General features: G+C 64.8%; 32 protein-coding genes and 1 pseudogene. 15 read left to right on the top strand and 18 right to left on the bottom strand.

The window, feature by feature from the left end:
* Both D180_RS22800 and D180_RS23760 read left to right on the top strand, forming a co-directional pair.
* A partial coding sequence (locus D180_RS22800; protein ID WP_304412376.1) for an RHS repeat-associated core domain-containing protein occupies positions 1–1,571 on the top strand: 1,571 nt, incomplete at its 5' end.
* 3 nt (positions 1,572–1,574) lie between these two features.
* The gene (locus D180_RS23760) at positions 1,575–1,985 is read left to right on the top strand and encodes a hypothetical protein (protein WP_148827859.1); all 411 of its coding nucleotides are present in this window, start codon (positions 1,575–1,577) and stop codon (positions 1,983–1,985) included.
* Positions 1,986–2,144: 159 nt separating this feature from the next.
* On the opposite strand, the gene D180_RS03980 is transcribed toward D180_RS23760, so the two are convergent.
* Positions 2,145–2,489, bottom strand: coding sequence for an EF-hand domain-containing protein (locus D180_RS03980; RefSeq protein ID WP_017911767.1), 345 nt, complete (start codon positions 2,487–2,489; stop codon positions 2,145–2,147).
* A gap of 59 nt (positions 2,490–2,548) precedes the next feature.
* Entirely contained in the window at positions 2,549–3,745 is a 1,197-nt protein-coding gene (locus D180_RS03975; protein WP_017907974.1) for a fatty acid desaturase, read from the bottom strand.
* Between the two features lie 135 nt (positions 3,746–3,880).
* On the opposite strand from D180_RS03975, the gene D180_RS03970 reads away from it, so the two are divergent.
* Positions 3,881–4,723: an ATP-binding cassette domain-containing protein gene (locus tag D180_RS03970; protein WP_051064773.1), complete on the top strand. Its 843-nt coding sequence runs from the start codon at positions 3,881–3,883 to the stop codon at positions 4,721–4,723.
* A 121-nt stretch (positions 4,724–4,844) separates the two neighbouring features.
* On the opposite strand, the gene D180_RS03965 is transcribed toward D180_RS03970, so the two are convergent.
* A complete protein-coding gene (locus D180_RS03965; protein WP_017911765.1) occupies positions 4,845–5,297 on the bottom strand; it encodes a helix-turn-helix domain-containing protein in 453 nt (150 codons plus the stop codon).
* A 133-nt stretch (positions 5,298–5,430) separates the two neighbouring features.
* Between D180_RS03965 and D180_RS03960 the strand changes: the two genes are divergently transcribed.
* The 4 genes from D180_RS03960 (at position 5,431) to D180_RS03950 (ending at position 9,067) form a co-directional block, all read left to right on the top strand.
* The gene (locus D180_RS03960; RefSeq protein WP_017911764.1) at positions 5,431–6,336 is read left to right on the top strand and encodes an NAD(P)H-binding protein; all 906 of its coding nucleotides are present in this window, start codon (positions 5,431–5,433) and stop codon (positions 6,334–6,336) included.
* A 443-nt stretch (positions 6,337–6,779) separates the two neighbouring features.
* A complete protein-coding gene (locus tag D180_RS24410) occupies positions 6,780–7,391 on the top strand; it encodes an STY4528 family pathogenicity island replication protein (RefSeq protein ID WP_232760309.1) in 612 nt (203 codons plus the stop codon).
* A gap of 44 nt (positions 7,392–7,435) precedes the next feature.
* Positions 7,436–7,921: a hypothetical protein gene (locus tag D180_RS24405; RefSeq protein ID WP_232760307.1), complete on the top strand. Its 486-nt coding sequence runs from the start codon at positions 7,436–7,438 to the stop codon at positions 7,919–7,921.
* Positions 7,922–8,506: 585 nt separating this feature from the next.
* On the top strand, positions 8,507–9,067 hold the full coding sequence (locus D180_RS03950) for a phage integrase N-terminal domain-containing protein (protein ID WP_017911761.1): 561 nt from the start codon (positions 8,507–8,509) through the stop codon (positions 9,065–9,067).
* A 33-nt stretch (positions 9,068–9,100) separates the two neighbouring features.
* Here D180_RS03950 and D180_RS03945 read toward each other — a convergent pair whose 3' ends face one another.
* From D180_RS03945 to rpmH, 15 genes are all read right to left on the bottom strand, one after another.
* Positions 9,101–11,209: a UvrD-helicase domain-containing protein gene (locus D180_RS03945; protein ID WP_043090437.1), complete on the bottom strand. Its 2,109-nt coding sequence runs from the start codon at positions 11,207–11,209 to the stop codon at positions 9,101–9,103.
* Position 11,210: 1 nt separating this feature from the next.
* Positions 11,211–17,573, bottom strand: coding sequence for a DEAD/DEAH box helicase (locus D180_RS03940; RefSeq protein ID WP_017911759.1), 6,363 nt, complete (start codon positions 17,571–17,573; stop codon positions 11,211–11,213).
* 27 nt (positions 17,574–17,600) lie between these two features.
* Entirely contained in the window at positions 17,601–19,499 is a 1,899-nt protein-coding gene (locus D180_RS03935; protein WP_017911758.1) for an ATP-binding protein, read from the bottom strand.
* A gap of 23 nt (positions 19,500–19,522) precedes the next feature.
* The gene (locus D180_RS03930) at positions 19,523–21,793 is read right to left on the bottom strand and encodes a KAP family NTPase (protein ID WP_081616390.1); all 2,271 of its coding nucleotides are present in this window, start codon (positions 21,791–21,793) and stop codon (positions 19,523–19,525) included.
* Complete coding sequence (locus D180_RS03925) at positions 21,790–26,757, bottom strand: hypothetical protein (protein ID WP_017911756.1); 4,968 nt, start codon at positions 26,755–26,757, stop codon at positions 21,790–21,792. Before D180_RS03925 ends, D180_RS03930 begins: the two co-directional genes overlap by 4 nt.
* A complete protein-coding gene (locus tag D180_RS03920) occupies positions 26,754–29,669 on the bottom strand; it encodes a DEAD/DEAH box helicase (protein ID WP_051064772.1) in 2,916 nt (971 codons plus the stop codon). Before D180_RS03920 ends, D180_RS03925 begins: the two co-directional genes overlap by 4 nt.
* A 65-nt stretch (positions 29,670–29,734) precedes the next feature.
* Entirely contained in the window at positions 29,735–29,926 is a 192-nt protein-coding gene (locus D180_RS22790; protein ID WP_081616389.1) for a hypothetical protein, read from the bottom strand.
* 288 nt (positions 29,927–30,214) lie between these two features.
* Positions 30,215–30,763, bottom strand: coding sequence for a site-specific integrase (locus D180_RS24400; protein ID WP_232760305.1), 549 nt, complete (start codon positions 30,761–30,763; stop codon positions 30,215–30,217).
* Positions 30,709–31,029: a hypothetical protein gene (locus tag D180_RS24395; protein WP_232760303.1), complete on the bottom strand. Its 321-nt coding sequence runs from the start codon at positions 31,027–31,029 to the stop codon at positions 30,709–30,711. Before D180_RS24395 ends, D180_RS24400 begins: the two co-directional genes overlap by 55 nt.
* 20 nt (positions 31,030–31,049) lie before the next feature.
* Positions 31,050–31,319 carry an Arm DNA-binding domain-containing protein gene (locus D180_RS24390; protein ID WP_232760301.1) on the bottom strand — a complete coding sequence of 90 codons (270 nt, stop codon included), beginning with the start codon at positions 31,317–31,319 and terminating at the stop codon, positions 31,050–31,052.
* A gap of 183 nt (positions 31,320–31,502) precedes the next feature.
* Positions 31,503–32,846, bottom strand: coding sequence for a tRNA uridine-5-carboxymethylaminomethyl(34) synthesis GTPase MnmE (gene mnmE, locus D180_RS03905; protein ID WP_017911754.1), 1,344 nt, complete (start codon positions 32,844–32,846; stop codon positions 31,503–31,505).
* Positions 32,847–32,878: 32 nt separating this feature from the next.
* The gene (locus D180_RS03900; RefSeq protein ID WP_017911753.1) at positions 32,879–35,620 is read right to left on the bottom strand and encodes a tetratricopeptide repeat protein; all 2,742 of its coding nucleotides are present in this window, start codon (positions 35,618–35,620) and stop codon (positions 32,879–32,881) included.
* A gap of 101 nt (positions 35,621–35,721) precedes the next feature.
* Complete coding sequence (gene yidC, locus D180_RS03895; RefSeq protein ID WP_017911752.1) at positions 35,722–37,452, bottom strand: membrane protein insertase YidC; 1,731 nt, start codon at positions 37,450–37,452, stop codon at positions 35,722–35,724.
* A gap of 18 nt (positions 37,453–37,470) precedes the next feature.
* On the bottom strand, positions 37,471–37,908 hold the full coding sequence (rnpA, locus tag D180_RS03890; RefSeq protein ID WP_081616388.1) for a ribonuclease P protein component: 438 nt from the start codon (positions 37,906–37,908) through the stop codon (positions 37,471–37,473).
* Between the two features lie 38 nt (positions 37,909–37,946).
* A complete protein-coding gene (rpmH, locus tag D180_RS03885; protein ID WP_003469983.1) occupies positions 37,947–38,087 on the bottom strand; it encodes a 50S ribosomal protein L34 in 141 nt (46 codons plus the stop codon).
* Between the two features lie 261 nt (positions 38,088–38,348).
* Here rpmH and dnaA point away from each other — a divergent pair, with 261 nt between their 5' ends.
* The 8 genes and pseudogenes from dnaA to D180_RS03845 all read left to right on the top strand — a co-directional run.
* Positions 38,349–39,689, top strand: coding sequence for a chromosomal replication initiator protein DnaA (dnaA, locus tag D180_RS03880; protein WP_026144198.1), 1,341 nt, complete (start codon positions 38,349–38,351; stop codon positions 39,687–39,689).
* Positions 39,690–39,963: 274 nt separating this feature from the next.
* A complete protein-coding gene (gene dnaN, locus D180_RS03875) occupies positions 39,964–41,064 on the top strand; it encodes a DNA polymerase III subunit beta (RefSeq protein WP_017911750.1) in 1,101 nt (366 codons plus the stop codon).
* Positions 41,065–41,543: 479 nt separating this feature from the next.
* Positions 41,544–42,644 carry a DNA replication/repair protein RecF gene (gene recF / locus D180_RS03870; protein WP_017911749.1) on the top strand — a complete coding sequence of 367 codons (1,101 nt, stop codon included), beginning with the start codon at positions 41,544–41,546 and terminating at the stop codon, positions 42,642–42,644.
* 112 nt (positions 42,645–42,756) lie between these two features.
* Positions 42,757–45,219, top strand: coding sequence for a DNA topoisomerase (ATP-hydrolyzing) subunit B (gyrB, locus tag D180_RS03865; RefSeq protein ID WP_017911748.1), 2,463 nt, complete (start codon positions 42,757–42,759; stop codon positions 45,217–45,219).
* Positions 45,220–45,297: 78 nt separating this feature from the next.
* The gene (locus tag D180_RS03860) at positions 45,298–46,143 is read left to right on the top strand and encodes a type II CAAX endopeptidase family protein (protein WP_017911747.1); all 846 of its coding nucleotides are present in this window, start codon (positions 45,298–45,300) and stop codon (positions 46,141–46,143) included.
* Between the two features lie 68 nt (positions 46,144–46,211).
* On the top strand, positions 46,212–47,018 hold the full coding sequence (locus D180_RS03855) for a M48 family metallopeptidase (RefSeq protein WP_026143554.1): 807 nt from the start codon (positions 46,212–46,214) through the stop codon (positions 47,016–47,018).
* 159 nt (positions 47,019–47,177) lie between these two features.
* Positions 47,178–48,371: a tetratricopeptide repeat protein gene (locus D180_RS03850; RefSeq protein ID WP_017911746.1), complete on the top strand. Its 1,194-nt coding sequence runs from the start codon at positions 47,178–47,180 to the stop codon at positions 48,369–48,371.
* Between the two features lie 152 nt (positions 48,372–48,523).
* Positions 48,524–48,738, top strand: a pseudogene (locus D180_RS03845) (energy transducer TonB); the annotation flags it as partial.

Raw genomic sequence — 48,738 nt, 5'->3', positions numbered from 1 at the left:
CCCAGGGCCAGACCACCGAGGTCGGCGTGACCCCGCCTGGCGGCACCCGTCAGGTGTTGCTGAATCAAGCCACCTATTATCCGTTCGGCCCGGTCGCCGGCTGGACCTACGGCAACGGCCGTCCGATGCAGCGCGTGCTGGACCAGGACTACCGCCCGCTGGCGGTCAACGACACCCGTAGCGATGGCCTGGCGGTGGGCTTCGCCTTCGACCCGGTCGGCAACCTCAGCGCGCTGACCGCGCCCGGCAATACCGCGCCGGTGATCAAACTGGACTACGACCCGCTGGGCCGGCTGACCGCGTTCAAGGATGGTCCGACCGATACGGTGATCGACGGCTACACCTACGATGCCACCGGCAACCGCCTGAGTGCCAAGGTCAACACCGCCACGCAGACCTACAGCTATCCGACCACCAGCCACCGTTTGAGCAGCGTGGCCGGTACCGCACGCAACTATGACGCGGCCGGCAACACCACCGCGATCGGCGGCACGGCCGTGCAGTACGTATACGGCGCCAACGGCCGGCTGACACAGGTCAAGCGCAGTGGCACCACCGTGGCGAACTACGCCTACAACGGCCGTGGCGAGCAGGTACGACGAGTGGGCAAGACCAATACCTACACCCTCTACGACGAGAGCGGTCACTGGCTGGGCGACTACGACAACAACGGCGCCGTCGTGCAGCAGGCGATCTGGCTGGACGATCTGCCGGTCGGCGTGCTGGCAAAGACCACGCTACGCTACGTGCAGGCGGACCACCTGGGCACGCCGCGCGCGGTGATCGATCCGGTTCGCGACGTGGCGATCTGGCGCTGGGATCTGAAGGGCGAAGCCTTCGGCACCACCGCGCCGGACCAGGATCCGGACAAGGACGGCACGGCCTTCGTGTTCGACATGCGCTTTCCTGGGCAGCGCTACGATGCGTTGAGTGGACTCAACCAGAATTATTTCCGCGACTATGAGCCTGGCACTGGCCGGTATGTGCAGAGTGATCCGATTGGGCTAGAAGGTGGCATTTCGACTTTTTCTTATGTGGATTCATATCCACTAAATAATTACGACCCCAAAGGTCTTAAGAAGTGGGATTTTGATGGGCCAGGCGATAAATCTATATGCAGCTACTATGAATCTCTTTATAGACAAACTGGATCTCTTTACTACAAACGAGCAGCCAGAACATGCAAGGGTGAAAACCTAGTCATTAACGAGGCAATAAGAGCTGGCATTATTCATGCATGGGCTACAAATCGGACATCCGACTCAGCAAGTGTTATATTAACAAAAATTAGAAATGGCTTAGCTCGTGAAGACAGGCGTTATTCAATTCGTGACGAGCAAGGCCGTGTTGTAAGAGAGCCGTATGGCAACTTCATCGATGAATACCACTATAAAGTTTTTCAGGAGGCGGGAATTAGCCCCCTCTTTTATGGGGGCTCCTTGTGGCCAAGAGGAGTATATCCAAATTATGTTCCGCAGGTTGGTGATGGATCTGAAGGGATCCTACAAGAAATTATTGGGAAAACGCCCTTTGGCGCTTCCCGCGACAACGAATGCGAGACAGGATGGTAGTTAATGAATATCCTAAAGTGGATTCCCGTAGTTCTTTCTTTCTTGCTTTTTTTTGTTATCGGCCTAGATAGTTTTTTTGCTAACAGGCACTTATTTAATAATGCACCCATTGGAGACTATTTTCGCTACCTGATTTTCTTTCCAGGAATAACGCTATGTTTTTATCTTGCCTTTTCGCTCAGTAAGGCGCAGACATGGTCCCACTTTGTTATCGCCGTCTTCCTGTGCCTGCCGGCGCTGATTTTCTTGCATTTTGTGGTGTCTGTGATGAATGCGCATACGGGTGGCGCATATTGGTGGTGGCAGGTGTTGGAGATTGTGGCGACTTACTTCCTGTGGTCTCGAACAGGAAAGCGCTGGTCCAAAGCGCCGTTATCTAGTCAGGGAAAGGAGCCTGCAACCAGAATCTCCTAAGCCGGCGCCGTGACTAAGCCGTGCCTACAGGCATCACTATCCGCCAGGCAGGCTGCATCGAGATGTATGCATATCGACGATGGCGATGCTCAGATCGATGGGATGCATCGGTTTGCGCAACCAGCTCGGCAATAGAAGCCGTACCATCAGAGCTATCCCCTACTGCGGCGGCGCCGCCAACTCCCGCGCGCTGAGGTAGCCGTCGCCGTTGGTGTCCTGCTTGCGAAAGCGGGCGGTCAGGGTGGCCAGGTGCTGTGCGCGGGTGATCGGCGGGCCACGACCGCCGGGCAGTTCGGCGGGGCTGAGGACGCCGTCGTGGTCGCGGTCGCGCGCGTCGAAGGCGTAGCTCATCCAGGCCAGGTATTCGTCCAGGCTGACGCGGCCGTCGCCGTCTCGGTCCATGCGCTGCAGGTAGCCGGCGGTGCTGTCGATCGCCTGCGCCTGCACATCGCCGATGCCGGCCACGGTCGCGACGCACGCGATGCCCAGCGTCAGCCCGGCCATCAACGACGAACGCCGCACAAGGCGGCGTTCGTGCGGCAGGGGACGCGGTGCGCCGCGGCTCATGCCAGGGCGTAGCCCTTCAGCCGCGCGGCGTAGGCCTGCAGCGCGGCGATGCCGCTGGCTTCGGCGTCATGGCACCAGGCCTGCAGGTGCTTGAGGCGTTCGCTGGCGTCATGGGTGCGCGCTTCCAGCAGGGCCGCCAGGCGGGCGCGATGCTCGACCAGCGTGCGCATGCGCGGCCGCTGCGCCACCCAGTGCTGCAGCTGTTCGCGCGCGTCGGGCTTGAGCCAGCGGCCGTCGTCGACCAGGCCCTTGCGCAGGCGCCGCGGCAGCAGCTTGCGCAGCTTGGCGCCGGCCTGCGCGGCTTCTTCCTTGAGCGCGGGCTTGAACACGTTGCGCTGGTAATCGGTCATCGCCTGGAAGCGATGCGACAGCAGCGCGCGCAGGGTGTCGGCGTCGGGCACGGCGATGTTCGGGCGCACGTCCAGGGTCGGCGCCACGCGCAGGATCTTGGCCAGGCGCAGCGCGGCCAGCGCGCGGATCGCGATCCAGCCGATATCCAGTTCCCAACGGCGCATCGAGAAACGCGCCGAGCTGGGGAAGGCATGGTGGTTGTTGTGCAGTTCTTCGCCACCGATCCACAGCGCCCACGGGGTCAGGTTGGTCGAGGTGTCGGCGGACTCGAAGTTGCGGTAGCCCCACCAGTGGCCCAGGCCGTTGATCACGCCGGCGGCCCAGAACGGGATCCACGCCATCTGCAGCGCCCACAGCGCGATGCCGGGCAGGCCGAACAGCGCGAAGTTGACCGCGAACAGCGCCACCGGCCCCAGGTTCGCGTACGGGGTATACAGGTGCCGCTCGATCCAGTCGTCCGGCGCGCCCTTGCCGTACTGCTCGATGTCGCCACGCTGGGTGCGCGCTTCGCGGTACAGCTCCACGCCGCGCCAGAACACGCGGGCGATGCCCTTGGTCTGCGGGCTGTGCGGGTCTTCCTCGGTCTCCACCTTGGCGTGGTGCTTGCGATGGATCGCCACCCACTCCTTGGTGATCATCGAGGTGGTGAACCAGGTCCAGAAGCGGAAGAAGTGCGACAGCAGCGGATGGAAGTCCACGCCGCGATGCGCCTGACTGCGGTGCAGATACAGCGTCACCGCGAAGATGGTGAGCTGGGTGAACAGCAGCAGCACGGCCAGCATGCCCCACCAGCCGACGCCGAGCAGGCCGTTGCCGAGGAAGTCGAGGATCGCGTCGAACATTGCCAGAAGCTCCAGAGCGTAAGACGGCGTGAGGGGATGACGACATGATGGGGGTTGCGGGCGCAAACTTCACCCGGCGCTCGCGTATGGTATTCAGCCGCCAAGCGCTTCCGATCACAGAACGGTTTCGGTTCCATGTCAGCCGCCTCTTCCCAAGCAACCCCCGTGCCAGCGGCCACGCCGTTGATCGAACTCGATCGCGCCAGCGTCGTCCGCGGCCAGGTCCGCGTACTGCATTCGCTGAGCCTGCGCATCGCACTCGGCCAGCACACCGCGATCCTCGGCCCGAACGGCTGCGGCAAATCCTCGTTCATCAAGCTCATCACCCGCGAGTTGTATCCGCTGGCGCGCGCTGGCGAGGAGCCGGCGGTGCGGGTGCTCGGCCAGAGCCGCTGGCAGGTGGACCGGCTGCGCAGCCAGTTGGGCATCGTCACCGGCGACCTCAGCGTCAATCTCGCCGACATGCCCGGGCTGGACGTGGAAAGCGCGGTGCTGTCCGGATTCTTCGCCAGCTATGTGGTGCCGCCGCACCGCGAGGTGACCGACGCGATGCGCGGCCGCGCGCGCGACGCGCTGCAGGCGGCGCACGCGTTGCCGCTGTTGCGGCGGCCCTATGCCGAACTGTCGGCCGGCGAGACCCGGCGCGTGCTGATCGCGCGCGCCCTGGTCAATCGGCCGCAGGCGCTGCTGCTGGACGAACCCAGTACCGGCCTGGACCTGGTCGCGCGCGAGCACTTGCTGGCGACGATGCGCGACCTCGCCCGCCAGGGCATCACCCTGGTGCTGGTCACCCACCACATCGAAGAGATCGTGCCGGAAATCGCACGGGTGATCCTGTTGCGCGAGGGCCAGGTGTACGCCGACGGCGCGCGCGAGGAACTGCTGGCCGATGCGCCGTTGTCGGCGGTGTTCGGCGGACCGGTACGGGTGCAGCGCGACGGCGACGGCTACAGCGCGCGGGTGGTTGCGGAGAGCTGATCCGCGGTTGCCGAATTCGGGCGTTTGAGGCCGTCGGGGTGGCGGGTAATGCGGGAATGTCCGTATGTGCGGCTTCCGCCGCGACCGGGCGTTCTCGGTAAAGCCGCTCGTACGGGACGCGTCAACCGTACGCGGCGCCCGCCGCCCGCGCCGGTGCATCGGCCTCGAACGCAGCACGTGCGCTGCGGATCTGCGCGTGATGGTCGGCGGCCCAGCGCACCAGCGGCGCCAGCACCACGCTCAACGATTGCCCCAGTGGGGTGAGCCGGTACTCCACGCCGGGCGGCACGGTCGGCAGCACCTCGCGGGCGACCAGCCCTTCGCGCTGCAGGTCGCGCAGGGTCTGGGTCAGCATGCGCTGGGAGATGTCCGGCACCGCGCGGCGCAGTTCGCCGAAGCGGTGCGGGCGTTCGGCCAGCAGCATCACGAACAGGGTGCTCCACTTGTCGCCGATCTGCGCCAAGACGTCGCGCACCGGGCACTGGTCGATGGCCATGCCGGCACGCTGGTAGTCCTGCAACTGCTGGCTCAACAGCGCGTCGCAGGCAGCGACCGGCGGTACGACGGTGTCCATGGTGGTTACCTCGGGGTAAGCAGGGGCGGAAAAAGTGCCGTCTTTACAGCCCGGCATAGGTCTCTAGGATAGACCAAGTTCCTTTTCCAGACCATGGCGTCCTGCGACGCCGCCCTTCCTCAGGAGACCTGTCATGTCCGCATCTTCCGATTCCCTGCTCGTCACCGGCGCCGGCGGCCAGTTCGGCCAGCGTGTGCTCGCGCACCTGCTCGATACCCTCAAGGTGGCGCCGTCGCGGGTGGTGGCGATGACCCGCCAGCCGGACCGCCTGGCCGCCTGGGCCGCGCGTGGCGTGGACGTGCGCCACGGCGATTTCGACGACGCCACCTCGCTCGACACCGCGTTCCGTGGTGCCGGCCGCGTGCTGCTGATCAGCACCGACGCATTGGACCGCCCCGGCCACCGCCTGCAGCAGCACCAGGCCGCGATCGCCGCCGCCGAACGCGCCGGCGTCGGCCACCTGGTCTACACCTCCTGCCCGGAACCGCACGACTCGCCGCTGCTGCTGGCCACCGACCATGCCGGCACCGAGGACAGCCTGGCCGCCAGCGCCCTGCCCTCCTGGACCGTGCTGCGCAACCACTGGTACTTCGAAAACCTGTTCATGAGCCTGCCGTCGGTGCTGGCCTCGGGCCACTGGTACAGCGCGGCCGGCGACGGCGGCATCGCCCATATCGCGCGCGACGACCTGGCCCGCGCCGCCGCGGTCGCCCTGGCCGGCGGCGACGGCAAGCGCACGCTCACCCTCAGTGGCGCGCGCGCCTACACCACCGCCGAGATCGCTGCACTGGTCGCGCAGGTGCTGGACGTGCAGATCCAGGTGGTGCCGGTGCCGGTCGAGGGCCTGGTACAGGGCATGGTCGGCGCCGGGCTACCCGAGCCGGTCGCGCGCATCTATGCGTCGTTCGACACGAACACCGCGGCCGGCCGCGTCGCCACCGTCACCGGCGACTACCAGGCGCTGACCGGGCAGACGCCGCTGCAGTTCGAACAGTGGCTGCAGGAGCAGCGCGCGCAGCTGGCGGCGTTGAAGCCATAAGCGAACTCGGCGGCGCGCGGGGGCGCGCTACTTGCCGATGCAGAAGCGGCACTTCTGCTGCATGTCGTTGATTTTAAAAGTAGTCATGATGGTCCCGCAACGCGCTTGGACCTATTCTTGGACCCAAATACCAAGCGTGTCCCTTGGTAGCGGCGGATGGCCTGTCTTGGACTCTCCCCGCACTCTCGTCACCGGTGCAGCACGCCTGCAAGCGGTCTGATCAAGGACGGCGAACATGGCCACCGGCGTTCAGCAACGTCCAATGAGTGTAGCGGAGGCTCATTTTCTCACCTCCTGACCCGGAACACCAAGGATGTTGCGCCCTGCTTCAGCCCGAAAAAACGGGAGGAACGCAGTTCGGATTGATGGCTGCGGCAGCGGTGATGCCGAGGTGAGATGACGGCTCTTTTGGCCAGTTGGCCGATACCGATAGGAGCCTCACCATGTCACACCAAACCTCGGACATCATCACCCCGAAAGCCCTGTTGCTCGATGAGCGGCTGACACCACTGGAACGCAACGCCTGGCTGACTTTCCGTGCGCTGGCCGGCAGCGACGGCACCGTGGTTCTCAGTTACGACGCGCTGCGCGGGTACCTGCCGAGCGCGCCGGGCAGCAAGCGGGCTGCCCTTGAAACCGTGTCCAGGGCCGTGCTGTGCCTGCGGCTGTCCACGTGGATTGCGCTGGTCGAGTACCGCCGCAACCCGATGACCGGCTTCTCGATGGCCAGCCGCTACGCGGTGCGGAATCAGCCCCTCGCGTTCGACGACGCCCGCATGGAGGACGAGGACTACCTGCCCCTGCTGGAACGGGCGCTAGGCCATGCCAGTGCGACGATCCGCCAACTGGCACAGTCCATTCTCGACGAGGCAATGCGCCATCCAGCGATGCAAGAGCGGATCAGGCGCCTGCAGCAGCATGACGATGACCATGATCCGGGCAATCCTGGTGGCTCAACTACGCACGATGCCCTCGTGCCCGAAGCCAGCAGCGGCATTCCGAAACCCGTTCCGGCATCTGCAGCAACAGTACGTACTGTAGAAAAAAAGTATTAAAAGAAGTACGTACGTACCGCTCATCACCCGAAGTGCAGGTATCGATGCCGGATGTGCCAGCCCGCTTACGGCAACTGCCACAGGAACAGCAACGGGTTCTCACCCCGCGTCTCAGGGACTTGCCTCCGGAGCAACGCCTGGCGCTGCTGGCCGAGTGGGACGTGCGCTGCGAATCAGGTGGCGTGCACAACGTCATCGCCTACCTCTACGGGTTAATCAAGAAGGCCGTGGAAGGCGTCTTCAAGCTCTGGGCGGCACGCAAATCCACTCCGCAGCAGACACCTATGCAGACCATCAACAACAGCCCGCATGGCTCGCCGCCTGCTCCTTCGGCATCGTCCATCAGCCAAGCCGCAAAGCCTGCGTCGCGCGAGGTGGCACAGCGGCATCTGGAGCAGATCCGGCGCATGCTGAAGCTGCCGCCCCAGCCCATCGGGCAGATCATCGAGAACCTGACTGGCAACGGACATCTGGTTCAACCTGGCGACCTGCCTGCTGCAGGCGGACTCGGACACGCTGGCGCAACGTAATAACCCCGGGCCGTCACTGCCCGCCGCAGTGACGGCCCGGCGAACTGCAGCAACAATGCGGGTTGGCGCAGCATCACATTGATGGCGGCGCACGTGATGATGCCCCGGCACACTGGCCCAGCAACGACCTGCCGGTGGGTATGAACACCGGAACCCAGGCGCAGGTTCCTGCAAGCGCCGACCCGGCCCACCGGACGGAACCATTCCAGGCACACCCAGGCTCGCTCAGCGTGCCGCCCTACTCATGGGCAGAGCTTTCCTCATCCTCGGCGTGGCTCGTCCCGCCATCGCCGCAACACGCGCTCGCCTTTCCAGGCACCCGTCGCTGGTCGGCCGACCTCGCGCGGCCTGCCGACACCTTTTCCATACAGCATCACAGGAGGCACCCGTCCCAGCACATCGCGTTGAAGTCCCTTGCAACTCTTCCGCCCGGCCTTCCCACAGGAAGCAAGGCGGACGCCTCATTCGAGGCCACAGGTGAACTGAGCACCTGGCCCTTGCCCTTCGGGGATCTCGCCTTGGCGAGTTGGCAAAAACGCTGACCACTTGCTTCTCAGCCCCGACAACCGATGGAACGACACCGCAATGGATGACCTGACCTATACCCTGCGCCAGCTCTGCCTGCGCAACCGCGACGGCAGTCACGCCACCCAGGCCGACCGGCAACGGTCGCTGACCCTGGCCGCCCGCCAACTGCGCGAGGTGGGCTTTCGCCAGATGCGGACCACCTCGCTCAAGGGCAAGCATGTCGAAGCGCTGTTGCAGCGCTGGCAAGCCGAAGGCCTGTCGGCGGGCACGATCAAGAACCGCATCGCGCACCTGCGCTGGTGGGCCGAGAAGGTCGGCAAGGCAGGCATCCTGCCAACGGACAACACAAAGCTGGGCATTCCTGAACGCCGCTATGTGACCAACGAAAGCAAGGCCAAGGAACTGGGCGATGGGCTGGACAGGATCACCGATCCACACGTCCGCATAAGCCTGCGCCTGCAAGCGGCTTTTGGCCTGCGGCGGGAAGAGTCCATCAAGTTCCAGCCCCAATATGCCGACCATGGCGACCACATCGCCATCAAAGGCTCATGGGCCAAGGGCGGGCGCGACCGGACGGTACCGATCACGACACCGGAGCAGCGGACGGTGCTGGACTAAGCACACATCAACTGTTCCCAGCAATTTGACGGATCAATCGTGTAAGTCACGCCGGGCGAGCACAAACAGATGCCGCTTGGCGCGTGTTGCAGCGACGTGCAGTAGACAACGCTCAGAAACCTCCGTGTCGTCTGTGACACCGACATCTTCATCATGGCTGAACTGCTCGGCATACTGTCTTGCACCGCGATAGCCGGCCAGGATGACGATGTCGAACTCCAGTCCTTTGACGCGATGCATAGTGGTCAGTCGAATGCCTGTTTCCGCAGGATCATCCGTCGTGCCGTGATCCAGCCTAAGACAAGCTATACCGCGTTGCCGCAAGGCTAGTGCCAATGCATCCAGATCTTCATTGGTACGGGCCGTGACGCAGATACGCCTGGCCTCGATATCATCGGCTTTTCCATGTTCAACTACAGACAGGATGTGCTCCACGTCCTGTTGCAAGGAAGCGGATGGAAGGACTTCCGGCAAGTCGCCGTGGGTCAATGAGCGATAGCCGCGCAAGCTGTCGATGCTTCCATCCAGATCGTCGATCTCGATACCTTCCAACTGCGCGCAGGCCCAACGTCGAATCTCATCGGTCGTTCGGTAATTGACCTTGAGGGTACGGCTGCGACCCCTTACCTCGATCCCCACCTGTCCAAGCGTCACCTTGTGGCGATAGATGCGCTGGTGGGCATCGCCGACGATGAACAAATCATTCTCGGCCTTAGGCACGGCCGCGCGAATCAGGGTGTAGGCAGCGGCGCTGATGTCCTGCGCCTCATCCACCACCATGGCGCGAATGCCCAGTTGCGGCTTTTCCTGCAGTATCAGTTGGCAGGCTTCCCTGAAGGCTTCTTCCGGCTCGCGAAGGTTGGCCGCGTGCAATTGCGCCCGATATTCGGCAAACACCGGCCACAACGCCTTGCGGTGCAAACGGCCCAATTGCCCGCCACGTCCGATGCGACGGGCGCGCATGTAATCCTCCGCCGTTTCGCAACCCTGGGGCAGGATCACGCGCTCGTACTCTGCCCTCAGGAAAGCGGCGCTGTAGGCAGAGCCTGCGGGCAGCGCGGACAAGGCGGCTTGCCAGAAACCACGTCGCTGTTTCTCATCATAGAGCAGCGCATAGGGATAGCCGAAGCGGCGCAGCAGGCCTGACGCCCATTGATCCAGGTTGACCACCTGGATCTTGGCCAATTCCTGCGGCGAGCACAGCAGAGACAGGTTGTGACGGATGTCTTCGGCCAGCGTGCGGGTAAACGTGGTGAAGATGATCGGGCGTCCTGGAAGGTCTGCATATTGCTTGGCCAACCACCTGGCCCTATGCATGGCCACCACAGTCTTGCCGGTGCCGGCGCCACCAGTGACCTTGCCGGGACCGCTCTTATTGCCTTCCACCAATTTGCGTTGGCTCGGATGCAGGAACACGCGCCAGCGCTCCAGGGGGGCGGCCAGTAAAGCCTCCAGATCACTGTCGTCGGTGAGCACCACGAAGTGGCGACGTGTGCTGTCGCGCGTCAAAGCCGCGCCAAAATCTTGGGGGTCGACCGTTTCGGCGGGTTCCCGCTCGGCCAGTATCTTGTCCAGCGGCTCGCCGGCGGCAAACAGATACAGGGCCTCGAAGGCTTCATCCGGCAACTGTGCTTCGAGGGCTTCCAGGTCGGTTTCAGATACAACCGCTCGCACGGCTGCCAGGCGTTCCTCCGGCACGCCCAGTTTACGGATTTCCCGGTCGCGCAGGCCCGCAAACAAGCCCTCGCTCGGGAATGCTTCGGCCAAGGTTGTTTCATCTTCGGTCAGGGATTGCGTTTCCTGTACCGCATAGACTTGCAGGCTGCCCACGTCCGGGTGAATCGCGACGCGGTGACGCCTGGCCCACTGATAGGCATCGTCGTGACGATCCACCCACAACAGGCAATACACATCGCCTGTCTCTGGTTTGAGGATGATGCCGCGCAGGTTGTCGTTGATGCGCACCGAGCGCATGTTGGCATCGGCGGCATCATTGATGCGCTCGTAGTTGATGCCGCTGGCCAGCGGGTTCTGGCGAAACTTGGCGACGAAGGTCAGCACCGCCTGTTGGTTTTGGCGCGGAATCCTGGCGAACGATTTCAGAAAGTCGTCCGACATGGCGATCTTGGGTGAAAGTGCCATTTCAATGTTCCTTCAAGCTATCCAGAAGCGCCCGGGCTGGCGCGTCCTCGGTTGCGATATGGATCGTCCAGCCTTCTGCCTCGAAGCTGGACGCATCGGCCTGGTAATCGGTCAGCAGTACGGCGATCTTCAGGCTGACCCAGGCCAGCTCTGCCTCCGCCAGTACTCGGCCACGTTCGTCGATCAATTCGAAGCCGATTTCCGGCAGCCGTGCTCCTGCATGCGCCAATGCAAGCAACCATGCCTGCACATCCGGGCTGGCCAACTCCAGTGCCGTTTGCCAATGACTGTCGAACGTCTGCTCTGCTTGGCGCAGTGCAGGGCTGGCCTGGAAGCTAGACAGGCCAGCCATCTCGTCATGGCCTGCCCAAAGATGGCGCAAGGGCATCAGCAGGTTCAGGCACTGCCAGAGATGGCGCCAGCGCCGTTGCAGATCGAGCTCCGGTATATCTTCCGGTTGCCACTGCACCAGCATCACAGGCTCTGCGGGTGATGCTGCCTTGCCGGTCATCCATTGCTGCAACTGCTCCGGCGACAGACCGGCCAGCCATTGCACGACAGCGCTCCAGGTGCGATGGCCCCAGCGGTGCGTGCTGGTGTCGGGTAACAAGCCATAGTCGCCGAGCCGACAGCGGAAGGTGCCTTGCTTGAAGCCTTGCAAGGCAGCGTCATCGCCAGGTGGCACCGACATGGCGATACCCAGTACGCCGGCGAGGCGGCGTAAGGCATCGTGCCGTCCCGCTGCCAGCCGACGATGCAGTTGCAGAAAAGGTGACAAGCGGTGGAAGGCGGCCAACGAGGCGATGCCTTGAGCCTCGCATAGACGTGTGACCACCTGATCAGCAGGTCCGAGCAGCAATTCGTCCCAGGCAGTGGAATCCGGGGCCGGTTCGGCACGCAGTGCCGCGTCAATGTCGTCCCAGGTCAGTGTCCAGACAGCGAACCGCCCGCTCTTGGCTATCGCCATGCGCTTGGCCAGATCGTCGGCCACGATGTGCTTGTGGTACTGCCAGCCATCAGTGAATACCGCGACCGGCAAATCGTCCACGCCGTCGTCGGGCCAGAAAACGAAATCCGGTTTGCTTGGCACGACGACACCCTCGCGCTCGCTGAGTGCCACCTGCAATTCCAGACGCCAGCGGCGACTGCCTGCCTGGACCAGGTACCCATGCTTACCGCCGACGAGCTTGTCCTTGAGCGTGAAAGTGACACCATCATGCTCTCGCCGCAGTGCCTCAAGAAATCGCTTTTCCAGCGTACTTTCCAGCAGGCTATTGTCCGGCTGCTGGGAAAGGTTGCCGATGGGCTTCAACTCTGCGCGGTGCTCCAGGATCTGTGCCAACAGCTTCTGCGCCACCGTGCGCGAGATGGCTTGGCGTTCATGGCTGTTGCGGTAGCGGTACATGCACCGATAGCAGCCGTCGGCGGTGTCATCCTGGTTGCAAGTGCAGGTGTTCAATGCGGTTGCTGCCAGACTGAACACCTCGAACAACGGTGCCGGGTCGCGCATCAGTTCCTTCAAGTATCCCGTGCCGCCCGGCACGCTGTCGTAGATCACCAGATAGGTCCGCGCCGGCTCCGAGTCTGCCGCCATCCGTACGTCGGTAGCGATGCGCAGGTGCGCCACCGCACCCTTGAAGCGCTTGCTCAGTCCCAGCTCCAGCGCGGAGATGAAGCTCAGCAAGGCTTCCTTGGATTCGGCAAATCCGACCTCGGGCAGGAACAGCCGGATACCTTCGCTGGCGAACTCCCGGTACAGGAAGATGCATTGCTGGGCACTGGCCTCGGGCGTCTTGCGGCGTGAGCACCAGGGGGCATGGTTGCGATAAAGCTCTTCTGCCTTGCGACGACGCTGTAGCGTGCCGCACTCAGAGCAAATGGCAAAGCCCGGCCGGTTGAGTTCTTCGCCCGCGACGGTCATCGGCGTGGCATCCACCGTCTGCTCGCCGAAGTTCACCTCGCGGAATGTCACCCGGTCAAGGAATTCGAATCCGAACGGGAAACTTGGGTTGTCGATGGCGAACGCCTGGCGCACCGCTTCCGGCGGGCTATCCACCAACGCCTGGCGCACGTAGAAACCACGCGTGCGCTCGTCGGAGTCGTCGGCGATCCGACTCTCGCGGTCAAGCGTGCGCGCGAACACCGTGGTCAGGCGCAGCATTTCATGGACCCTCCCGGTGTCGCGCCACTGGCCGTCGCCGCAGCGCGGGCATTGTTGGTGACGGTCGCCTGCCGACAAAGGCTCGGCATAGGAGCACTGGCGGCACAGGCGCCAGGCCTCCGGTTTGACGCGCGAAACATCCACCTGATTGATAACCACCCGGCGGCCTTCGGCATAGAAGGTGTTGTTGGGTGCCAGCTCGGTGATGGCGGTTGCGCCGGGGCGCTCGTATTCGAAGGTCAATGGCTCGGCAGGCGGTCCTTCCCGGCGGGTGTCGCGCACGATGATCGAGCGCAGCAGCACGCCTTGTTCGGGGAAGGCATAGTTGGGCAGCAGGCCTTCGTCGGTGAAGACGTTCAGGGTGGCCTTGCCCTCGATCCCACCGATCAGGCGCGCCAACGCCGCACGTTCTTGGCGCAGGGTTTTCAGTTCTTCCTCTTGTTCCTCGCCGCGCACCGGAAGCTGCTCCAGCTTCTCGACTTCCTTGGCGGTCTTCTCGCGCAGACGCTTGATCTGTGCCACGTCACGGGCGATGCCCTGCAGCTTGCTGATGATCTTGAAGGTCAGGGAGCTTTCCTCGTCCTGCCGACCATTGACGAAACGTGCCAACCAATGTCGGGTGGCCTCGGTCAGGATCTGCCCGCCGACTTGCTGGAACAGCGCCAGGAAGCGATCCAGCAGGCTGGCCCGGTTTGCCTCCACATACTCCAGCCAGGGGAAGGGAAAACGCGTCGTCGCACCGTTGTCCACCGCGCTGAGCACCATGCGGATCTCCTGCGGAATCGATCCGCTCCGACCTCGTTCGCGCACCCAGCAATCCAGCGTGAACGCCGTCAACTGGCGCTCCAGCACCGCCGAGGCATTGAGGAACACGCCCGGTGCCGGCACGCCGCCGGCAATCATTTCCTTGGGATCAGCCCAGAAATACAGGTCGTGCGGTTTACTGGCTGCCATGGTCAGCAACAAGGCATTGCCGGTGCTGCGTCCCGCACGTCCCACACGCTGGATGTAGTTGGCCTGCTGCGGCGGCACGGAACATTGCAGCACTGCCGACAAGTCGCCAATATCGATCCCCATCTCCAGCGTCGGCGTGGCCGAGAGCACATTGATGCTGCCAGGAGCCTGGACATCGGACTTGAAGCTGTGCTCCACGCGCTCGCGCGTGCCGCGTGGCAGCAGGCCGGTGTGTTCGTGAGCGACCACGCGCTGGATGTCCGCACGCAGATACAGGCTGCGGTAATAGTCTGCATCGCCTTCCGCCAGCGTTTCCAGATGCCCTTGGCAGCCGGGATGCCGGCAAGGCTGCCGGGCAAGCGAAACTTCAGTCCCGGAGCGCCACTCGCTGCGGCAGGTGTCGCAACGCCAAGTGCGACTGCCTAAGGAAACCAGAAAAGCGCTCGGCTCCAGCCCCCACACGCGAATCTCCGGCTTGCCGTCTGCCTGTTCAGCGCCGAGCAAACCCACTCCGGCCAGCGCCTCGAACGCCAGCTGATACAGCGCCGGCAGCAAACTGTCAGCGCCCAGAGCCAACGCATGCAGCGGCGTCAATGCCTTGAAGGCCCAAGCGCGATACCACTTCGCATGGCTGCCCGACACACCGACGCAGCGCTGGTAATCGACCAGGCTCACGAAGCGTGGCGGCCGCGGGCCGGACAGCATTTGGAATTGCACCGGCTTACGCCTATAGACCCACGGCCGGTTACCGACCTGTGCATAGAAATGCAGGCCAGAGTCGCGCCAGGCCCCCAGCCGCTGCATGGATTGCACGATGCCTTGCAGGAATACCGCCAGGGCATCCGCCGGCACATCAGACAGCGGCTCCAGCGTGGCCTGCAGGCGTGGCAGCATCCACTGCACGGCCGATGCCAGTAGCTGCGGTAGCGGTTCCACGCTGGCGGTCCCGGTCACGGTCAGGCTGCGGCCGATATGGGCGTCCTGGCCGAACTCGGCATTCAGCACCCACGGCAGGATGCGACGCAAATCCTGCGGCAACTCGCTGTTGGCCGGCAGCGTACCTTCGCTCATCAGCGTTTCGAAATCTCGCAGCCAGTGCAGTTGCGGCGGCAGGAAGTTGGCCAGGTAATGGCCCTGCCCCATTGCGGGCAGCCAGTGGTCCTCGAAGGCCTGCGGCAGTTGCGCCAGCGTCAGCAGCTTCCCTGCCTGCTGCGCCACGGCGATTACCTGGGCCACCGCCGGGCGCAAGTTCAAGCGCCAAGTCCGGGCCGCGAGAAACCCGGCACGGTGCGCCGCATCCTGCACCGAATCGGAGAACGCGATCAGCTTCTTGTCCGGGTTGAAACGTGAACCGAACAGTTGCGCCAGCATCACCGCCGCCAGGCTGGCCGCTTGCGAACCGACGATGGACAGCGTCTTGTGTCCGCCGCAGTACGGGCAGTCATGATGGGAACGGGTATAGCGGGCGCCGTTGCGCATGCCTTCGCGCAGGTTGGCGGTCACGTCGACATCCACCAGCGCGACCGGGTCCTCGGCACAGTCGCAGTGCGTCTGCCCCAACGCATGCAGGGTACCGCAGCGCGGGCAGACCTTCCTGTGCTCGAACACCTTCGGGTCCGCGCTTTCGCCATGAGGGAACAGAAAGCGGGTGCTGACATCCTCGGCGAAGAAGGCGCTGTAAAACTGCTGGATGTCCTGGCTGAACTGGTTCGGGCTGGTCCTGGGCAAGGTCGCGCCCCAGCCGGTGGCGTGGCAGTCGCGGCAGTGGATCACCGGCAACCAGGCCTGTGCCTGCTCGGCCTTGCCCAGGTCATCGTGATGGGTCAGTCGAGGCGGGTCGTCCAACGAAGCCACCATGCGCCGCAGCTCGCGCAGCCAGAGTTCCACCTTGAGCTGCAGGAAGAAGGCTGTGTCCTGTTCGCCGTGCACCGTGTCGAGCGACACGCCACGAGGCTGGCGCGCATGCGCCACCAGCGCCAGCAGGCTGCCCAGCCACAGCAGTGGATAGCGCGTGTCGGCGTGTGGTGGCAGGCGGCGCGCGAGTACCGCCAGCAGATCGTCCAGCGCTACGGCGCGTGGCCCCAGGCGCTCCATGTCGCGCAACAGGTTCTGAAAGGCGAAATGGCTTTTCAGCATCCCGCCCAACCGACAGCGCCAGCCCGCATCGACCACTTGTTCGGCACTGTACGGGGTGCCGAACCACAGTGGCACCTGAGCCGCCAGCCAGGACTGCAAGTCGGCATGGCCTGCCGGATCCAGCACCGACGCGGCGTCCGGCGGCGGAGATTGGGTGAACTCCACCACGGCATCCGCCAGATAGTCCGCCACCGGCTCGCGGTCTTCGGCGATCACGGCGTGGTCATCCAGCGTCTCACCGAAGATCTGGCCGGCAAACGCCAGCAAATCTTGTTCGCCATCGCTGCCCAGTGTGGCCGAGGTACCCACGCACACCAGTTGCCCCGGCGGCGTCTCCAGCCGACCCTTGAGGCGGCGAATCAGGCAGGCCAGATCCGTGCCCTGTGCACCGTCGAAGGTATGCAGCTCATCGACCACCAGATAGCGCAGCGTGTCCGGTTGCTGCCGCGCCCACAGCGGCGCATCGGCGGCACGGATCAGCAGGAAATCCAGCATCTTGTAGTTGGTCAGCAGGATGTCCGGCGGGTTCTCGCGCAGCGCGTTGCGGTCGGTGATGATCGAGAAGCCGCCATCGGCCAGTTGCTGCACGCGGGAGGATTCCTCGGCCGGGGCCTCGCCCACGTACAGGCCTGCGCGGATACCGGCCAGTGCGGGTGTGCGCAGGATCTCCTTGGCCAGGCGGCTGGCCTGATCCGAGGCCAGCGCGTTCATCGGATACAGGATGATGGTCTTGATGCCCGACCGGCCCAGTTCCCGTTGTTCGCGGCAATGCTCCAGGATTGGATAGAGGAAGCACTCGGTCTTGCCCGAGCCGGTGCCGGTGGCCACCAGGGTCGATCGAGCCTGCTCTCCGGTCAGGCGTGCGAACGCCCGGCCCTGGTGGGCATGGGGGATGAAGCCCGGCGGCAGCCAGCCGAACGTGGGCTGGCCTCTATCGGCCTGCTTGCGAAACGGCAGCGGCAAGGTTAGGTACGGCCCCTTGAACACCCGGTCGCGGTCGGCCAGAAGGCGCTGGATCAGGCCGTCGAAGCCCGGCGTGGTGGCCGGGAAGGCCGCGCGCAGAAAGTCGGCGACGCCTTGGGTGATCTGTTGAGAGACGATCAGGGGTTGCATGCGGTGTCCGCTTTTCTCAGGCCGGTTTCACTCATCACCGGACTCCACCACACGCTCAACCGTGGCATAGGCCTGATGCGGGTGCTTCTCGGTTTCGGGGTACTTCAGGGCAAGCCGCCCTTCATCTCGCAAGGGACGCAGGTAGGTGCGGCGCAATTCCTTGGTGTCGCGGCGTCCAAGCACCCGGCACAACTCGGCCACGGTGTGGGGGCGCAGAGCGCACAGCGTCAGGATCAGCTCACGAACCTCAGCCTGACGAGGTTTCGGGCCGGCGGCCGTGATCCTTGCTTGTAGCTCGGGGGGAACGTCGGCGAGAACATGGGGGGATTCCAAAAATCCCCCCATGCTTGGCGGTGAATCCCCCCCTCCTCCGTCCGTCGATCCCACGGGGATTCCCAGCGGCAGCTCTGCCTGGCTAGTATCCCCAGCCGTCTGCCGCTCGGCATCGGCCAATATGTAATAAGTGCGGCTGCCAGCTCCTTGCTTCTCCAACAGTCCCCGGTCGCGCAGCCGGCGCAGCACCAAGCTGGCCGCCAGCGTATCCAGTCCGCAAAAGTCCCGGCAGGCCGTGTTGTCTACCGCGCCTGTAGCGCGGACGTAGATCAATACCTTGGCTTCGTCGGCGCTGACTGCCGGGCCAGCGAAACCACGCAGCCAGGCATGGTCGTCCTCGGTCAGCAGGTTGTGCAGGAACAGCGTCAGCCGGAACTCGTTGGCCTGCCGATCGGAGTGGAATTCCGGCAAGGGCAAGCCTGCCTCGGCGGCCAGGCGGCGCATGGCGCGGATTCCGGTGCCCTTGGCTTCGGCCAGGTGCAGGTCGTGCAGCACGGCGGAAATAGCCGGGTTGCGCAGGCGCGACCCCGGCGTACCCAACTGCGCGGGCTCCTTGAGCGAATAGCCGACGTTGCGGATTTCGATGCGGTTGCTGTAGCGGATGATCTGGGTCGGGCTGTGCACGGTGTAGCTGCGATGCATGGCGGCATTGGCCAGCGCCTCGCGGATCACCTTGCGCGGCAGGATCGGCTCCTGCACGCTGTGCAACTGCCCTTCGGGCAGACGAAAGCCCTTGGGCAACTCATCGATGATGCTGGCTTCGGCCTGAGGCAGCGCCAGCAGCAGCGGCTTGCGGATGTCGATGGACTGGAAGCGGTTTTCAGGGTCTTCCACCCATTCGTTGCCTGGTACGCGGATGTAATCGATGCGCACCATAGGCAACAATCGGCGCAGCGCCAGGGGTTTGCCGAACAGCACCATGCCGGCAAGCGTCGGCTGCAATCGACCGTCCACGCGGCGCAACGCGCCCAGGGCTTCGAGCAGGTCCTCGTCGCCGTAATCCAGCTCCTCGGCCTGGGGGTTGATGCGGGCACGTTCGCGCCGATAGGCCGCTACGGCGGTCGGGTCGAAGTCGTCCAGTCGGGCATCGGGCAGGATGCTGGAATCTGGCCCGTGCAGCGGCTGGCTTTCGCCGCGCAGCACCCAAAGGTCTTCATCCACGCAATGCTGGTCGCTGGAACCGATGCGGCGGTAGGCTCCGCGCGGCAAACCGGTAGCCTTGAGATAGACCGGCTTCTGAGTGACATCGGCCTCGGGCACGTACACCACCAGCACCGTCTTGCCGTCTACCGTCTCAATCTGCATCTCCGGCCGCAAGGCGACATTGAGCATGGATGCACACTGGCTGGCCAGATCGCGCTGCACCTTGTCGGGGTCAGGCAGGCCGGCGGCACGGTACACCGTATCGCCCTTGTCGTTGACGAACCAGTCCGCGCCCAACAGCAGATAGCCGCCCTCCAGGCCAGGCTCATTGGCGAAGGCGATGACCGTCTGCATCACGGATTTGCCCAGTTCGCTGGCGCGCTTGGCCTCGATGCGGGTGGACTCATCGACCGAGTTGAGTTCCTCGAAGAGGTCGGTGGCGCTACGCATGCTTCTTTTTTCTCGCATAGATATTACTCATCATCGCCAGCGCAAAGCGCCGCCAACAGATCCTTGGCTGAATCCGCGACTCGCCGGTCTGCCATAGCCACCAGGGATTCCAAGCGGACCTTTACCTGCTCGACATCCATGAACCTGGAAAGGGAAGACATATTCAGGGGATACGAAACAACGCCATTCGTCGCTTGCCAGCTACGCATGCCCTGCAAAAGATTCAGGAACCCTGAATCACTCCCACATATCTCTTCAACCTTCTTCTTTATTTCATCAATGGAATCTGGCGAATACTGTTTCCACGAATAAAGTACGTGCGCCACTTTCGGCAGGTGCGGAAGATCTTTGGCAGCCAGCTCCCGGTAACGCTGCAATAGCTGTTGCGCCACGACATCAAGCTCATCACGGGAAAACGTCCGTTCGTTTTCTGGCTTGGCTTCACTGCCATAGATCCCGTGGCCAAATATCTCGCTACGGAAAAGTCCCGTTAGCCATCCGATGGCACGCCCGTCTCCGAAGAGTTGCCTCAGTAGAGCTTTGCGATCACTTTCAGAAAGGCTCTCCCTCAGCCTGCCCCACAAGCCTTCGAATACCTTGTCCGCATCTCGCCATACCCAGTATTCGCCCCAATCCCCCCTGCCTGTTTTGAGAGCGGCAACGTCCATGCCCTCGGCAAGAGACGCCAATATTCCCGGAATCGCCTCATCAGGAACATCGTTGATGGCATCGCCTTTCAGGCGGTCCAACAACGCTTGAACGGATGATTTCCCCTGGGGATTCAATGATGCGGCAAGTTCTGAAAATTGACGGACAGCAACTTCCGGGCAATCGCGGGCATTTTCGATGAACGCGGCGTATTCGCGGTCATGGATCGCACCTTGCGGTGCCGTCAGGGAAAAGTAGTAGCGGAAATGCTGAGGACTACCCAGTCGTTTTCCTAGGATCTCTGAACTCACATCTTCGCGGCCATACAGGCTCAACACCATCTTGACGTTCTTCTGGTCAGCCTGCCGCTCGAAGTCGAACTCGATTCCAGGAAGCTCCGTCAGGGCCAGCATTCTCGGTTCACGGTTCGAGTCAATGCCAGGCAAGCCGTCGAAGATCGAATTGAGCTGTTGAAGCTCGGCTTTCTTTCCTTCCTCGCTGATTCTTGCTCCTGCATGTTTCGCAGCAAAGCCGATCAGGTATCCCTCGACCCATTCGTAGAGTCTTTCGGATTGCAGGCGGATCAGTTGCAGCCACACCATGTCTGGAACGTCGATGTTCTCCAGTACAGGCATGGCGTGGAAGCGCAATGCATTGACTGCCCTGACGACATGTCGCGGTGTCAGCAGTGCCCGTCCCCCTTCGGTGTCGATGACTTGAGCAAGCCGCTCCAGCAAGGCCCGTGATTGCGAGCTGTCGCTCTCCAGCAACTCCGGATACAGCAGGTGCAGATCATGGCGGAACATCCGGCGCAGATCAAACGCTTCCGGACGTGGCACCGAAAAGCTCACCTGGACGATCTTCTCAAGGAATTCTTCGCCCTTCTCGATGTGCAATGCTGTCGACAGGTTCTTGGCGATAATGTCCCGGGAGTAGCACAGCACGTAAACCACGTTCGGAAAGTCCACGACCGCCCGCACCAGGCGAAGGACTTCCACTACTTCATTCGGTTCCAAGCGGTCGAGATCGTCGACGAAGACCACGATCTTCCGCTCCAGCCGGCGAAGCTCTTCCTGTATCTGCGCCTTTTCCTTCTCAAGCGAAGTGTTGCCCAGCCATTCTTCGGCTGCACGTTTTCCCGCCTCCATGGCGGCTCCCGCCCCTGGCAGTCCAAGAAGTTCGGCCAGCTTTCCGGCTTGCACCAAGCGCGACGAGAACCCCGAGAAGAGTCTTTTGATCTTTCTCTTTCGAAGTTCCTGCGCCGAGTAACGGCTTGGCCAGATATGACCGCGGAGCTTTTTCCATCCATGAACCTGCACGTCCCCGGCATCGATGCGGAGCGCGGCTTTGGTGATCTCCGTGAAAAGCTCCTTGAGCAAGCGCTCGCGTGAGCTGATCAGCCAAGGAAGGAAGCGGACGATCTCCGGTGCATTGTCGGGCTCGCGCAACGTATCCGAAACCAAGTTGATGAAGCTCGACTTGCCCGACCCCCAGTCTCCCTCGATCCCAATCACGAAGCCGTCAGGTGACGCCATCTTGTGAATTGCTTTGGCGACATGACCTGCCGCCGGTCCAAAACCCAATCGATCTTCAGATGGCGCTTCAATGGGACGGTCACCGTGGAAGGATTGCTCGGCCGCTGTCATGGCGTCCTCACACCTTCAAAGTGCATCCACGCCACGCGGTAATCCGCCTCCCTATCGGCCAGGGCGAAGGGGGCGGTGTAGCGGAGGGTGCGGTCGATGGGGCCGCCGGGTTGGGTGGTGTCGGTGATGGGGCGTTCGATCACCGTGCCGTCGGGGACTTGGGGATGCAAGGTGCCATCGGGCATAAGCTTGGGCTGGATGTCTTCCCAGCCGAGGCGGCGCGGCCTGCGGATGCCGTCGGGGGTGACGATGGTGCATTCGGTGTCCTTGCGGTTGGCCTTACGTGGCAAGCCAACGCCGACCAGGCCCTTGCTGGCGGTGAAGACGATGCGGCCGGTGGCGTCGTACCAGGTGTCGCGTTCGTACTGGCGCATAACGGGGAACTGCACGCGGTAAATGGTGAGCAGTTCGTCGAGGGTCAGGCCCAGGGCCTGGGCGGTGAGGACGTCGATTTCCACCAGCGCCTGGCGCCGAGCGTAATCGCTGCGCAGGGCGTTGTGGCGTTGCCAGTCGGGGGTGAGCTTGGCGAAGAAGTCCTGCGGCAGGCGCGGGTCGGCGCTGGCCCAACGATCTTGCTGGAATTCGGGTTGCCAGCAGGATTGCCAGAGATCGGCGTAGTGGGTGGTGAGGCCGTTGAGGGCGAGCGCCCTGACACGTAATCTATGATGGCCGTTCAGTAGTGGCAAATATCGGGCAAGATTGTCTCGGAACCTTGGATTCCCTGTTGTTTTGATAAAGAAATCGAAAGCTAGAGATAGACTGCCAGAAAAGAAATTTAGCAAGTCACTGATGTAACGAAAGTTGACCGAATGAACCGGGTCAATGTGGGCAACACCAGGCGAGACTATTACTGGAATCAAAGTCCTTTCGCCACTAATGGAAAGCATAGACCTTGCCACAAAACGGTAAAGAGCCGTCACCGGCTTCACCTCCGTTTCTCTTTCCTCCACCCAACTGACGCGCGGCACGCGGCGGGCGTATTCGGTGGGGCTGCACGCGGCACGGTAGTTGCTGCGCGGCAGGTAGTGGTCGGGTAGGTGTTCGAGGTCGAGAGTGTCGTACGCCTTGTGGGTTTCACAGACGGCTTTCGGGGTCTTGCTGAGCGGGTTGCCGACGTAGAAGTGCGGGCCGGAGAGCACGAAGTCTTCGGGGCGACCGACGAAGCCGGTTTCACGGCGGATGGTGCCGTCCTTCTGTGCGCCTGTTTCGTGCCACATTTCCAGCGTGAAGTAATCGTCTTTCAGGTCGCCCAGGCGACGAGGAACGCGGGCGAACTTTTCCAGCACCGATACCAGTTCACGGCTGTGGACGGCGGGTAGGCGGGCCTGCAAGGGCGGTGTGCCGAGTGCGTCGTAGAGCTTGGCGAAGGTGGCAAGCACATCTTCAACCACTTCCACCACCCGATTGCGGTGCCCAGTCAAATCCCAACGGTCTTCGTCATTTTTGATGCCCGGCGTTGCCCCTGCTCCGGAGTGTTCCAAGCAAGCGAAGCTGGTCTGCGGATGCATGAGGTTGGCAATCGTCCGGAACCGAACTGCCTGCTCCATCCCATAGACGTTGATGCTGTATTTGACGCGATTGCCAATTTCTGCAAACAGCTTTAGTTCGTTCTGGAACTGATAATGCGAGCGCAGCCGCTTATACATGGCAGCGCGGAACAGTCCGCCATTGGGGTCGTCATAAGGCCCTTCCGGGTGCAGCAGCGCCTGCACACTGCCACCCACGCGCCACACCAGCGGCAGGAAACATTTGTACAGATTGCTCTGCTGCCCCTTGAGCAACGGATAGTTCTGCGCCGCATTGAGAAACGCGCCCATGCCCTCGGTGGCCACGCATTCGGCCAGGTAGTCGGCACGGGCCTGGGGTACGGCGGCGAACACGGCCTCGCGCTGGTCGGCGGTCTGCTTGGCGCTGAGCTTGCGGATGGCAAAGCGCGGGTCGAAGTCCGACAGCAGGCTTTGCTCGTTCCATTCCAGCTTGATCCACGGTGGGTTGCCCAGCACCACATCGAAGCCGCCACGGCTTTGGAAGATGTCGGCGAATTCCAGCTCCCAGTGCAGGAAACGCTGCTGCTCGCTCACGGTTTGCGCGGTTTGCAGGGTCGGCAGGGCGTCGATGAGCGCGGCGATATCCACATGGCCGTAGCGGTCGCGCTCGGGGCTGAAGTCCAGCGTGGACTGGGACATCGTTTCCGGGAACAGATCGCTGCCACCGGAACTGGCAGCAAGGCTGGCATTCCCAAGCAGCACGGTTTCCAGCACGAACCACCATTCCTCGCGGCTGGGCAGGTCGTCAGCCTTGTCCAACGGCCAGAACCAGAGTGCGCACCAGTAGTCCATCACTAGCTTGAGGCGGCGGTAGGGGCTGGCGTTCTTCTGCGCCTCGCTGAGCATTTCACGCTGGAAGGTGGCGTCCTTCTGCGCGGTGGTGGTGGGCGCACGGTTGGCGTCAGTACTGGGCCAGACATGCAGTTGGTCGCTGGTGGCGCGGCGCACGCGGGTTAGTTCCTGGGCGTGCTGCTGCCAGAGCGCTTCAGCGGCCTGGGCGATGGCCTGCAGGCGGGTGATTTCGCTGCGTTCCAGCGGAGCGGTGAAGGTTTTGCGCCATTGCTTGAAGCGTTCGAAGGCGGCAGGTTCCAGTGCCTTGACCACCTTGTCGGTAACGGCGCCCATACCATCGGCGGGCAGCAGGAAGTGGAAGATATCGGTGGCGGAGGGTGTTTCCGAGAGCGCGAGGGCACGCGGCACGGCGCAGCGCCAGTCGCGCTCCGGCATGTCCTTCTCGCCTCGGCCGGGTGAGAGTTGCGCGGTGCTGAAAACGTCGCGACGCGCGCCGACCAGGGAATTGCCGGCCACCAGTTGCAGGCCGAACCAAGGCACGTGGCCGCCCTTGAAGATGGCGTTGAGCCAGAGCGAGACTTCGGCCAGTTCCACGGCCACGGGGTTGAGATCGACGCCGAACACGTTGGTGTCGGCGATATACATCTTGACCCGCTGTTTTTCCGCCGCGTAGTCGTCGTGGGGGATGCTCTGGCCCAGTTCCTTTTGCTTGACTTGCAGATAGGCTTCGGCAAGCTGGCTGACGGCTTCGTTCAAGAATGCCGCGCTGCCCATGGCGGGTTCGCAGACGGTGAGGCGCAGGATGTCATCGGCGGATTTGCCGGGCAGGATTTCGCGCAGGGCATGTTCAACCAGGCAGCGGGTGAGGATTTCCGGGGTGTAGTAGCTGGCGGACTTCTCGCGGGCGCGGCCAGCCAAGCGGTAGATGAAGCGGCCCCTGGGATACAGACGCGGTTCGCCGCCGAACAGGCGTTCGGTGTCGCTGTACTGGCTGATGGCGCTGGCAGGCACGAAGTAGGCGGCTTCCAGCGGGTCGAGTTCGGCGTCCTTGCGTTTTTCGCGGGCGTTGGAGGGCGGGTTGTCGTCGTCATCCGTGGCGTCGCTGTCATCGGTGCTGTTGTCACTGGTGTCGGCTTCGTCTTCTTCCGAGCTACTGGCCTTTTTGGCCTTGGGGTCGCGGCGCACTTCGTACAGGTCTTCTTCGGCGAAGAAGCCTCGGAAGGAAAGCAGTGCCTCGTACACGGCGCCAAGCTGGTTGATGCCAAGGGTGGCGTAGCTGATGCGGCCACGGCGACCATTCTTGTCGCTGCTGCCACGCGACAGGGACATCAGCGCGACGACTTTTTGTAGCACCAGGTTGCGCAACTTGACGCTGTTCAGCAGCCGGGTACGTTCCGGGTCGAACAGATGGCCTTGCAGTGGGGCGATGGTAAAGCTACTGCCTTGCGCGATATCGCCCTGTGCAAGCTCAAGATCGCTGCCCAGTTCTTGCTGCCCGCTGCCGGCATCGCGGCGTGGGAAGCCCTGCCAGATCAGGCCGAACAGTTGTTGCAGGCTGTCGTGGAAGTAGAAACCGTTGCGGGCTTCGTCGGTGGTGAGCGGGGTCTGTTCCAGCTCGCGCAGGTGCTCGACGCTGTAGCTCTTCAGATAGGCTTCGGCCTGGATCGGGGCATAGCCCAACTCGGGACGGGCCTCGATGTAGAACAGGAACAGCAGCCGGTACATGTAACGCAGGCTTTCGCGGCTGAGCTGGTCGGCCAGGTCGGTATCGGTACGCTCAAAGAGCTTTTCCTTGCTGACTTCTCGCTTGTAGCGGATGGCCTCGTTGGCGATCAGTTCGATGCACTCGCGCAGGGCGTACTTGAGGTCGGTGGAAACCTCGAAGGCGTGCTTGTGGGAGCTGTCGTCCAGGCTGTCGAGCAGGGCCGCGCCGCCTTCGACGGGCAGCACGGATTGTTTGCCCAGCAGAGCGGCGAAGGCGCGCAGGCTGTGTTCGTCGCGCGGGCCGAACAGTTCCGGCAGGTCGAAGCGCAACAGGGCCTTCCGGCCCCATTTGCTGCGTTCGATCAACAGCCATTGTTCGTGGTGGACCAGCAGCACCCAGCGTGGCGGGGTGTCGTCGGCGAACAGGCGGCGAGAAAGGGTTTCTTCCCATTCCGCCTGGTGACGGCCGGTCTTGGCGCCTTTGCCGTCACGCGGGGGCAGTTGCAGCGGCGCGGTGTCTTCATCGCCTGGCAGGGCCAGCGCTGTGGCGATGGCCAGCAATGGGTGGCCCTTGGCGTCACGGTACAGTGCCAGCAAGGGCAATTCGCCTTCGCGGCCGGCGTCGGCCAGGGCCAGGGTTTGCGGCTGCAATTCGTAGTCGAGCGCAGCCAGCAGCGGCTGGGCCAATTCATGCAGCAGGCCTGCGCGCGCCTCGGGGCGTTTTTCGGCCAGGAATCGCTCGCGGTCACGGAAATAGCCGTTGGCACCGCTGGCGCTTCTGAGGCGGGCGACGGGACTGTTGCTGCCCTGCTCCCTCCACTGCTCGAAAAGCGGCTTGAGATCCTTGACCAGGATGTCGTCCAGGTAGTGCTGGCTGTAGAACTCGTTGGCGTTGTTCAGGCCATTGATGGTGAAGCTCATTGGGCCGTTCCTTGCGCCACGTCTTGTCGTGCAGCGTCCTGTTGGGAAACCAGGGCGGCAACAACGGTGAACTGGGCGCGGTCGTCCAGTTGCAGCGTGTCGCGCACCCATTGCTGGTATTGGCCGAACAGGTCGGCGGTGGCGCTTTCACGTTGCTGGCGCTGGGCGGCGCGGACTTGTTCGATGCCGCCCGCCAGTTCCAATTCCAGTTGCTGCAAATGCCGGCCTTGCAGCGTGGCGAGTTTGTCCAGTTCGTGCACCAGGCGCTGGCGGCTGTCGGCATCGAATGCCTGCTTGATGGGGCGCACATGCATTTCGGCGGCGTGGATGACGGCAGGCAGGGCTTGCTGCCAGAGGCGGCTGTCGGGGGCGTGGCCATTGTTGGCCGGGGCCGGATTCTGGCTGCCGTCCAGCCCGGTGCGGTGCAGGGTATCAGGCAGGCTCAGCACGGCCTGTACCTGGCCCCGCGCATCGAGTTGCACGCCCAGCCATTCAGCCAGCATGGCCTGACCACGCCGGTTGGGCACCTGGGCCAGCACGAGGATGATGGCTTCGCCCGCGTGCAAGCCTTGCGGCACGCGCAGCAGCGGGGCGCGCTGGCGGCCGAAGGCAGCCATCAGCTTGTAGTCCAGCCACTGGACGATGGGATGCAACGGCCAAAGATAGTGCAGTTGCGGCCAGTCGCTGCCGTCGCGGGATTGGGCGATGGCAGCCTCGACCGTGCGCCTGTCGGCGCAGAGGGCAAACGTATTGTCGGCGGGCCACATTTCGGGGGCGAGGTCGCGCTCCAGAATCTGCCTCAGGTCGCGCCCCGGCTGGAAGCTGAGGGTGCGGGTGGAGTCGTCGGCCTGTACGGCGGGTTGCTGCTCGGGCTGGTGCTGGCGCAGCCAGCGCAGGCCGTCGCGGGCATAGTGGTAGTGACCGGCGAACAGGCTGGGCAACGTAGCGGTAGGGGATCTCGTGGTGGAAGGCACCGGTTCGCCCACAGGTGGCGTCACGCTGTTGGCGGCATCGCCCCAGAGCAGTTCGAAGGGATCGATGTCGCCGCCTGCCAGTTGCTGGGCGAAAGCTTCAGCGGTGGTGTTGCCTTCAATGGCCTGGGCCACTTTCAAGGTTTCGGCGTCTTCGTCGTACAGGCCCATGAAGGCGGAGGGGTCGCCAATGTTCTTCGCGGCTTGTTCGTCCTTTTCGATGAGGATTTCCAGGTAGCGCAGATCGCCACGGACACGCTCGTTATGGGGCTGGGTGTAGAGGTAGCCGATCTTGGGCGGTTGCGTCTGGCCATAGCGGTCCACACGACCGTTGCGCTGCTGGAACACCATCAGCGACCAGGGAATGTCGAAGTGAATCAGCCGGTGCGACTGGTAGTGCAGGTTCAGGCCTTCGGAGGCCACGTCGGAGGCGATGAGCAGGCGCAGTGGCGAATGGCTGCGGCCAAAATCCTCGACCGTCTGCTGGGTGTCCTGATCGGGCAACTGGCCGTGCAGGATGGCGACGGCGTCTGCCTTCAGGCCCAGCGCGGCAGGCAGGTGTTGTTGCAGGAATTTCAGGGTTTCGATGCGCTCGGTGAACAACACCAGACGGTCATCGGCGGCACGGCCATCCCAGCGCCAGTGCGGGTCATCCTTGAGATGGGTGATGAGGTGCTGCAGTTTGCTGAACTGTGCGGGTTGGATCTGCTGTACCAAGGCTTGCAGATCGTGCAGTGGAGCCAGGTCGGGATGCGTTGCATCACGGGCTTCCAGACGTCGGATACGTTCCTTCAGGGTTTGCAGGCAGGCTGCGGGCGAGGAGAACAGTGCCTTTTCCAGCACGGTGCGGAACAGCATGGCGCCGTCGCGCGCGCCGCTGCCATCGCTGGCGAGCTTGAGTTCGGCCAGGGTATCGAAGGCGAGGTTCTCGGCGGCGCTGGCCTGGGCGGCCAGCTTGAAGACCTGGCGCTCGGGGAAATCCTGCTTCATCTGTTCACGCACGTCGCTCTTGAAGCGGCGGATGAACAGGTGCTCCACGTCGCTGCGGCTGTAGTCGGCCCTGGGCGGCAGCACGGTGGGGTCGAGCATGCGCACCAGGCTGGCGAAGCTTTCCTTCTTGCCGTTGTGCGGTGTGGCGGTGAGCAGGATGAGCGCGTCGGAGCGTTGGGCCAGCAGGTCGGCCAAACGGTTGCTCTGGGTGCGATTGCCCTTGCAGGAGACGTTGTGGGCCTCGTCGATGATGATGAGATCCCACCACGCGCTTTCCAGGTAGTGGCGATATTCGCTGTCGCGTTTGAGCGTATCGACCGAGATGATGGTGCGGTCGTAGTAGCTGAAAGGGTTGTGGTTGGCCGGTATCTGCCGGCGGATGCGCTGGATGCCCGCCGAATCCAGGCGCGTCAGGGCGATGGTGAAGCGGTTCCAGAACTCCTGCTGGAACTGGCGCATCATGCTTTTGGTGGTCACCACGAGGATGCGTCGGGCACGGCCGCGGCGGATCAGCTCGGCGGTGAGGATGCCGGCTTCCAACGTCTTGCCCAGGCCGACGGTATCGGCGATGAGCAGGCGCGATCGCAGTTGCTGTAGCACATGATGGGCCGGGTCGAGCTGGAAGGGCAAGGTGTCCATCACGGCCTGTTGCCCCAGCACCAAGGCATCGCCCTGCAGGGCAGATTGGCGCAGACGGGCTTCGATCGCCAGCCGTGCGGCCATGAATCCGGGAGAGTCGTCGAACACCAGCTCGGTCTGTGCAGGGTTGATCATGGTGACCTCATCGAGCGCCGTCAGGAACAGGGCTTGGCGATTGCGCACGGTTTCCGACACACCGATGCAGGACAGTTGCCAGCCTCCCTGGGCGCATTGATCGGCGTGCTGGACGAGCCATTCTTCGTCGCGGATCAGGGCTCGGGAACCGGGGGCGGGAGGCTGGGAAAGGGACATGAAGTTTCTACGCTACGCTCGGGTGAATGGATGGGACACAGGGAAGCAAGCCAACGAACACAACGTCACGCTGACGACTCCGAGGGCCGTCCATCCCGCGCAGGTTCCTGCAATCCATGCTTGCGTGCGTATTCGAGCACCAGCACCTCCACCATCGAAGCCACGGAGCGGTGTTCACGTTCCGCTGCGGCACGCAACAGTTGCTTGACGTTTGGCGACGTCCGAATGGAGAGCGTTTCAACCTTCAGGCGCGTCATTGCAAGGCCTTGAGATAAGTCATATTTACTTGCAAATGTACTGCGCTTTGCAGGGCACGAAAAGCACATGTGTTAAGCGCATGTGGATCGACGGTTTGGCAACTTCTGTTACGAAAAGGCAAGGGCAATAAGCCGAAGGGAATGGCGCCAAGGGTCAACGGCCCTATCCAGAAAAGGAAAAGGTTGCCTCGGCCCCGGGCGGACTCACACCACCAGATTTGCCGACGGCGCCAGCCTGTCGATGTAGTCCGACCACGCCTGCAGCATCTCCCGCCGCTGCTCGGCGTACTAGGCCCGGTTGTAGACACCGCGCACGCCGCCGATGGTGTGGTTCAGCGCTTTTTCCACCACATCCGAAGGCCAGCCCTGTTCGTGCAGCAATGTCGATGCCGTGCGCCGCAGGTCGTGGATGGTGAAGGCGGGAATCTCCTGCCCCTGCAATGACACCTTCAGCGCCTGGTTCAGCGCATTGTTGGCGAAGGGCTTGGCCAGGGCGCCACGCCCTGGCAACACCCAGTCGCTGCTGCTGGCGAGCGGCTTGAGTTCCTTGAACAGCGTTTGCGCCTGGGTGGACAGGTAGACGATGTGAGGCTTGCCGGTCTTGGAGTTCTCGACCGGGATGTGCCATTCGCCTTTGTCCACATGCACGTCTTTCCACTGAGCCAGCATCAGTTCCGACTTGCGCACCAGGGTCATCAGAATCAGTTGGAAGGCGATCTTGAACTGGCGGCGGATGTTAGAGGTTTGCATGGCACGCAGGAACTGCCGGATTTCGTCCGGCGTCAGCGCCCTGTCGCGGGCGGCGGCGCGGTAGACGTGCCGCGTTGGCAGGGCCATGACCGGGTTGGCCGGATCAGGCCGCAGGTCAGCGCGTAGTCAAACATGCGCTTGAGCAGGCCGCGCACCTGGCCGGCGGCGGCATCGAAGCCTTGTTCCTTCTTGCGCCAGATGACGCTGCGCACGTCCTCGGCGGTAATGTCCCGGACCGGCTTGCTACCGATGTGCGGCAGGATGTCCTTCTCCAAGTAGCGCTGGGGCATGGTCACGTCCTTGCGGTCGCGTGACTGAATGTCCTTGAAGAAGCGTTCCGCGAACTCGGCCACGGTGGCGTCTTCTGCGCCGGCTACTTTTCCTGCTGCTTCTTCTTTGCTGGCGACTCTCCCATCGCTACCTGATGGGCCGCCTCGTACCGCTTCAGGCGGGCGTTCTTCAGGGTAAGCGCTGGGTACCTGCCCAGCGTTAGCTTCTCTCGCTTGCCGTCCAGCCGATAGCGATAACGCCAGACGATGCTGCCACTCGGCAGCACTTCGACGTACAGCCCGCGATCGTCGCTGACGATGTACGAGGCATCCTTCGGCTTGAGCGCTTTGAGCGTGGTATCTGTGAGAGACATGGACCCTCCTTTGGGTCCATGAAAGTCAATAGTCGGGCTATTCGATGAACTTGGACCCGTACATGGACCCGAATAGCGATGGCTTTGACTGTATCACCGAATCACTCAACAGACAAAAGTCCCTTTATTTATGCGGCTTACAGCCACATCAGCAGACTTCAATAGACGTCCTTGGACTTCACCTCATTTCCCGATGCAGAAGCTGGAGAAGACCCTCCCGAGTAGGTCGTCGGCGCTGAGCGCGCCGACGATCTCGCCGAGCGCGGCATGGGCCAGGCGCAGCTCTTCGGCGGCCAGTTCCAGGCGTTCGTACTGCAGTTCGACCGCGGCCGCGTCGGCATGCGTCGCGGCGCGCTGCAGCGCGTCGACGTGGCGGGCGCGCGCGGAAAACTCGCCGTCGCTGCCCTCGCCAGCCGCGGCGCCGGCGATCGCGCGCAACTGCGCGTGCAACTGCTCCAGGCCGCTGCCGGTGGCGGCGGACACATAGACGCGCTCGGCGCTGGCCGCGGGCACGGCAGCGAGCAGGTCGCTCTTGTTGTGGATCCACAGGCGCTGCGGCACATCGGCGATGGCATCGGCGATCGCGGCATGGCCGGCCTCGGCCTCGCGCGCATCGAGCACGATCAGCGCCAGGTCGGCGCGCTGCAGTTCCTGGCGCGCGCGGCGCATGCCCTCGCGCTCGATCGCATCGCCGCCCTCGCGCAGGCCAGCGGTGTCGACCAGGGTCAGTTCCACGCCGTCCAGGCGCACGGTCTCGTGCAAGGTGTCGCGCGTGGTGCCGGCGATGTCGGTGACGATGGCGCGGTCGCTGCCGGCCAGTGCGTTGAGCAGGGAGCTCTTGCCGGCGTTGGGCGGGCCGACCAGCACCGCGTGCAGGCCATCGCGCAGGCGCCGGCCGCGTTCGGCGTCGGCACGCAACTGCGCCAGGTCGGTGCGCGCCTGCGCCAGGCCGGCGCGCACCTGCTCGCCACCCAGCGTGTCCAGCGCCTCGTCGGCGAAATCGATCGCCGCTTCGATGTGGATGCGCAGGCGGATCAGCTGCTCGGCCAGGTCGTCGACGCGACGCGAGAACACCCCGTCCAGCGAGCGCCGTGCCGCGCGTGCCGCACGCAGGTCGCCGGCGGCGATCAGGTCGGCGATCGCCTCGGCCTGGGCCAGGTCGAGCTTGCGGTTGAGGAAGGCGCGCTCGCTGAACTCGCCCGGACGCGCCGGACGCGCGCCGAGTTCGCAGCAGCGCGCCACCAGGTGCCGCAGCAACACCGGGCTGCCATGCGCCTGCAGTTCCAGCACGTCCTCGCCGGTGAAACTGCGCGGCGCCGGAAACCACAGCGCGATGCCGTCGTCCACGATCTCGCCGTGCGCGTCGCGAAAGCGCGCGTAGCGCGCGCTGCGCGGCACCAGCGCGCCCAGGCCCAGCCCCTCGGCGATGGCCGCCGCCGCCGGACCGGACACACGGACCACGCCGACGCCGCCCGCGCCGGGAGCGGTGGCGATGGCGGCGATGGTCTCGGTGGCGGAAGACGGCATGGCGAAGGCGATAGGTTCGGCGGCGCGGTGGATCACAGCGTCTGCAGCTGGCCGCGGACGTAGGCGGCCGACGCCCCGTTGGGTTGCAGCTCCAGGTAGGTCTGGAAAGCACGCTTGGCCTTGGCCGCATCGCCGAGCTGGCGGTAGGCGTCGCCCAGGTTGACGTAGGCCACCGCGCGCGAGGGATCGATCTTCAGCGTGTTCTCCAACCAGCGCACGGCCTGCGCGTACTTGCCCTGACGATAGTAGATGAAGCCCAGGTTGTTGGCCGCCAGCGCGAAGTCCGGGCGCAGCTTCAGCGCCTCGGTGAACTGCGCCTCGGCCTCGTCGTAGCGCTTCTCCTTGTACAACTGCAGGCCGCGGTCGTTGGCGCGCTGCGCACGCTGCCGGTCGGACACCGGACCGGCCGCGGCCGGCACCGCCAGCGGCCGCTCGCCGCCCTGCAGATCCTTGACCACCACCGCCGGCTTGGACGCAGCGGGCGGTGCGTCGGCGCTGCTGGCGCCGGCGTTCGGGGTCGCGGTCGACGCGGGCGCGGCCGCATCGACGCGGTCGTTCATTGCGATCGCCGCCGAGGACAGCTGCTGGGTGCTGGCGGTGAGGAATTCCTCGCCCTCCGGTACCTGCAGCACGAACTCGCCGCCCTGCGAACCGGGCAGGCTGCCGAACGCGGGCGTCTGCTGCGAGATGCTCGACACTGCCGGCGCCACGTAGGCAGCCAGCTCGGTGCCGGTGATCAGACCATCGCCATTGAGGTCGGCCTTGCCCGACAGCGCCTGCAACAGCACCCAGGTGAACACCGAATGGCCATTGGGGCCGCTGTCGGCGACCTGCTGGTCGGCGCCGCCGGCGGTGAGCATCTGCCGGGCGATGCGCCGCGCGTTCTCGCGCAGGTAGGCGCTGGTACCGCCGCCGCGGGTCAGACCCAGGCCGCTGTAGCACGCGTCCATCACGAACAGCACGTGCTTGGCTTCCAGGCTTTCGGCGATGTCCTGGATCTCGGTCATCGGAATCGCGTCGGTGGCGAACTGCGCCGGATCCGAATCGGCGGGCACGATGTAGCCAAGGTCGCGGCCGGAGGCCAGCTTGCGGGTCGCGCCATGGCCGGCGAAGAACACGAACACGCGGTCGTTCTTGCCGACGCCGCCGTGTGCGAGGCGATCGTGGAAAGCGGCCAGGATATTGTTGCGGGTCGCCTCCTGGTTCTTCAGCACGATCACCTGCGACGACGGGAAGCCGAAGCTGCCGGTCAGCGTCTGCGCGATGGCCTGCGCATCGTTGGCCGCGTACTGCAGCTTGGGCCAGTGCGCGTAGTCGTCGATGCCGATGACGATGGCCCACGACTTGTCGTAGCCGCTGGTCACCGCCGGTGCGGCGGCATTGCTGGCCGCGCGCGCCACGCTGAAGTCGCGCCCGTTCCAGGCGGCGAACTGATAGCCGTCGGCGCTGAGCCGGTCCAGGATCTGCGGCAGCGCCTTGACCGTGCGTTCGTGGATGTCGTGGAACAGCAGGATGCCGCGCTGCTCGCGGCCGACCTGCTCGAGCACGCGCTGCACGATCGACTCCGGCACCGGGTCGGCCCAGTCCAGCGAATCCACGTTCCACATCACCGACTTCAGGCCGGCCTCGCGCAGGATCTGCATGCCCTCGGCGTTGCGCGCACCGTAGGGAAAGCGGAACAGCGGCGCACGCTTGGCATCGACCGCGCGCAGCATGCGGTCGGTGTCGAGGATCTGGCTGCGCAGCGCGGCGCCGGTTTCCTTGGACAGTTGCGCATGGGTCAGGCTGTGGTTGCCGACGGTGTAGCCCTGCTCCATCAGGCTGCGGCTGACGCTGGCCAGCGGCGACAGGTCGACCTTGCCATCCGGCCCCAGCTTGCCCAGGTTGCGGCCGACTTCGAAGAACGTGGCCGGCACGTCGTAGCGCTTGAGGATGGCGACGATCTCGTCGGTGTACTCGCGATGCGGGCCGTCGTCGAAACTCAGCACCACGGTCTTCGGCGGCAGGTCGCGACCGAACACCTCGCGGTCGCTGTCCTTCATCGACATCGGGTACGGGGTGATCACGCCGTAGTCGCGCAGGATCGCTTCGCGCGTGTACAGCGTGCCCAGGTGGGCGACGTAGTCCTCCCACTTCTCGCGCTTCTGCACGATCGCCCGGGTGCGATCGAAGCGGCTGAAGATCGCGGTGATCTCGCGGTTGTAGGTGCGTTCGATCTCGTCGAGCGCTTCCAGGTCTTCGCCGATGCGCTGGTGCAGCTTGATCGCCGGCAGCGAGGAATCCTTGCCGATGCGCACCTGCCAGTCGGCGAGAATCTCGCGGAATGCCAAGCGGTCGGCGTCGTACAGGTCCGGCGCCGATTCGACGTAGTCCAGCAGGCTGCCGACCGCGGCGAAGCGCTGCGGGTCGGGCAGCGCCAGCAGCGCATCGAATTGCTTGGCCAGCGTCTCGCGGCGCTCCAGGCCCTCGTGGAACAGCTGCTGGCCGACGCTGCTGGAGGTCTGTCGGTCGGCCTGCGACTGCTTGGCCTCGTCGGCCAGCAACACGATGATCTTGCGCTGCGCCGCCAGCTGCGCCTGCAGGCCTTGCAGCAGCGTCGTCGCCTGGGCCTGCAATGCGGCAGAGCCTGGAATGGCGATCGCCGGCGCCGATGTCGCGGGCTTGGACGGCGTCGCCGCGCTGTCGGCAGGCGTCCGCTGGCACGCGGCCAGGACCAAGGCGAGCAGGCCGATCACGGCCACGGACGGCGACAAAGGACGATGGCGCTTGCGCATGACCACGGACTCGCGAGCAAGGCGCTACGGGAACAGCGCAGACGCCGGCGCCTTCCCCGGCCGCATGCGCAACGCCCGCCGGAGGGCGGGCGTTGTCGGGTTTACTTCTTGGCCTTGGCCGGCGGCTTGCCGCTGCCGCCACCACCGGCAGTGGCCGGTTCGCCGTGGCGCTTGGTCATCCACCATTGCTGCAACAGGCCCAGCGAACCGTTGGTGACCCAGTACAGCACCAGACCGGACGGCACGAAGGCCATCATCACGCCGAACACCAGCGGCATGAACTGCATCATCTTGGCCTGCACCGGATCCATGCCCGGCGACGGCGTCAGCTTCTGCGTCAGCCACATCACCGCCACGTTGATCACCGGCAGGATGAAATAGGGATCGCGCGCGGTCAGGTCCTGGATCCAGGCGAACCACGGCGCCTGGCGCAGTTCCACCGACTCCACCAGCACCCAGTACAGGGCGAAGAAGATCGGCATCTGGATCAGCACCGGCAGGCAGCCGCCCATCGGGTTGATCTTCTCCTTCTTGTACAGCTCCATCATCGCCGTCTGGAACTTCTGCTTGTCGTCGCCGTAGCGCTCCTTGAGCTGCTGGATGCGCGGCTGGAACTTGCGCATCTTGGCCATGCTCTTGTACTGCGCGGCCGACAGCGGATACAGCATCAGCTTCAGCAGCACCACCAGGCCGACGATCGACCAGCCCCAGTTGCCGAGCAGGCTGTGCAGGTGGCTGAGGATCCAGAACAGGCCCTGGCCGAGCAGCGCCATCAGCGAGAAGCGGCTGTAGTCGACCACGCGGTCGAGGCCGCGCACGTTCTCCTTGGCGATCTGGCTGACCAGCTTCGGGCCGACCCACAGCCGCGCCTCGGTGCTGGCGCTGGCGCCCGGCGCCACGGTGAAGCCCGGGCCGCGCGCTTCGATCACATGCCGCGGACCGTCGTTGGACAGCACGTACAGCGCCTGCTGGTCGGCCTGCGGAATCCAGCCGGTGAAGAAGTGGTGCTGCAGCAGCGCGATCCAGCCGCCGGAGATGGTCTGGTTGAGCGGGCCGTCTTCCAGGTAGTCCTTGAACGCGCGACGCTGGTAGCCGTCGGCCGGGCTGAACCAGGTGGCGCCGTTGAAGCTGAAGGAATCCGGGTTGGTCATGCCGCGGCTGACGATGGTCGGCACCCGGCTCAGCTTGCGGAACACGTAGCCCTGCCACGGCTTGCTGCCGTGGTTGACGACCTCATCGCGCACCTGCACGGCGTAGTGGCCGCGCTGCAGGGTGTAGATGCGACGGATGGTGACGCCGTCCGGACCGTTCCAGACGAACGGCACCTGCAGGCTGTCCTGGCCCTTGGCCAGCACGTAGTCCTGGCCCGGATGCTCGGGGCGGAAGCCGCCCGGGCCCGGCGACGGCGAATTGCGCTCGCCGACCCAGCCGCTGGTGGCGGTGTACGGATGCGCCGCATCCTCGGTCAGCAGCTGCACCGGCGGGCTGCCCGGCTGCTTGGTCTGCGGGAACAGCAACAGGTCGGCGTCGAACACGCTGCGGCCGTCCAGGGTCAGGCGCAGCACGTCGGTGGTGACGGTGACCCGCGGCGCGGCGCTGGCCGCGGCGGTCTCGGGCGTGGTGCTGGCCGGCGCGGTGCCGGGCACCGTGGCCTGCGGAACGGCCGGGGCATGCGTGGCGCCGGCATCGGCGTCCTGCGCCGGCGGCACCGTGGTCGCTGCCGCGACCGTCGCCGCGGTGGCGTTCGGCGCGTGTTCCTTGTTCCACTCCATCCACAACAGCGCCGCGACCATCAGCCAGGCGAAAATCAGGAAAAGGCGGGTCTGGTTCATCGGACAGGCAAGCTCGGCTCAGCCAGAAGCAGGTTCTGACGTGGATGTGGGGGAAGAAGGACGATCGGGCGGCGGCATTGTGCCGTCCGCGGCCGGGGCCGGCAATGCGCCGGCGCGACGCAGCAGGCGCAGATAGGCCTGGCGCAGCTGCTCGCCGCTGGCCTGGGCGGCGGCGCTGCGCGCCACCACCACGTAGTCGCCGGGCTTCAGCCACGGCAACAACTGCCGCGTGGCCTCGCGCAGCACGCGCTTGATGCGATTGCGCACGACCGCGCGCTTGTCGACCTTGCGCGACACCGCCAGACCCAGCCGCGCCGGGTGCGGCGCACTGCGCCAGTGCAGGCTCATCAGCGGCTCGGAACAGCGGCGCGCGGCATCGAACACGACGCGGTATTCCGCAGACGTGCGAACCCGCGCAGAGCGAGGAAATCGCCTACGCGGGTCGGGATGATTCACGGTCCGGATTGCAGGCGCCGCCTGGGGCGGCGAAGCAATCAAGCGCTCAGGCGCTTGCGGCCCTTGGCGCGGCGACGGGCCAGGATCTTGCGGCCGTCGGCGGTGGCCATACGGGCACGGAAGCCGTGGTCGCGCTTGCGCTTGAGGTTGCTGGGCTGGAAGGTGCGCTTGGTGGCCATCGGGGCGCTCTGATCTGAATGGGGCGGAAAGAACCGGAAATTCTATAGGACCCCTTACGCCGCGGTCAACTCCCTGTGACGACCGGAACGGAGCACGGCCGCGCCCGGCCTGTGGATGGATCTGTGAATAGCCGTGGGAAAACCATTCCCGACCCTGCGCGCCGGTGGTAGTCTGATCCATCCGCTTTCCTCTCCCACCGGCCGAATGCGCCGCGCCCGAGCGCGCCCTTCATGCCCGGTCTATCGACGAATTAAGATCTGATGGATGCTTGGCCCCGTTGCCTGGAACGTCTGGAAGCCGAATTTCCAGCCGAGGACGTTCACACTTGGTTGAAACCGCTGCAAGCCGAACAGCGCCATGACAACAGCATGGTGCTGTACGCCCCGAACGCCTTCATCGTCGAGCAGGTGCGCGAGCGCTACCTGCCGCGCATCCGCGAACTGCTGACCTACTTCGCCGGCAGCGGCGAGGTGCTGCTGCAGGTCGGTTCGCGCCCGCGTGCGCCGGAACCGGCCGCCGCCCCGCCCAGCGAGACCGCGGCCGCACGCACGCCGGCGCCGCCGTTGCTGGAGCCGTTCGCCGGCAACCTCGATTCGCACTACACCTTCGCCAACTTCGTCGAAGGCCGCAGCAACCAGCTCGGCCTGGCCGCGGCGGTGCAGGCCGCGCAGAAGCCCGGCGACCGCGCGCACAACCCGCTGCTGCTGTACGGCGGCACCGGCCTGGGCAAGACCCATCTGATGTTCGCCGCCGGCAACGCCATGCGCGAGCAGAATCCGAACGCGCGGGTGATGTACCTGCGCTCGGAACAGTTCTTCAGCGCGATGATCCGCGCGCTGCAGGACAAGACCATGGACCAGTTCAAGCGCCAGTTCCAGCAGGTGGACGCGCTGCTGATCGACGATATCCAGTTCTTCGCCGGCAAGGACCGCACCCAGGAAGAGTTCTTCCACACCTTCAACGCGCTGTTCGACGGCCGCCAGCAGATCATCCTGACCTGCGACCGCTACCCGCGCGAGGTCGAGGGCCTGGAGCCGCGGCTGAAGTCGCGCCTGGCCTGGGGCCTGTCGGTGGCGATCGATCCACCCGATTTCGAGACCCGCGCGGCGATCGTGCTGGCCAAGGCGCGCGAGCGCGGCGCGGAGATCCCCGACGACGTGGCGTTCCTGATCGCCAAGAAGATGCGCTCGAACGTGCGCGACCTGGAAGGCGCGCTCAACACGCTGGCGGCGCGCGCCAACTTCACCGGCCGCGCGATCACCACCGAGTTCGCCCAGGAAACCCTGCGCGACCTGCTCCGTGCGCAGCAGCAGGCGATCGGCATCCCCAACATCCAGAAGACCGTGGCCGACTACTACGGCCTGCAGATCAAGGATCTGCTGTCCAAGCGGCGCACGCGCTCGCTGGCGCGGCCGCGGCAGGTGGCGATGGCGCTGACCAAGGAACTGACCGAACACAGCCTGCCGGAGATCGGCGATGCGTTCGCCGGGCGCGACCACACCACCGTGTTGCACGCCTGCCGGCAGATCAAGCACCTGATGGAAACCGACGGCAAGCTCCGCGAAGACTGGGACAAGCTGATCCGCAAGCTCAGCGAGTAGTGCGGCGGCCCGGGTGGCCGACGCCGGATAAATCGGTGCATGACTTCGCGACAAATCCGGGAGAAACTGTGGATAAAGCGCGACGCGGCGGCGACGGCAAAACTATCCACAGGTTTCCCCACCAGTTCCGGGACAGTAGTACACGGGATTGATGGCGCTAAAAATCTTTTGTTTTCAGTGGTTTGAGCTACATTTGCACCGAATTTCGCTCTACCATCACCACCAAGCTTTTGATTTATTCCACATCTTTTAAAGCATAGGGGCACGGAACCACATGCGTTTCACACTGCAGCGCGAAGCCTTCCTCAAGCCATTGGCGCAAGTCGTCAATGTGGTCGAACGCCGCCAGACCTTGCCGGTTCTGGCCAACTTCCTGGTGCAGGTGCAGGGTGGCCAGCTGTCGCTGACCGGTACCGATCTGGAAGTGGAAATGGTCTCGCGCATTGCGGTCGACGATGCCCAGGACGGCGAAACCACGATCCCGGCGCGCAAGCTATTCGAGATCGTGCGTGCCCTGCCCGACGGCAGCAAGGTCACCGTCTCGCAGTCCGGCGACAAGATCACCGTGCAGGCCGGGCGTAGCCGCTTCACCCTGGCCACGCTGCCCGCCAACGACTTCCCGTCGGTCGACGAAGTGGAAGCCACCGAGCGCGTGGTGGTGCCGGAAGCCGCGCTGAAGGAACTGATCGAGCGCACCGCGTTCGCGATGGCGCAGCAGGACGTGCGCTACTACCTCAACGGCCTGCTGTTCGACCTGCGCGACCAGACCCTGCGCTGCGTGGCCACCGACGGCCATCGCCTGGCGCTGTGCGAGACCGAGCTGGAGAACGCCGGCGGCGCCAAGCGCCAGATCATCGTGCCGCGCAAGGGCGTGACCGAGCTGCAGCGCCTGCTGGAAGGCGGCGAGCGCGAAGTCGAGCTGGAAGTCGGTCGTGCGCACGTGCGGGTCAAGCGCGACGATGTCACCTTCACCTCCAAGCTGATCGACGGCCGCTTCCCAGATTACGAAGCGGTGATCCCGATCGGTGCGGACCGCGAGGTCAAGCTGGATCGCGAGATCCTGCGCGCAGCGCTGCAGCGTGCGGCGATCCTGTCCAACGAGAAGTACCGCGGCGTGCGTGTGGAAGTCTCGCCGGGCCAGCTGAAGATCAGCGCGCATAACCCGGAACAGGAAGAAGCGCAGGAAGAAGTGGAAGCGGACACCAAGGTCAGCGACCTGGCGATCGGCTTCAACGTGAACTACCTGCTCGACGCGCTGTCCGCGCTGCGCGAGGAGTTCGTGGTGATCCAGCTGCGCGACGCCAACTCGTCGGCGCTGGTCCGGGAAGCCAGCAGCGCCCGCTCGCGTCACGTGGTGATGCCGCTGCGTCTCTGACGGTTCCCGTTCGTGTTCCACGTGGAACACGTGCGAAAGCGACCCGGCCTTCGTGCCGGGTTTTCTTTTTGTTGGGCTCCAAGATCAACGCTCCCGCACTGAGAGGGATCCGTTGCCACGGGAGGCCCGCGCAGCTTGCACCCTTGCATTACCCGGCCAAGACGCATCGGCCGTGACTGTGTCTGCAAAGAGACGGGCTCCGGCACCTCGGCGGGATCACACCATTATCGAAGCGCCAGGAGGCCGTGCGGCAAGACAACGTGCCTGTGATCGCCTGGCCGACCCTCTTACCCACGCCTCCACCGTCCCGCGGGAGTCCGTCCTCCCAATCATGCAGAGGTTGCTGGCAGGCAGCGCTGCCAGTTTCCCGAGCGCGGCCGTCCTGACAGCGCCCATCAGCCGTTTTGGGTATGCTGCCGCCCTACCCCAAGCCCCGATCTGCGTGCGCCCGGTGCGAGCGCCTTCGCCTCTATCCCCGCATGCACGTCTCCCGCCTCGACTTCCACCACCTGCGCCGGTTCGCGGCGCTCGAGCTGGCGCCCGCGCCTGGATTGAACCTGATCACCGGCGACAACGGCGCCGGCAAGACCACGGTGCTCGAGGCGATGCACCTGATGGCGTATGGCCGCAGCTTCCGTGGTCGCGTGCGCGATGGGCTGGTCAGCCAGGGCCAGGACGCGCTGGACGTGTTCGTCGAATGGCAGGAGCAGTCGGCTGAAGCCGGCGCGACACGTCGACGCCGCGCCGGACTGCGCCACAGCGGCCAGGAATGGCGTGGCCGCCTCGATGGCCAGGACGTCGCGCATCTCGGCACCTTGTGTGCGGCGCTGGCGGTGGTGACCTTCGAGCCGGGCAGCCACCTGCTGGTCAGCGGCGGCGGCGAGCCCCGCCGCCGCTTCGTCGACTGGGGTTTGTTCCACGTGGAACCTGACTTCCTGTCCCTGTGGCGACGCTATGCTCGCGCGCTCAAGCAGCGCAATGCCCTGCTCAAGAGCGGTGGCAGCGGCGCGGCGCTGGATGCCTGGGATCACGAGCTCGCCGAGTCTGGTGAGCCGTTGACCTCTCGCCGCCAGGACTACCTGGACAGGTTGCTCCAGCGCCTGCTCGCCCTCGCCCCGGATCTGGCGCCAGCGCTGGGTATCTCACATCTGCAGTTCGCGCCCGGCTGGCGCCGCCAGGAGGTGTCGCTGGCCGACGCGCTACTGCTCAACCGCGAACGCGACCGTCAGCTCGGCTATACCTCTGCCGGTCCGCACCGGGCCGACTGGAGCCTCAGCTTTGCCGAGATTCCCAGCCGTGATGCGCTCTCCCGCGGCCAGGCCAAGCTCACCGCCCTGGCCTGCCTGCTGGCGCAGGCCGAGGACTACGCCGAGCAGCGCGGCGAATGGCCGGTGATCGCCTTGGACGATCTGGGCTCGGAGCTGGACCGCCACCACCAGGCTCGGGTGCTGGAGCGCCTGCGTGGCGGGCCGGCGCAGGTCTTCGTCACTGCCACCGAGACCCCGCAGGCGCTGGCCGACGTCAGCCTGCCGATCGCCCGGTTCCACGTGGAACATGGCCAGATCCTGGCCGTTTCCTAGGCCGCCGCGGGTCCGGCGGCCCGGGCTGCTATAATTTCCGCCAATCCCCTATCCAGCGGCGCGAACCGGCCCCGGCCTGTCTTCGCCGCCTCGTGGAGCCTACGGCACCCGCATGACCGACGAACAGAACACCCCGCCCAGCAACGGCAACTACGACGCCAACAGCATCACCGCCCTGGAAGGCCTGGAGGCGGTCCGCAAGCGGCCCGGCATGTACATCGGCGACGTCCATGACGGCACCGGTCTGCATCACATGGTGTTCGAGGTCGTCGACAACTCCATCGACGAAGCCCTGGCCGGGCATGCCGACCACGTCGCGGTGACGATCCACGCCGATGGTTCGGTCTCGGTGTCGGACAACGGCCGCGGCATCCCGGTCGGCAAGCACGCGCAGATGAGCGCCAAGCTCGGCCGCGAGGTCTCCGCCGCCGAAGTGGTGATGACCGTCCTGCACGCCGGCGGCAAGTTCGACGACAACAGCTACAAGGTGTCCGGCGGCCTGCACGGCGTGGGCGTCAGCGTGGTCAACGCGCTGTCGGAGAAGCTGCTGCTGGACGTGTTCCAGGGCGGCTCGCACTACCAGCAGGAATTCAGCAATGGCGCGGCCGTCGCGCCGCTGGTCAAGCTCGGCGAGACCACCCAGCGCGGTACCACCGTGCGCTTCTGGCCGTCGGTGGTGGCCTTCCACAACAACGTGGAGTTCCACTACGACATCCTGGCCCGGCGCCTGCGCGAGCTGTCCTTCCTCAATTCCGGGGTCAAGATCGTGCTCGCCGACGAGCGCGGCGAGGGGCGCCGCGACGACTTCCACTACGAAGGCGGCATCCGCAGCTTCGTCGAGCACCTCGCGCAGCTGAAGACCCCGCTGCACCCGAATGTGATCTCTGTCACCGGCGAGCACAACGGCATCACCGTGGACGTGGCGCTGCAGTGGACCGACTCCTACCAGGAGACGATGTACTGCTTCACCAACAACATCCCGCAGAAGGACGGCGGCACCCACCTGGCCGGCTTCCGCGGCGCGCTGACCCGCGTGCTCAATACCTACATCGAGCAGAACGGCATCGCCAAGCAGGCCAAGATCAATCTGACCGGCGACGACATGCGCGAAGGCATGATCGCGGTGCTGTCGGTGAAGGTGCCGGACCCGAGCTTCTCCAGCCAGACCAAGGAGAAGCTGGTCAGCTCCGACGTGCGCCCGGCGGTGGAGAACGCCTTCGGCGCGCGCCTGGAGGAGTTCCTGCAGGAGAACCCCAACGAGGCCAAGGCCATCGCCGGCAAGATCGTCGATGCCGCCCGCGCCCGCGAGGCCGCGCGCAAGGCAAGAGACCTGACCCGTCGCAAGGGTGCGCTGGACATCGCCGGCCTGCCCGGCAAGCTGGCCGACTGCCAGGAAAAGGATCCGGCGCTGTCGGAGCTGTTCATCGTCGAGGGCGACTCGGCAGGTGGCTCGGCCAAGCAGGGCCGCAACCGCAAGAACCAGGCGGTGCTGCCGTTGCGCGGCAAGATCCTCAACGTCGAGCGCGCGCGCTTCGACCGCATGCTGTCCTCCGACCAGGTCGGCACGCTGATCACCGCGCTGGGCACCGGCATCGGCCGCGACGAGTACAACCCGGACAAGCTGCGCTACCACCGCATCATCATCATGACCGACGCCGACGTCGACGGCGCGCACATCCGCACCCTGCTGCTGACCTTCTTCTACCGGCAGATGCCGGAGCTGATCGAGCGCGGCTACGTCTACATCGGCCTGCCGCCGCTGTATCGGCTCAAGCAGGGCAAGCAGGAGCTGTACCTGAAGGACGACAACGCGCTCAACGCCTACCTGGCCAGCAGCGCGGTCGAAGGCGCGGCGCTGGTTCCGGCTACCAATGTGCCGCCGATCACCGGGGTAGCGCTGGAGAAGCTGCTGCTGCTGTTCGCCAGCGCCAACGAGGCGGTGGCGCGCAATGCGCACCGCTACGACCCGGCGCTGCTGAGCGCGCTGATCGACCTGCCGCCGCTGGACGTGGCCCAGCTCGAGAGCGAGGGCGAGACGCATCCGAGCCTGGACGCGCTGCAGGCGGTGCTCAACCGCGGCAGCCTGGGCTCGGCGCGCTACAGCCTGCGTTTCCAGGCGTCCAACGCGCAGCGCCCGGCGACCCTGCTGGTGGAGCGCCGGCACATGGGCGAGGAGACCACTTATGTGGTGCCGATGGCGGTGTTCGAGAGCGGCGAGCTGCGGCCGCTGCGTGAGATCGCGCGGGAGTTGCATGGGCTGGTGCGCGAGGGCGCGCAGATCGTGCGCGGCAACAAGACCCAGGCCATCACCAGCTTCGCCCAGGCCTACGCCTGGCTGTTCGAGGAGGCCAAGAAGGGCCGCCAGATCCAGCGCTTCAAGGGCCTGGGCGAAATGAACGCCGAGCAGCTGTGGGAGACCACGGTGAACCCGGATACGCGTCGCCTGCTGCAGGTGCGCATCGAGGACGCGGTCGCCGCCGACCAGATCTTCAGCACGCTGATGGGCGACGTGGTCGAACCGCGCCGCGACTTCATCGAAGAAAACGCGCTAAAGGTCGCCAACCTCGACATCTGACCCTGGCGGTCCCCGCCCTGGCGTACGCCGGGGCGGGCGTCCCGCTGTGCCTTCCGCCCGCTTCCGCACAGGATCGCGATGACCGCACCGCCGTTGCCCGCCCCCCCGCTGCCGTTGCCTTTCGCGCCGCCTGCCCGCCCGCGCCGGCCGATCCTCGGTTTCTTCCTCGACGTGCTGCTGGCGGCGGCGGTGCTGCTGGCGGTGAGCGTGCTGAGCGGCCTGGTCTGGGGCGTGATCCGCGGCTTCCAGCTGGCGATGGAGCTGAAGGCGCAGGGCGTGCCTGCCGATCGCCTGGCCGCGTTGGTCGCGCAGCAGGTCGGCCAGCCGGGGGCGCTGGCGCAGTTGCTGATCGCCTTGGTCAGCACCCTGTCTGCGGCGCTGCTGCTGTACTTCCTGCGGCGTCCGGCCAGCGCCGCCGAGCGCCGTGCCTCCTGGCAGGTGGCGCGCACACCCTCGACCTGGGGCTGGGTGCTGCTGGTCGCGGTCGGCGTGTTCGTCGGCAGCGCGGCGATCTCCGCGCTGGCGGCGCAGATCGGCATCAAGCCGGTGCCGACCAACCTGCCGCTGATGCAGGACGCGATGGCGCAGATGCCGCTGTTCCTGTGCGTGTTCGCGATCGTGATCGCCCCGGCCTACGAGGAACTGCTGTTCCGCCGCGTGCTGTTCGGGCGGCTGTGGGACGCAGGCCGGCCGCGGTTGGGCATGCTGCTCAGCGGCGCCGCCTTCGCCCTGGTGCACGAAGTACCGGGGACCACCGGCAACAGCCTGGCCGCCACCGCGCAACTGTGGCTGGTCTACGGCGGCATGGGCGTCGCGTTCGCCTGGCTGTACAAGCGTACCGGCACCTTGTGGGCGTCGATCGCCGCGCATGGCCTCAACAACGCCATCGCGGTCGCCGGACTCTACTGGTTTGGCGCAACCTGAAGGTTTGTTTGACGAAATGTTAAGACGCGGCCCCCCACACTGCGACGCGTGTTAGGAGGGGGGACCGTATGAAGCAAGTGGTACTTGGCGCATCGCTGGCGATGCTGCTGGCAGCGTGTGCGACGACGACATCGCCAACCGGGCGTACCCAGGTCGTGGGCGGCATCTCGCAACAACAACTCGACCAGATGGGCGCGCAGGCGTTCGCCGAAGCCAAGGCCAAGGAACAGCTGGACACCGATCCCAAGCGCAACGCCTACGTGCGCTGCGTGGTCAACACCCTGGTCGCGCAGCTGCCCGAGCAATGGCGCGGCACCGGCTGGGAAACCGCGCTGTTCAACGACAAGGAACCCAACGCGTTCGCCCTGCCCGGCGGCAAGGTCGGGGTCAACAGCGGCATCTTCAGCGTGGCCAAGAACCAGGACCAGCTCGCCGCCGTGCTCGGCCACGAGATCGGCCACGTCATTTCGCGTCATCACGAAGAACGCATTACCCGCCAGCTCGGTGCGCAGGCAGGCCTGAGCGTGATTGGCGCGTTGGCCGGTGCCCGCTACGGTCAGGGTGCGGCCGACACCGTCGGCCAGGTCGGCGGCATGACCGCGCAGACGCTATTCCTGCTGCCCGGTTCGCGCCAGCAGGAAACCGAAGCGGACGTCGTCGGCCAGCGCCTGATGGCGCAGGCCGGATTCGATCCCGCGCAGGCGGTGGATCTGTGGAAGAACATGATGGCCGCCGGCGGCGCACGTCCGCCGCAATGGCTGTCCACCCACCCCGATCCCAGTGCCCGCATCGGCGAGCTGCAGCGCGACGTCGCCGCGCTGGAACCGGTGTATGCGCAGGCGCGCAGCGCCGGCAGGACGCCCAAGTGCGGCTGAGTCGTCCGTCGTCCCTGTGTCCGTCGCCGGCACTGTCACAGAAAACGCATCCAAAAACGTTTTCACGGCGTACAGGTTTCTGATAGGTTTGCTGGCTCGGCCGAGGAATGGCCGCTCCGTCTTCCGTGCCGCTCCGGGCGGTTTCCACCGAGGTGACCCATGAAATTCCGCATTCGCAAGCAAGCGTTGTTGTCCCTGGTGATCGCCGCCGCCCTCGGTGGCGCGGTGGTGACCGATGCCGCTGCGCAGAGCGATCGCACCGACCACCGCTCCTCGCGCAATGCGAAGAGCGAGAAGGCGGCGGTGCTGTTCCCCAATGCCGAGCGCAAGGAGCCGACCGGCAAGCCGTCGTCCAAGCTCGGCAGCAAGCTGCAGAAGCTGATCGACACCTACAACAAGGGCGAGGACTACGCGGCGGTGCGCGCCCAGGCCGATGAGATCCTGGCCAACAGCGGCGCCAACGAGTACGACAAGTCGCTGGCCGCGCAGCTGGCCGCGCAGGCCGCCTACAACCTCGACGACAGCAAGGCCGCGCAGGCGTACCTGAAGCAGGCGATCCAGTTCAACGGCCTGGACAACAACGGCCACTACCAGTCGATGCTGATGCTGGCGCAGCTGCAGCTGCAGGACGAGCAGACCGCCGAAGGCCTGGCCACCCTCGACAAGTTCCTCGCCGAAACCAAGTCGACCCGCCCGGAAGACCTGATCCTCAAGGGCCAGGCGCTGTACCAGGCGCAGCGCTACCAGGAAGCGATCCCGGCGCTGAAGCAGGCGATCGCCGCGTCGCCGGAGCCGAAGGACAGCTGGAATCAGCTGCTGATGGCGTCCTACGCCGAAGCCGGCCAGACCGGTGAAGCGGTCAAGGCCGCCGAGGCGCTGGCCGCCAAGTCGCCCAACGACAAGAAGGCCCAGCTCAACCTGGCCAGCATGTACATGCAGGCCGACCAGATGGACAAGGCCGCGGCGGTGATGGACAAGCTGCGTGCCGCCGGTCAGCTGACCGACGAGAAGGAATACAAGCAGCTGTACTCGATCTACGCCAACACCGATGGTCACGAAAAGGACGTCATCGCGGTCATCAACGAAGGCATGCAGAAGGGCATTCTGAAGCCGGACTACCAGACCTACCTGGCGCTGGCGCAGTCGTACTACTACACCGACCAGCTGCCGCAGGCGATCGAGAACTGGCAGAAGGCGGCGCCGCTATCCAAGGACGGCGAAACCTATCTCAACCTGGCCAAGGTGCTGCATTCGGAAGGCCGCGTTGCCGAGGCCAAGCAGGCGGCGCAGCAGGCTCTGGCCAAGGGCGTCAAAAAGCCGGAAGACGCCAAGAAGATCATCAACCTGAAGTAGCACGCAAAAAAAGCCCCCGAAGACCAGTGCTGAAAGTAGTGCAGGTAACAGGGATTGGTATAAGCTTGGAGGTTCCTGCGGTGTCATTGCCGCGTGAACTTGGGTTCCGCTCCACAGCGGAATCCGCCCCCCTTTAATTGAGTCATTGGCGCATGACGGAACAACTGGTCATCCATCGGCAGTACGACAAAGATGACGCCTCCGGCCTCAGCTGGCCGCGCATCATCGGTATTGCCTTCGTAATCGCGCTGCATCTTGCGGCGCTGATGTTGCTGCTGATTCCGGCCGTTGCGCCCAAGGCGGTGGCGGAGAAGGAACGCAACATCATGGTCACCCTGGTGGACGCACCGCCGCCGCCGCCCCCGCC

The organism is Xanthomonas sp. SHU 166 (assembly GCF_000364685.1).
Taxonomy (GTDB): domain Bacteria; phylum Pseudomonadota; class Gammaproteobacteria; order Xanthomonadales; family Xanthomonadaceae; genus Xanthomonas_A; species Xanthomonas_A sontii.
The sequence above is the reverse complement of the archived record's forward strand: the minus strand, read 5'-3'. Positions and strand labels throughout refer to the sequence as shown.

What these genes read in the sequence shown, in the direction of transcription:
- D180_RS23760 (WP_148827859.1), top strand. Translation starts at nt 1,575, where the DNA reads ATGAATATCCTAAAGTGGATTCCCGTAGTTCTTTCTTTCTTGCTTTTT.
- D180_RS03980 (WP_017911767.1), bottom strand. Translation starts at nt 2,489, where the DNA reads ATGGCCGGGCTGACGCTGGGCATCGCGTGCGTCGCGACCGTGGCCGGC.
- D180_RS03975 (WP_017907974.1), bottom strand. Translation starts at nt 3,745, where the DNA reads ATGTTCGACGCGATCCTCGACTTCCTCGGCAACGGCCTGCTCGGCGTC.
- D180_RS03970 (WP_051064773.1), top strand. Translation starts at nt 3,881, where the DNA reads ATGTCAGCCGCCTCTTCCCAAGCAACCCCCGTGCCAGCGGCCACGCCG.
- D180_RS03965 (WP_017911765.1), bottom strand. Translation starts at nt 5,297, where the DNA reads ATGGACACCGTCGTACCGCCGGTCGCTGCCTGCGACGCGCTGTTGAGC.
- D180_RS03960 (WP_017911764.1), top strand. Translation starts at nt 5,431, where the DNA reads ATGTCCGCATCTTCCGATTCCCTGCTCGTCACCGGCGCCGGCGGCCAG.
- D180_RS24410 (WP_232760309.1), top strand. Translation starts at nt 6,780, where the DNA reads ATGTCACACCAAACCTCGGACATCATCACCCCGAAAGCCCTGTTGCTC.
- D180_RS24405 (WP_232760307.1), top strand. Translation starts at nt 7,436, where the DNA reads ATGCCGGATGTGCCAGCCCGCTTACGGCAACTGCCACAGGAACAGCAA.
- D180_RS03950 (WP_017911761.1), top strand. Translation starts at nt 8,507, where the DNA reads ATGGATGACCTGACCTATACCCTGCGCCAGCTCTGCCTGCGCAACCGC.
- D180_RS03945 (WP_043090437.1), bottom strand. Translation starts at nt 11,209, where the DNA reads ATGGCACTTTCACCCAAGATCGCCATGTCGGACGACTTTCTGAAATCG.
- D180_RS03940 (WP_017911759.1), bottom strand. Translation starts at nt 17,573, where the DNA reads ATGCAACCCCTGATCGTCTCTCAACAGATCACCCAAGGCGTCGCCGAC.
- D180_RS03935 (WP_017911758.1), bottom strand. Translation starts at nt 19,499, where the DNA reads ATGCGTAGCGCCACCGACCTCTTCGAGGAACTCAACTCGGTCGATGAG.
- D180_RS03930 (WP_081616390.1), bottom strand. Translation starts at nt 21,793, where the DNA reads ATGACAGCGGCCGAGCAATCCTTCCACGGTGACCGTCCCATTGAAGCG.
- D180_RS03925 (WP_017911756.1), bottom strand. Translation starts at nt 26,757, where the DNA reads ATGAGCTTCACCATCAATGGCCTGAACAACGCCAACGAGTTCTACAGC.
- D180_RS03920 (WP_051064772.1), bottom strand. Translation starts at nt 29,669, where the DNA reads ATGTCCCTTTCCCAGCCTCCCGCCCCCGGTTCCCGAGCCCTGATCCGC.
- D180_RS22790 (WP_081616389.1), bottom strand. Translation starts at nt 29,926, where the DNA reads ATGACGCGCCTGAAGGTTGAAACGCTCTCCATTCGGACGTCGCCAAAC.
- D180_RS24400 (WP_232760305.1), bottom strand. Translation starts at nt 30,763, where the DNA reads ATGGCCCTGCCAACGCGGCACGTCTACCGCGCCGCCGCCCGCGACAGG.
- D180_RS24390 (WP_232760301.1), bottom strand. Translation starts at nt 31,319, where the DNA reads ATGTCTCTCACAGATACCACGCTCAAAGCGCTCAAGCCGAAGGATGCC.
- mnmE (WP_017911754.1), bottom strand. Translation starts at nt 32,846, where the DNA reads ATGCCGTCTTCCGCCACCGAGACCATCGCCGCCATCGCCACCGCTCCC.
- D180_RS03900 (WP_017911753.1), bottom strand. Translation starts at nt 35,620, where the DNA reads ATGCGCAAGCGCCATCGTCCTTTGTCGCCGTCCGTGGCCGTGATCGGC.
- yidC (WP_017911752.1), bottom strand. Translation starts at nt 37,452, where the DNA reads ATGAACCAGACCCGCCTTTTCCTGATTTTCGCCTGGCTGATGGTCGCG.
- rpmH (WP_003469983.1), bottom strand. Translation starts at nt 38,087, where the DNA reads ATGGCCACCAAGCGCACCTTCCAGCCCAGCAACCTCAAGCGCAAGCGC.
- dnaA (WP_026144198.1), top strand. Translation starts at nt 38,349, where the DNA reads ATGGATGCTTGGCCCCGTTGCCTGGAACGTCTGGAAGCCGAATTTCCA.
- dnaN (WP_017911750.1), top strand. Translation starts at nt 39,964, where the DNA reads ATGCGTTTCACACTGCAGCGCGAAGCCTTCCTCAAGCCATTGGCGCAA.
- recF (WP_017911749.1), top strand. Translation starts at nt 41,544, where the DNA reads ATGCACGTCTCCCGCCTCGACTTCCACCACCTGCGCCGGTTCGCGGCG.
- gyrB (WP_017911748.1), top strand. Translation starts at nt 42,757, where the DNA reads ATGACCGACGAACAGAACACCCCGCCCAGCAACGGCAACTACGACGCC.
- D180_RS03860 (WP_017911747.1), top strand. Translation starts at nt 45,298, where the DNA reads ATGACCGCACCGCCGTTGCCCGCCCCCCCGCTGCCGTTGCCTTTCGCG.
- D180_RS03855 (WP_026143554.1), top strand. Translation starts at nt 46,212, where the DNA reads ATGAAGCAAGTGGTACTTGGCGCATCGCTGGCGATGCTGCTGGCAGCG.
- D180_RS03850 (WP_017911746.1), top strand. Translation starts at nt 47,178, where the DNA reads ATGAAATTCCGCATTCGCAAGCAAGCGTTGTTGTCCCTGGTGATCGCC.